The sequence below is a fragment of the Nocardia citri genome, assembly GCF_054065835.1.
This window is the reverse complement of the sequence record NZ_JBSUQM010000007.1, coordinates 1-57671: the sequence shown is the minus strand read 5'-3', so window position 1 is coordinate 57671 and position 57671 is coordinate 1. Positions and strand designations below refer to the sequence as shown.

Here is a 57671-nt window from a genome sequence, read left to right as displayed (position 1 = left end):
AAGAAGGTGTTCTATTCGCTGCGGCCGGCGATGGCATTGCGCTGGCTGCGTGAGCATCCCGACGCAGCGGTGGCACCGATGCATCTGCCGTCGCTGCTGGAGCAGTGCGAGTTGCCAGTCGAGCTGGTTTCGGCGATCGCCGAGCTGACCGAACTGAAGTCGCGCACCCGTGAAATGGGTAGTGGCACAGTGCCGGTTCCGATTACGGACTTCATCACTGCCGAATTCGACCGTGCGACAGACGCTTTCCCGAAGGCTCGGAATCGGGATTTGGGCAGAGCTCGCGACGTGACCGCCGACTTTTTCCGCAAGGAAGTCCTGGCCGCTGGAGATGGGCTATAGCGCGGCGATCAACTGGGCATCACACCTCGGCGACCGCGGCGGCATAGGCGCGCCAACCGGTCGGTGGCGGACGGGGCCTCCGGATGGGGACGCGGAATCCCGAGATGTGACTCGCGCAGTTCATCCATGAACCCGGCCCACAGTTGCGGCCCGCCCTCCTCGAGCAGTTCGGCGCGCACCCGGAGGCGTTTCGTCGTCGGGCGATGCCGGATCCCCCCATGAGCCTCATTGCGCCATGATCGGCCAGCTGGATTGCGGGCTCGGTGAGTCGGTATTCGGCCTCCTGACCGGGACGGGTGTCCTCGCGACTGAGTAGTCCGCCCGCGGCGAGGCGTTTGAGCCACTCTATGACGATCTCGGCGCCCTGCCCGGCTATGAGATCAGCTCGGTGATGCGCTCCCCCACGGTCACCTATGAAACCTTCACCAAGAGCGTCTGAATATCCCCGAAAAGATATCCCTTCGAAAAGACGAGAGGCCCGCACCCCTGCCGGGTGCGAGCCTCTTAAGTCACGCTTGAATCAGATAGCGCGGACGTCCTGGGCCTGCGGACCCTTCTGGCCCTGGCCGATCTCGAACTCCACGCGCTGGCCCTCTTCGAGGGACCGGAAACCCGAGCCGGAAACGGCCGAGTAATGCACGAAGACGTCAGGGCCGCCTCCGTCTTGAGCGATAAAGCCGAAGCCCTTCTCGCTGTTGAACCACTTCACACTGCCTTGAGCCATGTTCTTTACTTCTTACTTCCTGTTGGCGAGCCGGGCAGATCACTTTGATGAGCCCGATCTCGCGTTCAACAATGCCATCATCCGACGAATCAGGCTACATCCAGCAGTGGTAAATGTGAGCAAAACGACGTTGGCGCAGCACTGTGGCCCCGGACGCAACAGCGGGCTGCTAAGGTCTGGCTACCCTGATCAAAAGCTGTCGCAGCGGATGGATCGGCCGGTCAGCGCACACTTTCGGCTATCCGCGCGACGTGGCTGGAACCCCAGCAACCAAGATCACCGCAGCGGCCGGACCGAACCTAAGAATTCGTGAAGAAAATCCGTGACTTCGGACTCGGCGGCGCACTACGTGGTCGGTTTTCAGTTATGCGACCGTGACCAAGTGTCCTATGCGCAGGGGCCGTCCGCAAATTTCGTGAGCGATAGGACATTGCCGTCCGGCTCCGAGAACCAGCCGATCTTGTCGCCGCCGCGTGTGGTCCAGATGCCGTGGTCATCCTGACCCATGCCGACGTATCGGTGGAATTTCACGCCCGGCGCCGTCGATTCATCGATGGTGCCCGCGATATCGAGTACTACCCGGCTCAGGATCGTGAAAGGCTGCGGGACAAGTTCATTCACGCGAGTATGCGAATGGCGATGCCGTGGCCGCGCGCGACGCAGGCGCACGGCGTTACCTAGACGATCTCGAGATCGAGCGCATCGGCGCGGAACCGCCGCGATCGTTCCGGATCCCGCGATGGCGCGAAGGCGACGACCTCGGCATCGGCTGAGGCGGCCGCGCACGCAGGCTACTCGGCTGATTCGGCGCTGTTCAGATAACGCACCTGCGCCGCCTTTGCTTCGTCGTATGCCGCATGACCCGCCAGGTATTCCGGCACCCCGACCTCCCACCACGCGCCCGCATCGGTCCATACGGACGGCTGGGTGCGCACGACCACGACGGCAGGGCGGGACTCACTCAGAGCCGCGGTCCGAGCCCGCGCGTACGCGTCACGGAACTCGGTCAGATCGGCCGCGGTGAATACCGCGCAGCCCAATGATCTTGCGTGACTTGCGAAGTCGGCGCGCGGTGGTTGCGCATGGTTGGTGCGGCAGTCCGCGTAGAAGTTATTGAACGGGTCACCGCCCTGCCCCTCCTGGAGCCGGGCGATCACCGCGTAGCCGTCGTTATCGCAAACAACCGCGACGAAGCGGTGGCCCGCGAAGGCCGCGGAGAACAGTTCGGAATTGAGCATCAGATAGGAGCCGTCGCCGAGCATGGTGGTGACCAGACCGTGCACATGCGCCATGGCCGCACCCCAGGCGCCAGCGAGTTCATAACCCATGCAGGAGAATCCGTACTCGACGTCCATGGTCGGCACGGTGCCGGTGGCCCGCCAGCCGCCGATCAACTCGCCGGGCAGGCCGCCCGCGGCGGTCATGACATAGTCGTCCGGTGCGCTCGAGTCATTGACGACGCCGACGATTTGGGCGTAGCTCGGAATGCCCGGTGTCGGCGCACGCAGCTTGTCGATGTGGGCGTCCCAGGTGGTGCGAAGCCCTTCCGCGCGGCCGGACCACGCGGCATCGACCTGCCAATTCGTTAGGCGCGCAGCCAATTCCCGCACCGTCGCCTCGGCATCACCCACCACCGCGAGCGCGCCGTGCTTCACCGCGTCGAAACGGGCCGTATTGATGGTGATCAACCGGACGTCAGGCGCGAAGACGGTCCAGGACGCGGTGGTGAAGTCCTGCAGTCGGGTGCCGATGGCCAACAACAGATCCGCTTGTGCGGCAGCGGCATTGGCCGAGGCCGAGCCGGTAATGCCGAGCGGACCGGCATACAACGGGTGGTTGTGCGGCACGAGGGTGCGGCCAGCCGTCGTTTCGGTTATCGGAATGCCGTGCCGCTCCGCAAATTCGAGCACCAGCCGGCCCGCGCCCGAATAGCGCACACCGCCGCCGAGGACCAGCAGCGGACGCCGCGCCGATCGCAGTAGGTTCACCGCCTCCGCCAGAATCCGAGAGTCCGGGCGCGAACGCGTGATTCGATGCACTACCGGCGCGAACAGCGCCTCCGGAAAATCGTAGGTCTCGGCCTGCACGTCCTGCGGCAGCGCCAACGTCACCGGGCCCACATCGGCGGCATCGGTGAGGACGCGAGCCGCTTGGGGCAGGGTGGCGATGAGTTGCTCCGGTCGGGTGATGCGGTCGAAGTAGCGGCTCACCGCGCGGAACGCGTCGTTGACGGTAACGGTCGGGTCGCCGAAGTGTTCGACTTGTTGCAGTACCGGATCCGGTGCGCGGCTGGTGAAGGTGTCCCCCGGAAGCAGCAGCAGCGGAAGACGATTCGCATGGGCGACACCGGCGGCGGTCACCATATTCAGCGCGCCGGGACCGATCGAGGAGGTCGCGATTCCGACCTGACGACGGTGAGTCGCCTTGGCCAGGCCGATGGCCGCCAGTGCCATCCCCTGCTCGGTATGCCCACGCCAGACCGGGAGTTCATCGCGGCGCTCGGACAATGCGGTGCCGAGACCGAGCACATTGCCGTGCCCGAATATCGCGAAAGCGGCTGGGAACAAGGGGATTTCGCGACCGTCGAAGGTCTCCGAATGCTGGGCGACCAGCCAGCCGACGAGTGCTTGCGCGGTTGTCAGCTTCACGGCGTCACCAGGCGCTGCAATTCATGCTGCAAGGCGTCCAATTCCGCACCACCGATTTGCCTCGCGCCACCGGGGAATCGGTCGAGGCGGGCACGTCCGCACCCGGACCGGTACACGCGGCGGAGGCGGGTGGAGGCGGGCGGCCACGGCAGCACTCGGCGCGATCGCCGCCACCATCCCGTGCGTATTGCCAGCGACATCGTTGCCATCACTTCCCTCTAGATTCGGGCCCGAGAAGATCGGGCCGGGCCCAGCGCGGCACCTATGCCCGCAAGGTGGTTCAGACTGCGGGCGGCGTCGCGGCTCGGCAGTGCGGCCGAATCGTCGGGGTGCAATGCCGTGTCCTGTTCGATGACGTACCAGCCGCGGTAGCCGGCGGCGTGCACGCTGCGCACCAGGGCCTCGATGTCGATATCGCCGGCGCCGAGCGGGACATAGATTCCGCGGCGGACGGCGTCGCTGTATTCCATTGCGCCGCTGCGTACTCGGTCGGCGAGCGCACTGCGCACATCTTTGAGATGGATGTGTCCGATGCGATCCGGATAGCGCCGCGCCAGGCGCACCGGATCGGTGCCGCCGATCACCAGGTGGCCGGTATCCAGGCAAAGGTCGAGATCGGAATCGGCCAGGAACCTGTCGACTTCGGCTTCGCGCTCGACGTACGTGCCGACATGGGGATGCAGGGTGGTGCGCAGTCCGAATTCGGCGGCGACATCCCGGATGGCAGTGGCGGTTTCGACGAGGGTCCGCCATTGCTCGTCGGAAAGCGCTGGGCGGGTGTCGTATCCGTCGAGTCCGGTCGCGGCTGCGAGGACAATCACTTCGGCGCCCGTCGCGGCGAATAGCGCGGCATTCTCACGGGCTATCTCGATTGTCCGGTTCGGGTCTCGATGCAGTGGCAGGGCGAGGAAGCCACCGACCACGGTGACGTCGAAATCATCGAGCAGCGACCGCAATTCGGCTGGATCGCGCGGCAGATAGCCGGGCGGGCCCAGTTCCGTCGCGCAGATGCCGAGGGCAACCATCTCCGTGAGGACGGTCCGCGCGTCGAGTACGTGCCCCCAACCGGGGACTTCGCACACTCCCCAGGAGATCGGCGCGGCCGCGATGCGCAGCGGATCGCGAAGTTGGGTCATCCAGGCTCTCCGACCTTCGTTGTCTATCGACGATTTGCGCTATTGGAGCGCTCCAACTATGTAACGTAGGTCATAGCGTGTCAAGTACTACATCGACCGCTTCCTCATCGCTACTACCTGCGAAAACTGGAACTTCCAGCGGAAATGCCCGGCGCTCGAAATGGGAACAATGTCGGATTAGAGCGCTCTATTGATTGCCCGGCATCGAGCTTGTAACGTCCGACACTGCGGGAGCACGGTGGACGCGGAACGGAGGCGATATGGCGCGACCGACCATGGAGGACGTCGCCGCCCGCGCCGGGGTGTCCCGCGCACTGGTCTCGCTCGTCATGCGCAACTCCCCCAAGGTCAGCGAACATCGCCGCCGCGCGGTGCTCGCGGCCGCGAAAGATCTCGGCTATCAGCCGCACATCATGGCGCGGTCGCTGGCCAGCCGGACCTCCAACATCATCGGCATCACAGTCTCCGACCTGCGCAATGCGTTCTTCGCGGATGTGGTGGAAGGTATGGACGCGGCCGCGCAGGACGCGGGCCTGGAGTTGATCCTCAATACCGGGCGCCGCAGCGCCGCCCGTGAACGCAACGCCCTCGAAAGCTTGCTGTCCTTCCGCCCCGGCGGCATCATCCTGCTCTCACCCGTACTGCCGGCGGCGGCCATCCGCGACGCCGCCGAGAAGTGTCCGATCGTGCTCGTATCACGCACCTCGACCATTGCCGATGTCGATACCGTCAATGACGACGGCGAGATCGGCGCCGCACTCGCCGTGGATCATCTGGTCTGCCTCGGCCACCGCCGGATCGTGCATCTCGACGGCGGCGGGGCCTTCACCGCTGCGTCACGCCGTCGCGGTTACCGCACCGCGATGGCACGAAATGGGTTGGAGCCCATGATCATCGCCAGCGAGCACACCGACTCGGCGGGTATCGCCGCCATCCAGAAACTGCTGAACCTGTTTTCCCGCGACAACTTTCCGACCGCACTGGTGTGCGGCAACGACTTCAATGCCGTCGGCGCGATGTCGGCGCTGGAGCAGGCCGGACTTTCGGTGCCGCATCATGTTTCGGTCGTCGGCTACGACAACACATCGCTGGCCGCGCTGCGACATCTGTCTTTGACCACCATCGATCAACCGCGAATTCAGATGGGCCGGTTGGCAATCGAAGCACTCATCGAACGACTGCGCGACGGCCGCACCGAACCGGTACGGCGCCGTCTGGAACCCACCCTGGTGGTGCGCGCGACAACCGCGCCACCACGCAACTGAACCGCTATTTCACCAGAAGGAGCGCCGATGACAACTGCACTCACCGTGGGCCTTGCCGGCGTCGGCCGTATCGGCACCTCCCACGCCGAAACGCTGAAACACCTGCCCGGCGTCGACACCGTCATCGTCGCCGACGCCGACGCCGAACGCGCCAACGCCGCCGCCGCCAAACTAGGCGTCCAAGCCGTCCCCGACATCGACGCCCTCTTCGCCACCCCACTCGACGGCCTGATCATCGCCACGGCCACCGACTCCCACCCCGAACTGATCATCCGCGCCGTAGACGCAGGCATCCCCGTCTTCTGCGAAAAGCCGGTGGCCGCCGACATCCAAGGCACCCTCGACGTCATCACCCACCTCGAAAACTCCACCATCCCGGTCCAAATCGGCTTTCAACGCCGCTTCGACGCCGGCTACCGCGCGGCCCGAGCCGCCCTCGCCTCCGGTTCCCTCGGTTGGCTGCACACCGTGCGTGCGACCACGTTGGATCCATCACCCCCACCCGCCGAATACATCCCCCGCTCCGGAGGCATATTCCGCGACTGCGGAGTCCACGATTTCGACATAATCCGCTGGGTTACCGGGCGCGAGATAGTTGAGGTCTACGCTGCTGGCGCCAATCGAGGCGAGCAACTCTTCGCCGACGCTGGGGATGTAGACACCGCATCTGTGTTGTTACGGCTCGACGATGACACCCTCGCAACCGTCTCGCTCGGCCGCTACAACGGCGCAGGCTACGACGTCCGCCTGGAAATCCTCGGCTCCCTCGGGAATGCCATCGTCGGCCTCGACGACCGCGTCCCTTTGAGTTCCGTCGAACCCGACTACGTCCCTTCGGGTTTGCCCGCGTACCCCGGATTCATGGAACGCTTCCGTCGGGCGTACGCCGACGAACTCGCCGCGTTCTGCACGGTCGTATCCGGCGAACTCGCCAACCCCTGCACACCCGCGGACGCACTCGAAGCGTTCTATATCGCTGAGGCGTGCGAACTTTCGCGACACGAAAATCGGCCGGTTGCCGTGGCCGAAGTCCGCCGCTGACCGGCCCGCGCCGCAACCACCTGATTCGAATCCTCGTACACGATCTCCCCTGGCGCATCGGAATCCAACCGCACCCACCCCACGCCATGCGCGTCAAGGATCGCGAGATACCCCGTCCACCCGTCCGATCATCCCCACAGCTGCCGCCTTGAACCATGACGCCGCTCCTGGATACACCGCACGGCCGCAGGATCCACCTCACTCGGATCAACAAGATTGGCGTTGTACCAATCATTGTTGACCCGCCGAAACCGCTTCTGCTCTCCCGCCAACCCCCCGCCCGCGCCAATCCATTGACCAGCCCGAACACCCCCGGATACCGCCCATGCCGGTTCGCCTCCGCAGCTTCGAACCGCACAAACCGACGCCTGCTCACGAACCTGTTGTACCGCAAAAGATATCGGATTAGTCATAGAACACCAATAGTGATAGGCCAAGTAAGCCCTGGGTCCCCCCAGTGGGAGGTGCCAGTCGGGGGTGGCCAAGCTAACCACCCCCGATGCTCGTCTGGCTTACACGCTGCCGCCTATCGAGTCGCAGAGTTGGAACACCCTCCCGGGATCACGGTCGAGCGTGATGTCGTCGACGAAGATGATGCCACCGATACCCTCTTCCTCAAGCTCGACTTGGGCGAGCGCTTCGGCCAGACGTTCAGTCATGAAATTGCCTTCAGATGCCTCCAGGGCGTGGCGGACGATCACCACGTGGTCGCCAAGCCGCGGGTGCCGGAACCGGGCAGCGCCAGGGATGCTAGTTAGCACAGTGGCGCGGTAGCCATGCGCCCACGCCGCCAGCGCGGCGTGCAGTCGCTGTTCGTCCACAATGAGTTGACCTTTCTGGAGCACATGGAGCAGGTCGCGTGCCAGACGCCAGTCGAGGAGCGCGTGGTACGACATGTTCCCGTAGTCGCGCAGGCACTTGTAGCAGGATGCGGAGCACACAGTGGCGTGGTCGTCCTCCGCCAGGCGGCCGAGGTACCGCTCGACCGCTTCAATAAGGGTTGCCAGTACGTCGACACGACCGAGGTGCGTGGCGAAGCCCGCGCCATTCTCGAGCGTGTCGGCGATGAACGCGTACGGAGCGGGCTCGTTGTTGTCGGCCAGTCCCGCATAGATGCCTGCGACGAGTTCGAGGGGCTCGATGTCGAGCTCGGCCGCTGCGACCTTGCGCAACAGGAACGCGAAGGAGTACCAGGCGGCGCGCCGCCCGTCGGTCAGCTCAGTGACGCCATTGGGCTGAAGCCCTGCCCAGAAGTTTAACCGCAACCCCTGGCTTGGGAGCGTGCCAGTCTGCGGACCGACGAAGAGGAAGTCCGTGGGCTGCACGGCACCGAGCGCGACCTCTAACGGGTCTCCGACGACAACCGTCGGCGGGAGCAGCCCCTTCTCGACCGCCTCGACGGCGACGTAGCCGCCCCAGTCATGGCGGTTGGGCGCGGCGGCCTTGAAACGGAAGAGATTGCCTCCGTTGTCGTTTATCACGAACCGACGCCCCGGACCGCTGTAGGCGGACATAGAGGCCAGGCTCATCTGGTGGAGCTGCCCCAGGTCGGCGAGAGCGCGCGCAGCCATCGCACGCGGTGACCACGAGAAGTTCCCATCAAAGTCTCGCTGGCCAGCAGCACGGAAACCCAGGGGTTCGCGGAGCCGCATCCGGCCAAACCCGTCGGGGCCGTAGCCGCATTGCGGGCAGGTCGCGATGTCGCCGAGGTCCTCGTCGGATAGGAAGGAGCACGACCGGCAGAGGTAGATGGCTCGGTCGATGCCGAGGGCGTCCATCGACGGGTGCTGTGGGCGGCGGCCGATCGGTTCGAACGCAGCCACGCCCACAGCCGTGTGCACCTGCCCGTCGCGCACCACCTCGCCCATCGGGGCGAACTGACTGGCCGCCGTTGCAAGGTCTCGGTCGATGACGTCGGCAGGTGGCCAGGGGTACGACTGGAACGGACGCCTGAGATAGAGGTATCGAACGCTGGTGGGGAAGCCAAACATCGGCAGGACGCCGTGCTCCGCGAGCCGCTGGCTAAGTTCGCTGTGTCCCACTGCGCCGGGGCCGGCTGCACGGTTGATAAGGGCTGGGAATTCGGCGATGCAATCGTCCGCGAGCGCAGCTGCGTCTGCCGCCAGCGGCGTCCGGTTGGCAAGCGCGGCCGCCGTGCGTCGCATCAGGTCACGGTTGTTGCGCAGCCATTGCTCAAGGTGAGGTCGGGCGTCCGCCCAGTCCGCCACGAGGCCGAAGGCCCCATGGACGTTGACGGTCGGGGTGAACTCCCCGCCCGCGGCGATGGTCGCCTTCTCCACCTCGGGCATGGCCAGACGCAAGGCCTCGGAGCGGAGCGACCTACCGAAGATCTCGCGACGATCCACCGCGAGGTAGGGCTCCGGCGTCGGGTCATTCGTGATGCGGTCGGGCTGGTCGAAGTAGTACTCGTCGTGGCTCCGACCCCGGCAGACGGTGAGCGCGATGGCGACTGGATTGCCGCGACGCCCGGCTCGTCCGACACGTTGTTGATAGTTGAATCGCGTCGGCGGCATGTTGCCAAGCACGACCGCTGACAACGCGCCGATGTCGACACCAGCTTCCATCGTTGTCGTCACGCTCAGGAGGTCTATGCCGTCAGCCAACGGCACTTCGGTGTGCTGGCCCGTGCTGAGGAAGACGCCCTGGAAGCGAGCCTGACGCGCTTGCGCATCGATGCGGTCGGTCTGGCCGGTGAGCTCCTCGCAGTTGAAGCGAAACCGCCCGGCGTTCCGGACGGCCTTCCAGCCGTAGTAGTCGCTCTCGGGTTGGATGGGTACGCCGTCCGCCGACAGGTTGCGCCCGCAATGCGTGCAGTAGCCGCAGGCCCGGGACAGATGCAAACGGCCGCAGGTTCGGCATTCCCAGCCGATCCCGCCAGCGCGACGCAAGATGACGCGGTCCGGATCGATCAGGTAGTCCCGGACGGTGGTACCACAGCTAGCCAGGAAGATGCCGCGCAGCTCGGCCTCGCTCGGGCCGCCCTCGCGCTCGATGGCGCGCCAAAAGTTGCGCAGTTGGCGTGGCGGCTCGGGGCGGGGCGGCCGAAGCCCGTCGAATCGACGGAGGCCCGCCAGGACGCGCAGGCTGGCACGGGTGTAGGCCAGATCGGAAACGGGTGATATATCGATCGCGTCGCTGTCGTCGCCAAGGGCGAGCCAGCCGAGCCCGAGCGATTCGAAGTCGCGGCCGGCACCCGAGAAGAGGCCCTCAAGAACTTCCTCAAGGAGAGAGTGGTTGATGTCGGCCCGAAGCGCCTCCTGCTCCACCGACAGATTGGCGCGAGGTTCGGGCGGGGTGAGGTCCCAGTCATACAGGCTGGTCCACTTCCGTCCGTTAGAGGTGAACTCCAGACTGGCGTGTGGCCCGCCAGGGTTCAGCCCCATGCTGAGCAGGTGCGCGGCGATGGCTCCAGACGACGCAGCGATGCTGGGTCCTCTGTCCAATCGGGCGCTGAGAGCAGGCTCATCAGCAAGGCTAGTACCAGGGCGCTCATCCCATATGTCACGCAGCTGGCCGAACACAACGGCATCGCGCTTCTCAAGTCGACCCACCGCTGCCCAGGACTCGGCGGACCGTGCTCGGTCGACGAAGTGTGCCCGCGCAAGGTCCACGTCGGCCGAGGCGTCGCCTAGCGCTGCCGTCTGGCTGTGGAGCAGCAGACGCAGGAGGTCCTGGTAGTGGCGGAGGCCGAGGCCTGACGACAGCTTGGCGGCATCCTGACGGCTGTCGGTGAACAGGATGAGCTTGCGATCATCGGCCGCAAGGTTGGTGGCGAGCTCAGTCGTCAGGACCTGGTTGATCTTCTCGAAGCCGGTCCGCATGCCGCGGATCGGTGAGCGCTGGGTAAGCGGGTCAGTGTGGGGGAGCCGCTGCCCTCCCCTTCCATACTGGATCTCCCAATCGTCGCCGCACGAGGGGCACTGGGTCGGGAACGGGCTGATCGTCGCCGGATCGCGGTGCGTCCGCGCTTCAGGTGGCACGAAGGCGTGGAACGTCCAGCCGGTGTGGCCACCCTGGGTTCCCACGTTGCGGATGCCGCCCGTAGCCGGCGTCAGCTCGCTCCGCCGGAACTGATAGCGCACGCGGTTGTTGTCACGACTCCACTCGCTGTGGTCGAGCGCTTCGAGGCCCGTAGCCGGGTTCGGCCAGTACACAAGGTAGTTGTTCGCCGTGCGTTCCAACCGGACCTGATCCGGCAGCTTGGCGAGCTCGGGCACGTCGGCCAGGAGCAGCGTGTTAACCCGCCTCCAGTGTGCCTGTCCCTCGGGCGTGAAGCCGCCGAGGAGCACGTCCCCGCAGTTCTGGCAGTAGAGCAACTCCAAGACCCGGGCACCACAGCTGCAACGGGTAGTGGGCTCAGAATACAACCGACCGACGGGCCGTGGCTCCTCGTCCGTTGGCACCGCAGAGCAGTTGGGATCGCTGCACGCCCAGACCCCCGGCACGTTGCGGAAGAAGTAGTGAGCACGCACCTTAGGGTCGGTGTCTAGCGGGGCAGCGGCCAGCGCAGAGAGCGCTTTCGTGAGTGCGCTCTCGGCCTCGCCGGATGCCACGTCGGGGAAGACCCGCTCCGCAAGATCGCTCAGCGACCGCGCCACCGCCTTCTTGATACCGTCCTCGTCCTCATCGAGGAAGGCTCGGCGGAGCGTGTCCGTTAGACCCTCGTGTCGTGCGATGTCACCTGCCAAGTCACCCTCAGCACCGCGCAGGGCCGAGACATGCGCGGCAGTTCCCACCACCGCTGAGGTGGGCATCGCGAGGCTGCCTGGTACAAAATCAAAGCTGGAGGCATCGACCCCGAAGAACTCCTCGAGGTACTGCTGGTCACGTTCGGCATCGATCGAGGCTGAGGCCGCGAGGATTCGCAGTTGCTCTGGCCGTTCGGTCAATGCCAGCCGCTGCTTGAGATTCCGGAGCAGGTAGGCGACCTCGGTGCCAGCGGTCCCGCGGTACATGTGCAACTCGTCGACGACCAGGGTGAAGCGGTGATCAGGGCTGGCATCGAGCCAGGCCCGCGTCGAGGCGAAGAAGTGGCTGTCCCGGTCACGCAGCAGCATCACGTTGAGCATCGAGTAGTTGCTGACTAGGACGTCTGGTGGGGCGTCGGCCATGTCCCACCGCGAGCGCATCTCCGCACCGTCGAGCCGAGGCACGAAATAGCGGACGTCGTCATTACCGTTCTCGGCGGCTACCTGTGCGGCGCGTACGCCGCGCTGTTCGGACGCGATGAGTACGTCACGCAGGCGTTCCAATGCGGTCTCAGTCGTCCGATGGCCGGTGACGGGAGTCGCCCCGGTGTAGCGACCGAAGTAAAAGCGGTGTCCACGGCGGTGGGTGTCGAGCCAGGTGCGGGCGGCGTCGCTATCCAATGCTCGGCGCATTCGCATTAGCTGGTCGTCGACCAGGGCGTTCATCGGGTAGAGAATCAGGGCGCGCACTGCCTTAGGCCGACCAGTCTCGCCGTTGCGCTGCGAGGCGAAGTCCGAGCCAGAGGCGCGCCACCACGGATCGAACGGCGCCGGTCCCCCGCCCCAGGTAGCAGACTCTGCGAGGAGAGACCCCAGAACGGGGAGGAGGAACGACTCGGTCTTCCCTGACCCTGTACCAGCCGTGACGATCACATTCCGACCTGGCGTCTGGCCAGCGCTGAGAGCGTGCTCTTGGTGGATGTATAGCGAACGCCCAGGCGGGATCAGTCCGCAGCTGGCGAAGTCGGCGAGTTCAGGCGGCGCGCCAGCGGAGGCTGCAGACTCGGCGAGCGTCCGCCCCGTGTTGACGTACTCCGGCCGCAGTTCGATGAGCGGCAGGCGGAACGCGCCGTTGTCACGGTCGAAGAGCCCACGCCGCTCTCGTTGCAGCCGCTCGTCGGTCAGCCCGAACGGCGTGTCGTAGTATCGGAAGTACGCTTCCCGAAGCCGGTCGAAGGTGCCTACAACGTCAAGACCGCGGCGCACCTCGTCTTCGAGGGGAACCATCAATACCTCCGGCGTGTTCTCAAGTAAGAATGGACATCTCTTGGCGGATGGACTCTGCCACCAGCAGGGCAATGCCCTTGGGGACATTGCGGAAGATCGCAGTACGCGCGCGGTCGCTGAATTGCGTAGCCAGCCCGCTGCAAAGCACTAACGCGCGGGCTTGCAACGGCGGCAGCGGTGCGCTCCGATCGATGAACGCCGTGCCGATCTCTTCGCCGTCCGCCACGCGCTCCGGCCTCCAGCGGAAGACGTTGATGCCGCGGTCGGCGCGGTCGAGCAAAATGCCGGTGGCATGGTCTGTGTGGTACCAACTGCCGTTCGAGCGGTAGCGGTAGCTCGGCCGCCCATAGACCGACATCCGGCACAGTCCGTCACCGGTGGGCAAGCCAGAGTGGAACCTGACCTCGTCTCCGTGTGAGGTAAGATGCTCGACCGCTTCGCCTCGCACGGGAGGTGCGGCAGGCGGCCCATGAGCGATCTGACGAAGACCTATTGCAATGCTCCGAGCGGCGCATCCGACGTACTCGACATCCTCTTCCGCCAGCGATGCGCGCAGTTCCTCGACACTGTCCGACTGCACGAAGACCGATGACGGGACGGGCAAGGGTCCGTCATGATTGATCGCAGGGCGTTCGACATGTACGGCTGCAAGCTCTTCCAGCCGCTCGACGAGGCCGACCCGCCGACTTCCGGCGAGCACCGCTGTACCGCCTGTCGCGGGGAGCAGGGTCGCAACGGCGGGTGCGACCGCCCAGGTACCGCCCTGCCAGCAGATCTCGGCATGGCCGAGAGCGGACACGTCCCGCAGCCATCGTCCTGTCTCGTACGACTTCGGGCTTCGGTCGGCAGCTCGGGCCGCCCAGGCGATACGCTGGCGAAGATCACGGATATCGCCGGAGCCCACCTCGCTCATCCATGTCACCAACAGGTCAGCGTCCATTCGCACGCTCCCAGGCACTGACGTAGAGCGCCCACAGCCGATCGGTAGATCGCACCGAGACAACGGCTTCGCCCCAGACGCGACGGCCGTCGGCACCCAGAGGTTGAAAGGCTGGTTCAGCGGGCCGCAGGCGTGTCACCTGCCATCCGTTCGAACGCTTCTGCAGCAGCCACGCACCTCGGTCCCGGCGGACCTCGAAGTACATGAAGGGGACACCGGGGGCAAATTGGGCACGGCCGGTTCCTCAAGCGCGATCACCCGCCCGGCGCGATCAACCACCCAGTTCTCAACCCCACCACGCCTGACCAGCACGACCTCCGGTTCATCGGGTTCGGCTGTCCAGGCGCCGCAGACGGCACCCCGCTCGTCGGACAACACTAGGTCGCCGCCCCTCCAAGACAGCCTGCCGACCCCTGGGGGCTCGTAGATGTCTCCGGAACCCCGACGCACCACGAACGTGAGCGTCTCCCCGTCGGCGCCGATGGAGTGGTCGCCTTCCTCGTATGGGCCGAACCGACTGAACGGAATGGGGAACATGGACGCGCGAAAGACCTGGGTCCGGTCCTCGTCGAGCGCCACCTCGACGTCGCGCGGATCCGCACCGACGGGCAGCTCCAAGTCAGGCTCACCGCCCGCCAGGTATGTGTTCCGGCTCAGGTTGCGGTGGAGCGGCAGCCCGTTGATCAGGCGCGGGCGCGCGGTGGTGCCGAGGCGTATGTTGGCGGCGAGCGAGGCGGGCAGCAGCCGCATCGCCGACTCCAGCGCTTCACGATCCGAGAAGGTGACCCCATAGTAGATGGAGTAGCCGTCGAACATCTCGGAGGCGATCTGGTCGCTCATGCGCTTCCAGCCGGAGTCCGCTGCCACTTTCAAGGCGCGCTCGACCATCGGCCGGACGTCCCGCGCGGCGACGAAAACGTGTTCCTCGTACGCCTGGACCGCATCGACTGTCGTCCAGCCTCCGGCGTCTGCGTTATCCGCCATGACGAGGAAGCGCGACGGCTGGAACTCCGCCATACAGCGGCTGCCGCGCGCAGTCAGGCCGTGGGTCATCGTCTCCGGGGTTACGGCCGGCAGCCCCTCTGTTTCGAACATCGAGCTGTATGGATCGGGCGTGATGAGCACACTGAAGTCCGTACCACCGGTCGTACCGGTCAGGATGTCCCCCTGTGGGTGGGCCACAGCCGGGATCACCCACCAAGCACTGCCGCGGTCGAGGTCAAGGGCGAGACAGATTTCCAGCCGCCGAAGACCCTCGGTTGTTATGACCTTGCCGTCCCAGGCGACGGCGAGCTCGTGAATGAGCGGGCGCAGGTAGTCCAGGACATCGGGGTCGTCCAGTACCTCCATGAAGCGGTCGCTAAAGCTGTGCGAACGGTGGTGGGTCCATACCTTCAACAGGGCCAGCAGCGCCTCGGACGAGGGGACGCCGACTTGGGTCAGGTGCATGCGGTCAAAGAACCGCGTCAGCGCCGCCCGGTCGCTGTGCCTGACCAACGCCTGCGACAGCGGGTAGCCGATGCGGCTCCGCTCTGGGTTCTCTGGAATCGTCGAGGTCCCGAAGGCTCCTGCCTGCTCGCCAAGCCAGTGGTGGATCCGCTTCCACATTCTGGCCACGTCGGTGAAGGCGCTGCGTTCACGCAGGTACAGCCGGAGCGTCTCGACCTCTGCATCGGAACCGTCAGGCAGCAGCATCCGAGCCAGACGAATGTAGTAGTTGTGACGTGCGCCGGAGGCGTCGTTCCGCATCTCCGAGGCGGCGAGCACGCTGAGTGCCAGTACCGGTAGCGTCGGGGGCGGCTGGTCCTGCGGCCCCTGACGCCAGACTTCCTCGGCGCGTAGCACCTGGGAGAACATCGACACGCCGTGGTTGATGTTGACCAGGCACTTGACAGCACCGGCCAGCGCGCGCACCGGATCCTCGCTGGGATCTACCAGGCGCTGTAGATCGTCGAGGCCGACGAACATCACGATGGGCTGGCCTTCACGCCCCTCGAAGAACTCTCGGGCAAGCCGTTCCTGCCAGCGAAGATACTCGGGCGGCAGGCTCAGATCGGCGGCTCTTGGCATGCGCCTCACGGTAGTAGTGGTGGCCGACACCTTTCCGGCACTCACGGGAGGCTGCCCACGCTCCAGCGGATCCTCCCTTTTCTGAACTCATAATTCGTTGTACGCCGATTCGCCTCCGACGGTTCCCGCGAATCTCAATACGCATCAAGAACTGTCGACCCGCTGTCATAGACCCTTACAGATAGGCGGACTGGTCGCAACGCGACGGCGGGGCATGCAGGATCTGCGGTGTCGCCGGTGGCCAGGGATAGAGAGCCCGTGCAGCCAACGGGGTTACCAGTCCACCAATGACCTCGCCAAGTTCCGGTAGTCGAGCAGCCGTCCCTGCTTGGTTACCTCTTCCCACGCAGACTGCTGTTCCGAACTACCGTGTGCAGCAACGGCATCAGCCAACTCGTCGTAGGCGATGTGATAGGTCGCATCGACCTCACCTGTTCCACGTGCGATCGCGGCAAGCCGCGTAGGCAGTGGTTCGGCCGTCACCGTCACCAGGTGCGGCAAACGTCCGCGCCTGTGCCTGATCATGTTGCTGTTCTCGTGGCGAATGTTCTGAACTCGGTCGGAGCGAATCGTCCACTTACAGGCGATCGCAGCGTGTAGCCACGTGTGCCCTGTGGCAGTCGATGTTCCGCACAGCCCGACCAGCACATCAGGCTTGATCAGGTAGTCGGTTCCGAGCGTCACCCGGAGATTCGGATCTTGGGCTATCGCGGCGTCCACACCAGCCAGATGCTGGTATTGGGCATACCTGACGATGCTCTGCCCGCGGGCAAACTCCCACTCCCGGCGGGGATCCATTGCCGGCATTTGGGTGGCCAAGTTCGCAAGTACTTGTGCCTCGAGTAGCACGCCTGGGTTCGGAGGCGGCACAGCAGGTTCCGCTGCGGTTGAGTTCGGGTTCGGGTCACCGAGCCGCTCGAGAACATGCGCTGCCAGCCGCAAGCTCGTTGCGTTGTCGATGTCAGCAGAGTTGGGGACCCACTTCCAGCCGAGCTTATTCTTCTTGCTCGGCTTCCACCCCAACAGCTCGGTTCTGAACGGTGCTCCCACAACTGGCAATCTAACGCGTCGGAGCGTCTCTCGATCAACTTCCCATCGATCCCATATCATCGCTCACATGTTCGGATCCGCCCTTCAAGACGCTGGTTACTGCAGTCACAGCATTCTCCAGAGTCTCGTGCTCCCACAGGCGGACCACTCGCCAACCAGCCTCTTCCAGCGCAACGTCCGCAGCACGGTCGCGTTCGATGTTCCTACGAAGCTTTGGCGCCCAATACCATTCGTTGGTCGTCGGCTGGCGACCGTGCTGCGGACAGACGTGCCAGAAGCAGCCATCTACGAAGACCGCGACCTTACGAGCCGTGAAGACAATGTCGGGCCGGACCTTCATCGATCCGAGGTCGAGTTTGAGATCTTTCCGATACCGATACCCCAACCGATGCAGTGCGCTCCGCAGCGCAATCTCCGGTTTGGTGTCAGTGCGGCGATTGGCTCGCATATTCCGAGAACGCCCCTCGTTGATAGGGGCGGGATAGAGGCCCAGTTCATGGGCCCTCCTTCTCGCTTCTTCCGGTCGTCCCTTAGTCACATCTGTCCCGGTTCGAGGCAGGCGGGTGTCGTACGGAAAGATACTCCCGCACCCATCACTGCTCGACCTTGGCAACCGCATCGAAAGGCATCCGCGTGACCGACCTTGGCGCCTTAGAGAGTTACGCCGACAAACAGATCCTCGGGGGCGCGGTGATGATGGTGGACTGGAAGGCGTCCCTGCCGACTTGCGGCGACGGGGCGCGGCCATGACCCGCAGAGCGGCGTCCAAGCGCACCACCATAACGGCAGCGGAGCCCGAATTCACGTCGATCGAGATCTGCGCCGGCGCGGGCGGTCAAGCCGTCGGTCTGCATCAGGCAGGCTTTGGCCATTTGGCGCTGGTCGAGATCGACCAACATGCGGTCCAGACCCTCGAGCTAAACATCAACGACCACGAGTTGTGGGCATGGGAAAGGGAGCACTGCGACATCATTGAGGCCGATATAAAGGGATTTTATCCCTACGAGGCCCTGAAGAAGAGCCCCGACCTGCTAAAGCCGCGCAAGCTAGATCTCCTGGCTGGTGGTGTGCCGTGCCCGCCGTTCTCGCACGCAGGCAAGCAGTTGGGTAAGGACGACGACCGAGACCTTTTCCCCCGAATGTTGGAACTGGTCGGGATCCTTGAGCCGCGGGCAGTAATGATCGAAAACGTTCGCGGGATCAAGGATCCAAAATTTTCTGACTATCGCAAATGGATCAAAACGCAACTGGAAGACCTCGACTACGACGTCTGCAAGTGGGAAGTCTTAGAGGCCAGCAAGTTCGGAGTGCCGCAACTTCGACCCCGCGCCATCCTCGTCGCGTTTCGCAACGACGTCATTACAGACCTCAAGTACGAATGGCCCACAGCTACGCATGAGGAGCCGGTTAGCGTTCTAGAAAGCCTTGAACCGTCGATGCGTAAGCGGTTCGAACCCTACTTCAAGGGAGTTCACTCGGAGCGAGCCCGCGCAGCTTTCGAACAGTGGCGTAAGAAGGCGCACGATCGCGATGCCGAACTCAAAGGTAAGGGTGGAGGTATCGCGCCTACGCTCGTTGGCGGATCAAAGAAGCATGGCGGCGCAGATCTCGGACCCAGCCGAGCGAAAGCAGCGTGGAAGCAACTGGGAATCTCGGGCATGGGTGTTGCCAACGACATCGAAACCTGCGCAGAGAAGCAGACCGAAGATCGTGATCTTTTCGGCCCTGATGGGCCGATGCTCACCGTACGACAAGCCGCCATCATTCAGGGATTCCCGCTCGAATGGGATTTCTCCGGCGGGAAGACGGCACAGTACCGGCAGGTAGGCAATGCTTTCCCGCCACCAGTGGCCAAGGCGGTAGGTAAATCGATCATTGAGGTACTGAAGGCAGCGCAAGAGCGCGACCAGAAGAATTGACACACGTTATGCGATGACGGAGCCGACACTGCCAGTGCCTCCGGGTACTTCAGCACTATCTGACCCCGGGCCAAATCACCGACCGCCAAGCAATCCTGCCGATCAGCCGATCAAGTCAAATAATCTGATCAAGGCCCTGAATTGCGACACTACCTGACGATAGGCGCCTTGCCAGATCGCCAGTCATCAATCCTTTTGCGAATACTCGCAACCATTGGGAGCGTGTCGATTTCACCTGCATCGAACCAGGCCACTTCCGTCGATTCATCGGACACGCGGATAGTTCCGCTGAGTGGCCGCCCGAGGAGACATATCGAAAACTCTTGTCGCACTTCACCATTATCGTAGGCAAACACATGGCCGGGGTTCGTGTAGGTGCCGACGATCCCAATGATTTCGATATCTATGCCAGTTTCTTCCTTGGTCTCCCGGATACCGCACTCCGCGAGTGATTCGCCCAGTTCCATCTTTCCCCCCGGCAATGCCCACATTTCGTTGTCCACCCGACGCTGCAGCAGGATCTGACCGGTGTCGTTTACTACGACGACCGAAGCTGCAGGAACGAGGCTATTCGCTTCGGGCGCATTGGGATCGTTCTCGTAATCACGTCTTGCCATGTTCGATTGCCTCCCAAATATTGCGGCCTCGGGACCACAACTCTTCGACATGATCGGAGAATCGGTCGAACATGCCGTCGTCTTGCTCACGTCTGAGATGGAACATCGGCGAGTCATGTCCGACGCGTCTCGCGAGAATCGGTGTAACGATCATGTCGTGGTCGAACCGAAAGACCGACAGGCTGACATGCCCGTTCGTGAAACGGCCCTCGATGCTGTCCACTCCCCGCAGCTTGTGCAGTTCGCCGATAGTCACCGCAATACGCGTCGACAATGTCAGTGGGACATTCTCTTCGCGCTCGCGGGCTCGGGTTACGTCATCATTCGGGTCGCCGATCAGGAAGCGGATGCGGCATCCGTTCGAGGCTTTGCGGCGAAGGATATCGGCCAGATTGGCTTGTTCCAGCCACAAGAAGTAGTTGGTGTAGCCCCCAAACGTCAGCTCACGGCTGGCTTTGGTGATCAACGATCGCCACAGCGAGGCCGGCGCGGCGGATCGATAGGGAAAGACTTGAACGACTTCGCGATCCGGCCCGGTCTTCAGGGTCAGCCGCACAGCCGAAGGCCACAAGACTGCCTCCTCAGCTTCGAGTACTTCGCATACCACCCAACGGTGACGGGCGTGCGGTACGCGCGTGGGATTTGCCAACCACCGATTAACTGTTTTGGTGTCGACTTCACATCTTTCGGCAAGCTGTCGTTCGGTGATCTTGGCTCTCGCCATGGCCTGTCGCAAAGCATGATTCACGGTACGCCGACCTCCGCCCTCGGGACAGCAGGGACTTTATCGTGAAGCGTCCCAAACGTCCTCGAAACGCAGTAGGAACGCCCCTGCAACTGATCGACGCTGAAGTCGTGCCCGACAGTCGCGCCGACAGCAGTCCCCAGGCAGTGAGCCAAGGCCGTTGTCGACTGTCTTTGAACAACACGACAACAGGAACCACCAGGGGAGCCTCGATGAGTAGAGAACTGCCGCAACGTATTCGGGGTCGGTACCGCGTACCGTCGCGGGCTATCACTCCACCTCCAGTCGAATTCGTGTCGCGCGTTGCCGCCGCCGTTGCGCAGTGGGCGACCCCGCCAGCTCAGTGCCCAAGTACCGGCGGTTCCGGCACCGGACGCCGTGATCGTGGGGCGTAATCATGCAGAAAACCGCGTTGCGGACCACGCAAACCCGAGACGGAAACAAGGTAGCGGTGTGGCAGCTGATCGGGTGCAGCACCCGCATCCTGCGTGTGCAGCTGATTCCCGAATCGTTCATTGCACATCGCCTGCCGTCCAAGATGCCGCTCCCAGCGGCGCAACCAGGAACGATCATTTTCGACGGCCACCTCGATCTGGCCGATGCGCGGCAATTGCTTCCCAAGCACAGCGATCTGTGGGACGCCCTACAGCACGACTACTGGGCGGCATTGCTGAATCCCGGCGGTATCAACCGCAGAACGCCGGGAACGTAGGTCCGATGCCCGAGTTCCCGTGTCCTACGAACGCAATCGCGCCGTCAGTAAAGGCACTACTCGCCTTGTTCCATGAGGACACCTTCGAGAGGCTGCAACATGCCCCTTCGGACAGCCGCCCAGTGCTCCGTCGTGCGGACGGTTCGTGGTGTGAAGTCGGCGAGGATGGCTGGCCGATCTCCGGCAGCGACATGGACGAAGACAAATAATCGTGATCGTTCCCGTAGATGAACGCCAGCCCGCTCATAAGCTGCGCGCAACGCACGCACCAGGTGATTCTCTGACCCTGCGGCAGGCTAATGGCCGACAGCTTCGGTACGTCTCGGCGAGGCGCACGGCAGGCCTTCACGGTCAGCGGATCGGATGCCGACAAGAGGGCTCTGGCAATTTCGATCGACACCAAGACGATGGATTCGGACTAGTTGGCCGAGTCGTTGGTGGCGGTGCCGAAGATCATGACTGATCACAGGGGCTGTAGGCGGACTACGGCGGTGCCGCGGGATAGGGCGGTGCGGAGGGAGGGGAGGTTTACGGTGCCATCGGGGTTCAAGTGGATTTTGGCGAAGCGGCCGTGGGTTGGGTTTTGGGTGAGGATTTCGCGGTAGAGGGTGGCGGTTTGGGGTTCGTCGGTGATTACTTCGTGGGTGGCTTGGATATCTCTGCCGCGGAGGTGGATTCGGACGGGGACGCCTGGGATCAGGTTGTGGCGCCAGTTGGCGGCGGTGCCGATCAGGAGGTGGCCTTCGTGTTCGGCGTAGCCGACGGGGTTGGCGTATTCGCGGCCGGTTTTGCGGCCGGAGACGGTGATGATGAGGAGCTTTTTGCTGAGTACGGGGTGTAGTGGGGAGCGGAGGATGAAGCGGACGATGGCGTCACCGGTGCGTTGGATGCGGGATTGGGTGCTGGGGGTTTTGGTGCTAGTCATGAGGATGACTCCGCTGGTGGGATAATTACTGAGTAGATACTCAGAAAATACGCCCGGGCGGGGAATACCGCAAGGGTTGATCGGTGCGATGAGGAGGTCGCGGTGGCGAAAGCTGCGGATGGTGCACGGTCGACGCGCGGGCAGCGAGGGCGGCCATCGACCGGAGTGCGGGAGTCGGTTGTGGTTGCGGCGCAGGAGATTTTGGTGGAGGCGGGGGTGGCTCGGTTGTCCACGAAGGAGGTTGCCAAGCGGGCGGGGGTGGCCGAGTCGAGCATCTTCTATCACTTCGGGGATCGCATGGGGTTGTTGCAGGCGGTGATTCAGCGGCATTTGCGGCCGGTGAAGGATGTGCTCGGGGAGGTCGCGGAGCAGCAGGGGCTACGGGCGGGGCTGGTGGCGCTTCTCGAGGCATTGGAGGAGTTCTTTTGGGATGCCATTCCGGTGCTGGCCGCGGTGCAGTCGGATGTGGAGTTGCGCGCGAAGTTTGCGCAGCGCAGTCGGGAACTGGATATCGGGCCGCATCGTGCGGTCGACGCTGTCGTCACGCACTTGTCAATGCAGCACACCGACTCGGAGATTTCCGAAACGGTGGATCTGCGAGCCGCGGCATTGCTCCTGGTCGGCGCGGCGCACCAACGAGCGCTGCAGCGTCATTTGAGCCCACCCGACGTGGTCGCGGCGCTGCCCAGGACAGAATCCATTGTCGACACGGTTATGCCGATCCTCGGCTGACACCGACGCGCATGCGAGACGCGCCTGTCGCCATGGTCATCGCCGATGTGGCGTCAATGGACGTATCGGGCGGAGCGAGCGGAGACTTGTTGACGACTGCTTCGACGTTTGGTGTTGACGAGACTGATATCGCCGCCGTAATGGGCCAGCACGCGACGGTCCATGACCGCGCGCCAGATCGGCGGGATGATGGCCAACAGGATCATGGTTGCGTAGCCGGCAGGTAGTTGTGGCGCCTGATCAGAGCTGCGCAGGGTCTGGTAGCGGCGGCCCGGATTCGCGTGGTGGTCGCTGTGACGTTGTAGATGGAACAGGAATACGTTCGTGACCAGATGGTCACTATTCCAACTGTCACGCGGGGTGCAGCGCACGTAGTTGCCATTGCGTCCGCGCTGGCGGAGCAGTCCGTAATGCTCGACGTAGTTCACCGTCTCGAGCAGCCACGCGCCGATCAGCGCCTGCAGTGCCAGAAACGGGATCACCACCGGCCCGAAGACGAGGATGAACGTGCCGAACAGCGCGGCACTCATCGACCAGGCCTGCAGCAGATGATTGTCCGGGCTGAACCAGCGTTTTCCCTTACGGGATAGGCGTTCACGCTCCAAAACGAGGGCCGACCGGAAGCCGCCGAACATACTGCGGGGCAGGAACTCCCATAGGGATTCGCCGAATCGGGCACTGGCCGGATCTTCCGGCGTCGCGACGCGCACATGATGGCCACGGTTGTGCTCGACGAAGAAGTGCCCATATCCCGATTGCGCCAGTGCGATTTTCGCGAGCCAACGCTCGTGATGCTCGACTCGATGGCCGAGTTCGTGGGCGGCATTGATGCCGATGCCAGACGCGAACCCGAGCGTCACGGCCAAACCCAGCTTGTCGGATACGCTCAGTGCGGATCTCGACCAGAGATATCCCGCGATCAACAGGCCGATGAACTGTAGCGGCAGGAAAAGGTATGTGCACCAACGGTAGTAGCGATCGTTGGACAAGGCCTCGTAGTCCTCGTCGCGCGGATTGCTCCCGTCACTTCCTATCACACAGTCCAGCAGCGGGATCACCACGAGCACAATGATCGGACCGATCCACCAGAACATTTCCAGGCCCGTACGGGCCACCAGTTGCGAAGGCGATACCGCGCTGATCGGAGCGATCAACCCCAGTATCCACAGATACCGCTTGGGGTCGCGTCTTTCTGTACTCTTGAAGATCGACATAGCCTCAGACCTCCAGCAGAACAACGCCGACAGGGGGTGCGGCCGCTGAAATCCGTTGCGGCGAAACTGTCGCTTCAGAATAGCTGGGCCCGCGCCGACTGCCAGCAATCTGCCGAAATCAACCTTCTGACCTAACGAATTTCCGCAGCCGATGGGGGTACATCGTCCGCCACAGCCGGGAGATCGAACGCGGTACTCGAATCAGCGTGCCCGGCGGCACGTTTCGGCCTGGCATCGGTTTGCCGCCGGGCATTGCGCACCGAAAGTCACGGTGCTAAGGCAACGCCGCGCAATTGGATGGGGCGGGCATGCCCGCGAGCCGATCGGTCAACCACTGCTGCGATGCCACCAGTGACGGGAAGAAGGCAACCACGTGGGTGCCCACGAGTCCGGATGCGGGGGGAATTTCGGCGTTCGCTTCCAACTGAACCGGTACTCCGCCACCACACCAACTGGCAGCCACTTCGTGCACCGGCGCGAATGGCGCTCCCTGGTCGTTGATGGCCGAGGCGGCAAGTACCGGAACGGCCGGGGCGCGGGTACCGATACGCTGCTCGGCGAATGCCGACCGCAACGCCGGGGACCGATCGATGACGGCGGTGAGCGGTTCTCCGCTGGTGGTCCATTCGGACGTGTGCCCATGCTCCTGGGCAAGTCCTACCGGCACCGCGCATTTGCCAAGCGATTCCTGCAGAATCGCCTTGCCGAGGTCGTTGAGTTCGGCGTCGATTTCGGGACGAGTTTCCGGGTAGTCAGCGGCAATACCATTGAGTATCCAGGCGATTGCCGGTGCGAAATCGGCGCGGCCGTCGTTGAATCCGATGAAGTATTCATCGTCCACCACCGGCCCACCGACATAGGCGCCGCGTACATTCAGGTCGGGCGCGTAGCTCGATTGCAGTTCGGCCGCACCGGCAGAGGCCATACCGCCCTGCGAATACCCGTAGAGGATGACCGGCGAGCCGGGGTTGAGACCGGTGCCCGGCAACTGCAGGGCGGCGCGCGCGGAGTCCAACACCGCGTAGGCTTGCGCCTTCCGGTTGAGATAGTCGTGCACGTCGGGTGTGCCGAGGCCGTGATAGTCGGTCACCACGACCGCCACACCGCGGTTGAGCAGCGAACGAATTGCCACCAGGTCGTATTCGAAGATTATGTCCAACGGAGGCTGGAGCTGGACGATCTGCGACATCAGCTTCGAGGGCGCGCATTGATCGCCCTGCCCCTTGGTACCACCCGCGTACGCGATCAGCGGTCGCTCGCCCGGGCCGGTCCACGGGATGGTCGGCTGCAGATATGTGCCGACCACCGCCGTAGGCGCATCGTGGGTATCGCGGCTGACGTACATCATGCGGGTCGCCACCGCGGGCATCAATCCCGGCTGTCCGGGCGCCGACATAGCCATCTGTGCCGGTTCGGCACGAACGATGGTGCCCGGCCCGTCCGGTAGCGCCGGCGGCGGAAGGTAGAAATCACCGTCCTCCGCGACCGTTTGCTGCCCCGGCGGTTGCGTCGATGCGTGTGGTGGGTCGACCGCCCCGCCGCCCACCACTACGAGGGTTCCCGTCAAAGCTGCGGCCAATCCAATAATTCGGCTGCGCACGATTTCCAATCCTTCCTGCGATTTGGGTACCCATGCCATCTAGAATGGATAGAGAGGGTATCTCCGGAAGTATTGTTTTTCCGTGAATCCCGACGAAAAACGCCTATACGCGACGGCCTCGAACCCCGCCGACACCGAGGCCCATTTCGGCGTCGGTTCAAGACTTCCCGATTACCAGCGTCGATCGAGGCCGATATTTTTCGAGTATGCGGTCGCGGCAATTGCGCGGCCGGCCCAATCGACAGTGGCCCACCCCGACGAATCGGGATGGGCCACTGTAGCGTTCGCGGATATTACGCGGTTTCGGTGATCGGGCGGTCGACCCAGCTCATCAGGCCACGCAGCTTGGCGCCGGTAACCTCGATCGGGTGCTCGGCGTTGGCCTTGCGCAGCGCCTCGAGCTCCTTGTTGCCACCCTCGACATTCGCGACGAGGCGCTTGACGAAGCTGCCGTCCTGGATGTCGCGCAGGATTTCCTGCATGCGCTTCTTGGTGTCGGCGTCGACGACCCGCGGACCCGACAGGTAGCCACCGAACTCGGCGGTGTCGGAAACCGAGTAGTTCATGCGGGCGATGCCACCCTCGTACATCAGGTCGACGATGAGCTTGAGCTCGTGCAGCACCTCGAAGTAGGCCATCTCCGGCGCGTAGCCCGCCTCGACCATGACCTCGAAACCGATTTTGACCAGCTCTTCGGTACCACCGCAGAGCACGGCCTGCTCACCGAACAGGTCGGTCTCGGTCTCTTCCTTGAAGGTGGTCTTGATGACGCCGGCGCGGGTGCCGCCGATGCCCTTGGCGTAGGACAGCGCCAGTGCCTGGCCCTCACCCTTCGGGTCCTGCTCGATCGCGATCAGCGCCGGCACGCCCTTGCCGTCGACGAACTGGCGACGCACCAGGTGACCCGGCCCCTTCGGCGCGACCATGCCGATGGTCACATCGGCCGGAGGCTTGATCAAGCCGAAGTGGATGTTGAGACCGTGACCGAAGAACAGCGCGTCGCCATCCTTCAGGTTGGGCTCGATGTCGTTGGTGAAGATCGCCGCCTGAGCGGTGTCGGGGGCCAGCAGCATGATCACGTCGGCCCAGGCGGAAACCTCCGCCGGGGTGCCGACGGTCAGACCGGCCTCTTCGGCCTTCGGCCGCGACTTCGAACCCTCGGCGAGGCCGACGCGCACCTCGACGCCGGAGTCGCGCAGGCTCAGCGAGTGCGCGTGGCCCTGGCTGCCGTAGCCGATGACAGCGACCTTGCGGCCCTGGATGATCGACAGGTCGGCGTCGTCGTCGTAGAACATCTCGACTGCCATTGGTTCCTTCCCGGATCATCCCCGCCTGAGGCGGGGAGCACCCTGCTCACGCAGAGCTTGAGTTTGATTTATTCGGATCAATTCGGATCCCCCGCCTGCACGGGGAGCGCAGGACACCGACAGTCGATCGCAGCCAAGACTAGCTCGTCGCTGTAATCGACAGATCAGGCCCTAACGACCAGCCCGTTCGGGCTGGTCCAATGACACAGCGCCGCCATAGCGGCGAGCGTCAGCGAGCCGCTGTTATGGACTTCGGCCCACGGCCCACGGCAACTACGCCGGACTGCACGATCTCGCGGATGCCGTACGGCTCGAGCATCCGCAACAGCGCGTCGAGCTTGGACCGGGTTCCGGTCGCCTCGACGGTGAGCGCGTCCGGCGATACGTCGATCACCTTCGCACGGAAGAGCGTAACCGCCTCGATGACCTGAGTCCGCACGCTGGCGTCGGCACGCACCTTCACCAGGATCAGTTCGCGGGCGACCGAGGTGTCGGCGTCCTGCTCCACGATCTTGATGACATTGATCAGCTTGTTGAGCTGTTTGGTGACCTGCTCGAGCGGCAGGTCCTCGACGGTGACGACGATGGTCATGCGCGAGATCTCCGGGATCTCGGTGCCGCCGACCGCCAGCGACTCGATATTGAAGCCGCGGCGGGAGAACAGCGCCGCGACCCGTGCCAGCACGCCCGGCTTGTCCTCGACAAGCACGCTGAGGGTGTGCGTCGTACTCATGCGTCGGTCCCCTTGTTCTTCTCGTGCGACATCGCCTCATGGATAACGGCGGGCTCGGAAGCCTGCTCGTCCTCATCGAACAGCGGGCGGATGCCGCGCGCGGCCATGATCTCGTCGTTGCTCGTGCCCGCGGCGACCATCGGCCACACCTGGGCGTCCTTGCCGACGATGAAGTCGATCACCACGGGACGGTCGTTGATGGACTGTGCCTCGCGGATCGCGGCCTCCACGTCCTGCTCGCGCTCGACCCGGATGCCATGGCAGCCGAGGGCTTCGGCGAGTTTGACGAAATCGGGGATGCGCAGTGTGTGCGTGCCCAGATCGGTGTTCGAGTAGCGTTCCTCGTAGAACAGGGTCTGCCACTGACGGACCATGCCGAGGTTGCCGTTGTTGATCAACGCGACCTTGATCGGCACGCCCTCGACGGCACAGGTGGCCAACTCCTGGTTGGTCATCTGGAAGCAGCCGTCGCCGTCGACCGCCCACACCTCTTTGTCCGGCGCGCCCATCTTGGCGCCCATGGCGGCCGGAACGGCGTAGCCCATGGTGCCGAGACCACCGGAATTCAGCCAGGTGCGCGGCTTTTCGTACTTGATGAACTGGGCGGCCCACATCTGGTGCTGGCCGACGCCCGCACAGTAGATGGCATCTGGTCCGGCCAGGCGGCCCAGCGCCTCGATGACGAATTCCGGCGACAGCGAGCCGTCGCTAGGCGTCGTCCAGCCGAGCGGGTAGCTCTTGCGGATGCCGTCGAGATACTGCCACCAGTCGGTGAGATCCAGCTTCGGCGCGCCGGAGGGATCGGCCTTCAGCGTTTCGATGAGTTCGCCGATCACCTCACGGCAGTCACCGACGATCGGGACGTCCGCGTGCCGGTTCTTGCCGATCTCGGCCGGGTCGATATCGGCGTGGATCACCTTGGCGTCGGGCGCGAAGGAATCCAGCTGACCGGTGACCCGGTCGTCGAAACGCGCGCCGAGGGTGATCAGCAGATCGGACTTCTGCAGCGCCGCGACAGCGCCGACGGTGCCGTGCATACCGGGCATACCCATATTCAGCTGGTGGCTGTCCGGGAATGCACCGCGTGCCATCAGGGTGGTGACCACCGGGATGCCGGTCAGCTCGGCAAGTTCCAGTAGCCGCGGCGCGGCATCGGCCTTGATCACACCGCCGCCGACATAGAGCACCGGCTGCTTGGCCTCCAAGATCATTCGCGCGGCCTCGCGCACCTGCTTACCGTGCGGTTTGGTCACCGGACGGTAGCCGGGCAGCCGCATCTCCGGCGGCCAGTTGAAAGTGGTCTGCGCCTGCAGCACATCCTTCGGAATATCGACGAGCACCGCGCCTGGACGGCCGGACGAAGCCAGATAGAAGGCCTCCGCGATGATGCGCGGGATGTCGATGCCCTCGGTGATCAGGAAGTTGTGCTTGGTGACCGGCATGGTGATGCCGGAGATATCGGCTTCCTGGAAGGCGTCGGTGCCGATCAGTCCGCGCCCGACCTGGCCGGTGATCGCGACGATCGGGACCGAGTCCATCTGCGCGTCGGCGATCGGAGTGACCAGGTTGGTCGCACCGGGACCCGAGGTGGCCATACAGACGCCGACCTTGCCGGTGGCCTGGGCATAACCGGTGGCCGCGTGGCCCGCGCCCTGCTCATGCCGGACGAGGACGTGACGAACCTTGGTGGAATCGAAGAGCGGGTCGTAGACCGGGAGAATCGCGCCGCCGGGAATGCCGAATACCGTATCGACGCCGAGCTCCTCGAGGGAGCGGACGACGGACTGCGCGCCGGTGACCCGCTCGGGCGGGACCTGGCGGCGGTTCGCCGCGGTCGCCGGACCGCCAGTGGGCGCGGCCTGCTGATTCGCCGAAGGCGCCGACCTGCGGGCCGAGGGCCCGGGCCGTGCGGTTGGTGCACTCACCGTCTTCGTTCCTCACTGTTCGTTCTAGACCCCGGACAACTGTGCTTGCACGTGGTGCTTTGCGAAGCGGCCACATGCCAGGACTTTGTCCCGAACACAAAAAAGCCCCCGACAGCGCATGGCTGTTCGAGGGTGGCGCGTCGCAACGCGAGCTGACGTATTCGACTCAGGTAGTCAGGCTCAACGCTGGACGCGCCGACCGATTACGAGCAACTCGTTTCGATTCACGCGCATGACGGTATGTGCGCGCGAGTCGATCAGTCAAACAGGTCTCATTATGTGAGACCGAGCGGGTGCTCGAGTCCGTTCACCATGATGCGAGGATGGTGGTGTGTCATCACCGCATCAGTCCGTGCCACCGGCTAAATCGTCCCACACGCCTGCGGCGGGATCGGAGACGGGTAGTTCACCGGAACCGACCGAGCCGAAGCAGACGGTGCAGGTCATCCGCATCACGCAGATGGCCCACCTCGGTGTGGTCGTGCTGCTGCTCGGTGCCTTCATCGCCTTCGCCGGCTGGCCGATCGGGCTGTGGTGGCTACTGCTGCTCCCGGTCGTGGCAGCGGTGTGGATCGAGCGCACCCGCACCACGGTGTCCGAGGACGGACTGGACTTGCGCACGGTTTTCGGTTCGCGCCATCTCGACTGGGCACAGGTCGCCGGTGTCAGCATTCCCAAGCGCGGGTTCGTGCGCGCGCATCTCACCGACGACACCGAGGTGAAGCTGCCCGCGGTGAGCTACGACCGGTTGCGTGAGCTGATCCGCGCGTCGAACGGCCGGATTCCGGATCTGTTCGCAGCCGAGGCGGCGGCGCGGGAGGCCGAGACGAACAAGGCCGCGGCGTCTGGCGCCGACGCCCAAGCATCTGCCGTCGAGAGCGAGGCGGGCGACTCCGAGACCCACGCGCCGAACTCCGCGGCCAAGGCGCGCGAGTCCGAAACCGACGCCCCCAATTCCGGGGCTGAGGCGCCCGACGCCGATTCTTAGCGGTTCACCGGCGACGAGAATGGTGACCGCCGCCCGGTAGGCTCGCTGCCGGACGCACGATCTGGTGACCGCGTCGGACGGACAATCCTCGCCCGCACGCACCGGACCAGTGATACCCGACGGTGCCGGAACGACACAACCGATGACACCGTCCGCGCCGACGACCAACTGCGCGGCGACACATCCCGAACCACAGACCGATGGCGATCAGCACGTCGACCACCGCGAAAGACCCGCCCACGCGCGGGAGTAACGTGGGCGGTCGTTGATTTCGCTCGATGAGCGGACTCCGCGCAGTCGCACATCAGCCCCCGCGACCTCCTGAGGATCCACATGCCACCGCTTCGTTCACGCACAACCACCATCGGCCGCAATGCCGCGGGCGCGCGCGCGCTCTGGCGCGCCACCGGTATGACCGACACCGACTTCGGTAAGCCGATCGTGGCCATCGCGAACTCCTACACGCAGTTCGTACCCGGCCACGTGCATTTGAAGAATGTCGGCGAGATCGTCGCGGACGCGGTGCGCGCCGCAGGTGGCGTACCGCGCGAATTCCACACCATCGCCGTCGATGACGGCATCGCGATGGGCCACGGCGGCATGCTCTACTCGCTGCCCTCGCGCGAAATCATCGCCGATTCGGTCGAATACATGGTCAACGCGCACACCGCCGACGCACTGGTGTGCATCTCCAACTGCGACAAGATCACCCCCGGCATGCTCAATGCCGCCATGCGCCTGAACATTCCGGCCGTGTTCGTCTCCGGCGGGCCGATGGAGGCCGGTAAGGCCGTGGTCGTGGGCGGTGTCGCACAGGCGCCGACCGATCTGATCACCGCGATCGCGGCCAGCGCCAATATGAACGTCAGCGAGGACGGCCTGTCCGAGGTCGAGCGCAGCGCCTGTCCGACCTGCGGCTCCTGCTCGGGCATGTTCACCGCGAATTCGATGAACTGCCTCACCGAGGCACTCGGACTCGCCCTGCCCGGCAATGGATCCACGCTGGCCACCCATAACGCCCGCCGCGCGCTGTTCGAGAAGGCGGGCACGGTGATCGTCGACATCGCCAATCGCTGGTACCGCGAGGACGATGCCTCGGTACTGCCGCGGAATGTGGCCGATGCCAAGGCCTTCCGCAATGCGATGGCGCTGGACGTCGCGATGGGCGGTTCCACCAATACGGTGCTGCACACCCTGGCCGCCGCGCAGGAGGGTGAGATCGACTTCGATCTGCAGACCATCGAGGAGACCAGCCGTCGAGTGCCGACGCTGTCCAAGGTCTCGCCCAACTCCGACTACCACATGGAGGATGTGCACCGGGCCGGTGGCATTCCGGCCATCCTCGGCGAGTTGCGCCGGGCCGGACTGCTGGAAACCGATGTCACCACCGTGCACACCAAGAGCTTCGACGAATGGCTCGATACCTGGGATATCCGCTCCGGCAAGGCATCCGAGGAAGCGATCGAACTGTTCCACGCCGCACCGGGTGGGGTGCGCACCACCGAGCCGTTCTCCACCAGCAACCGGTGGTCGTCGCTGGATACCGATGCTGCGGGCGGCTGCATTCGCGATCTCGAGCACGCCTACACCAAGGAGGGCGGGCTGGTCGTGCTGCGTGGCAATATCGCGCCCGACGGTGCGGTGCTCAAGACCGCCGGTATCGACGAGGAACTGTTCACCTTCCAGGGTCCGGCCGTGGTCGTGGAATCCCAGGAAGAGGCCGTTTCGGCGATCCTCGGCAAGAAGATCGAGCCGGGCGATGTCATCGTGGTCCGCTACGAGGGTCCCGCGGGCGGGCCGGGTATGCAGGAAATGTTGCACCCCACCGCCTTCCTGAAGGGTGCGGGCCTCGGCAAGGAGTGCGCGCTGATCACCGACGGTCGCTTCTCCGGTGGTACTTCCGGTCTGTCGATCGGCCACATGTCGCCCGAGGCCGCCAGTGGCGGGGCCATCGGCCTGATCGAAAACGGCGACCAGATCCGCATCGACGTCACCACCCGCACCCTCGAGGTGCTCGTCGACGAGGCCGTACTGGCCGAGCGCCGCGCGAAAATGGAAGCGTCCGAACGGCCTTGGCAGCCGGTCGACCGCGTGCGTCCGGTGACCACCGCGCTGCGCGCCTATGCCGCCCTGGCGACCTCCGCCGACAAGGGCGCAGTCCGGCGCGTGCCGTAATACCCCGACACACTGGAACGGCGTCCCGCATCGATTGATGTGGGACGTCGTTCTTGGTTCAGCAACAGCCGATTTCGCGAGGACACGGGTAATTCACCGGGCACGCCCAGAACTCGACCAAGCACCTGCCGCGACCTGAACGCAGGTCTCACGACACCCGACTCGTATGGCCTGAATATTCGGGGAGGCGGATTAGCCGATGCCGGTCAGTGGGTTGCCGCCGTGCAGCCAGTACCAGGTGCCGATGGCGGCGGCTACGGCCAAGATGAGGACCATGAAGGAACCGTAGGCGGGGCGGGTGGCCCAGCCGCGGTTGCGGTCGAAGGACAGGCGGCCTGGGCCGGTCAGCAGCAGGACGACGGTGGTGCCCGCGAGAATGGACTCCAGTTCCACGCCGCTGGTCACCGAAGACTTGTATTGGAAGCCGGGAATCATGCCCTGCTTCCACAGCCACGCGTCGATGATCACCGCGAGCACCGCACCCGCGGCGAGCGGAGTGGCCAACCCGAGCACCAGCAGACCACCGCCACCGACCTCACCGGCGATGACCAGGATGGTCGAGAGGGTCGCGTGATCCCAGCCACCCGAGGCCATCATGTCGCGGGTGCCATCCAGCCCCGGTCCGTGGAACCAGCCGGTGAGCTTCTGCAGACCGTGGTAGATGAAGGTAGCGCCGACGACGAGGCGCAGCAAGAACAGTCCGAGATCGAGGGTGCCGCGGCGGTTGTCGCCATTGCGGCGGCGCAGAGGGCGGCTCGGCTCACCACCGGAGGGGTTCGGGACGGGCGGAATGCTGGCGTAGGAGTAAGAGTAGGACGCGGCTTCGTTCGCCCTGGTCTGCTCGCCGACCGAGGGGAGCTCCGGATCGAGGCCGAGTTCCTCCTCGGTGCGCGGCACATCCTTGACCGAATGGGGGCCGATCGGTGCGGTATCGGAAGTCAACCGGGGCAACACGCCGGTGGGTGAATCGTAGGGACTGGTCACGCCACGACCGGTGGACGACACCGTCGACTGCTCATCCGTTGGCGCTGCCGCGCCCGCGGTTTTGGGCGCGGACGTGTCTTTCGGCTCTTCGGTCACGGTCGATACCCTATGCGCCCGCGCGTCGGCGCGCGCGGTCTCGAGGCGACGGCGTGTCCGTATATCGACCCGGAGCAGCACATCGGTCGCGGTTTCCGTAACGTCTGAACCATGAGTTTGGTTGTCGCGGGGCGTATCGCCCTGAGCTTGGCGCTCGGCACCGTTCTGCTGGTCGGCTGCGCTCGGTTCGACGATTCCGCCTCCAGCCCGTTCACACCCGAACCGACCTTCAACCCTGCCGAACCGAAATCGCCGCAGCAGAACCCTTCGCAGCGTCCGCGACCGACCGGTCCATGCATCGATCCGGATCCGAATGTGATCACGACCTGCCTGGATTCCACCGCCGGCATCATCTCGCTCGGCGAGGACGCGCTGGTCGCCGAGCGGCGCACCGGACGCATCTACAAGACTGTCGCGGTGGATCCGAGCGATCCGCAGTCGCCGCCGATACTGGTGGGTCAGGTGGATGTGGACGGCTCCGGCGACGGCGGCATCTCCGATATCGCCCTATCGCCGAGCTACAGTGAGGACGGACTCATCTACGCCTATATCACCACCGGATCCGATAACCGGGTGGTGCGGATCGCGGAAAACGGCGCGCCGAAACCCATTCTGACCGGGATTCCGAAGGGGTCCGTCGGCAATCACGGTGCGCTGGAATTCATCTCGCCGACCGAGCTGCTGGTGTTGACCGGGGACGCGGGCAATCCCGGTTTGGCCAGTGCGCCGTCATCGCTGGCGGGCAAGGTGCTGCGGATCAATTCACCGGCGCCGGGAGCCAATGCGGAGGTCGTGGTTTCGGGCCTGGGCACGGCGGGCGATCTGTGCGACGACGGTAAGGACAGCGTCTGGATCACCGACCGCACCCCGACCGAGGATCGTCTGCAGCGTCTGGGTCGGGACGGGACCGTCACCACCGCGTGGACCTGGCCCGATCGCCCCGGCGTCGGCGGTTGTGCGGCGGGACCCGACGTGGTGGCGATCGCGATGTCCGGGGCGAAGGCGCTGGCAATCGCGACCCCGGATGCGAACACCCATGCGATCACCGCGGCGCCGACATTCACCGTGCAGGACAAGTACGGCAGGCTCGGCGGTGCGGCGGCCGGTGCGGACGGCACCATCTGGGCGACCACCGTCAACAATGACGATAATCATGGCCCCTTCGACGATCGGGTGATCAAGATCCCGCCACCATCAAAGGGCACCGGACCGGACTAGCGAACGCACTGGACCGGTCCCCGGGACCGGTCCAGTTTCGTTGGTGGCAGCCGAAACTCAGGCGCAGGCCGCGAGCACTAGCTCACGCACACGGGCCGCGTCGGCTTGGCCACGCGTCGCCTTCATGACGTCACCGACGATCTTGCCGGCGGCCTGGACCTTGCCCGAGCGAATCTTGTCGGCGATATCAGGATTGGCCGCCAATGCCTTCTGCACCTCCCCCTGCAGCGCGGTCTCATCGCTGACCATGCCGAGGCCCTTGGTCTCGACGATCTTCGCCGGATCGCCCGCACCCGCCAGCACGAAGTCGACGACCTGCTTGGCGACCTTGTTGTTCACCGTCTTCGACTCCACGAGCTTGATCACCTCCGCCACCTGCGTGGGCGTGATCGGCAGTTCCTCCAGGGAAACCTCACGCTCCTTGGCCTTCTCGGTGAGGTAGGCAACCCACCACGAGCGGGCCTCGTTGACTGGCGCACCCGCATCAACGGTCGCGATGATCAGATCCAGTGCACCGGCGTTCACCAGGTCGCGCATTACCTCGTCGGATAGGCCCCACTCGGACTGGATGCGCGCACGGCGCAGCCACGGGTATTCCGGAATCGTGCCGCGCAGCTGCTCCACCCAATCCTCGGCAGGCGCAACGGGTTCCAGGTCCGGCTCGGGGAAGTAGCGGTAATCCTCGGCGGTCTCCTTGCGGCGACCGGGCGAGGTGGTGCCGTCGCCCTCGTGGAAGTGCCTGGTCTCTTGCACGATCGAACCGCCGTCGGCAAGAATGGCGGCTTGGCGGCGCATTTCGAAGCGGACCGCGACCTCGACGCTCTTGAGCGAGTTGACGTTCTTGGTCTCGGTGCGGGTCCCGAATTCCGTTGCGCCGATGGGCATCAGCGAAACGTTGGCATCGCAGCGCAGCGAGCCCTGCTCCATTTTGACGTCGGAGACCTGCAGCGACTTCAGGACCTCGCGCAGCGCGGTCACGTAGGCGCGCGCCACCTCCGGCGCCCGCTCCCCGGCACCGGTGATCGGCTTGGTGACGATCTCGATGAGCGGCACGCCGGCCCGGTTGTAGTCCAGCAGCGAGTGGCTCGCGCCGTGGATGCGGCCGGTGGAGCCACCGATGTGGGTGGATTTGCCGGTGTCCTCTTCCATATGCGCGCGCTCGATCTCGACGCGGAAGGTGCTGCCATCGTCCAGCACCACGTCGAGGTGGCCGTTGGTGGCGATCGGCTCGTCGTACTGGCTGATCTGATAGTTCTTCGGCTGGTCCGGGTAGAAGTAGTTCTTGCGCGCGAACCGGCCCCACGGGGTGATCGCGCAATTCAGGGCCAGCCCGATCCGGATCGCCGACGCCACGGCCTGCTCGTTCACCACCGGAAGCGAGCCCGGCAGACCGAGGCACACCGGGCACACCTGGGTATTCGGCTCCGCGCCGAACTCGGTCGGGCATCCGCAGAACATCTTGGTGGCCGTGTTCAGCTCGACGTGAACCTCCATACCGAGCACCGGCTCGAACCGGTCGATGACATCGGCATAGTCCATCAAGTCGACGGTGGGTGCACTCATAACGCTCAGTCTATTGACCCGCCCGCCGCCCCCCGCCAAGTGGTCAGTCGCCGGCCTCGCGTCCACGTCGGGCCGTCGCACAACCAGTGCGCACCTCGCACGAGGTAGAGCTTGTGTGAGGTGCTCACCGGATCTGCGATGGCGGGGCTAGTGCGGTTGGGTGTGTTGGTTCAGCCAGGTAGTGGTGTAGGTGAGGACATCGGGGGCGATGGTGGTTTCGATGGTGTTGTATTCGCTGGGGAGGCCGGAGTCGGCGGGCTGCATGAGGTGGTTGAGGCCGGCGAAGACGTGGACGGTGGCATCCGGGTCGGCGGCCAGACGCTCGCGCATCGGTTGTTCGTTCTGGGTGGCCAGGACCTGCATATCCTTGGTGCCGAAAAAGGCGAGGACCGGGATACGCAGAACGGAGAGCGCGGGAGCCGGATCATAGGTGACAAGGGACGCCATGTAGATGGTGTTGTAGGCGTCGAGGGTTTCCACGGCGGCGCGCTGGTCCGGCGGAAGGGATTCGTTGTGGCGGTTGGCGAGATCCTTGGCCGCGGCCAGGTCACCTGAGCGGACCAGATTGGTCCAGTCGGTGACGTAGGCGACCTGATCATCGATTCGGGACCGTGGTGCGCCGGCCGCGCTGAGCAGTGCGCGGTTCTGTTCGATCAACACCTCCCAACCCGGTACCGAGGGACCGGCCATCAGGACCGCGAAGGCGACGCCGCTGCCGGGACGAGATGCCACCAGCGGTGCAAGGTAGCCGCCCTCGCTGTGGCCGAACAGTCCGACGCGGGCCGGGTCGATATCCGGGCGGGCACGGAGGAAACGCACGCCGGCCGCCGCGTCATCGGCGAGATCGTGGTAGGTGGCGTCGTCGAGTTTGCCGCTGGTGCCGCCGACGCCGCGGTCATCGGTGCGCAGTACGGCATAGCCCGCGCGGGTGAAGGTGTCGGCGAGCAACAGAAAAGGCTTGTGGCCCATGAGTTCTTCGTCGCGGTCCTGGGCGCCGCTGCCGGAGATCAGCAGAATTGCCGGGACGGGACCGTTGCCCTCGGGCCGGGTCAGTGTGCCCGCGATGGTGATATCACCGTCGCGGTAGGTGACGTCTTCGGAATGGTACGGGTACGGCGGTTTCGGCTCCTGCGGACGCGCGGGCGGCTCGATCTTGCCCGGCTCGAGCGTCAACGGCAGGCTCTTACCCGCTTGCCGGAACTCACCGATGATCCGATTGGCACCCTTATCGAATGTGCCTTCGAACACCGGATCGCCTGGAATATTCGGAATCGCGAATGCCACCCGATCCGGTTCGGCGGAAACATCTTTCAGCTGCGCACCGGTCACGCCCTGCAACGGAATATCGATGGTGGCGCTGCCGTTATCGGCGAAACTCACCCCCACCGCCAACGGCTCGCCCGGCACCTCGATAGACCCGTGCCAATCCCCGGTCACCGACGGGGTCCCGCCCCTATCCGATGACGAACACCCCGCCACCAACGCAACGATCAGAACCAGAACCGAGACGACCCATCGCCCAGTGCGCATGCCGCAACCCTACCCACCCGCACAGCCATACCGAACGAACTCGAACGCACACATCCGCGGGTGAATCGAGATCAGGTGGTACCGGTAGCGGCGGCTTCTCGGGCGGATGCCGCCATCGATTCCACCTGATCTCGATCGCTTCCGGCATACGCACCGGCGGGGCGAGGTTCAGGTCCCGCGGGCGTACCGAACTGCTGCGACGATCGCCTTCATGTCGAGTTCGAGGGTGGGGTCGTCTTCTTGTGTGTCTTGAAGCTCCAGCACCGCGTCCGACACACTGCCGCGGCGGGCGATGGCGAGGAGTTCACGCCGGACGTAGGCGCCGAGGGGAAGTTCGGCGGCACGGGCGCGTCGGCCCAACATGCCGAGGGCATCAGCGGGCAGATCGTAGACCTGGATGAGAGTTACGGCGTCGGAGTCGAATTGCGGGGTCAGATCGCGGCCCTGGGATTCCAGGAATTCCACGATCGTGTCCACGGAAGTTCGCAGGTTCGCCATTGCGATCAGTTCCCGACGGACCTGAGCTTCGATCGATATGCCCGCGACGCGAGCACGGCGGCGGAACACGGCAACAGCATCGGTGGGCAGGTCGGATACCTGGAGTTGGGCCACGACGACCAGAGTAGCTGTGCGACAAGGAATTCCGCAGGTCTCGATTGTGCAACGAACCGCCGGAATCAGCCGAAAAATGCCTCCGCTTCACGGTAACGCTCGGTCGGAACCCGTTTGAGCTGCTTGGTGGCCTCGGACAATGGAACCAAATCGATGGAAGTGCCGTGCAGCGCAACCATTTGGCCGAATTGTCCGGCGTGCACGGCTTCGGCGGCGTGCAGACCGAAGCGGGTGGCCAGCACCCGGTCGTACGGGGTCGGACTGCCGCCGCGCTGGACGTGCCCGAGCACCGTGGTGCGGACCTCTTTGCCGATGCGCCGCTCGATTTCGGTGCCGAGCTGTTGTGCGACACCGGTGAACCGTTCGTGCCCGAATTCGTCGATACCACCCTCGCGCAACGCGAATCCGGAATCGGGGGCCGGGTGCGCTCCTTCGGCGACCACGCAGATGAAGTGCTTGTCGCCGCGCTGGAAGCGACGCTTGATCATCGAGCACACCTCGTCCACATCGAAGGGCACCTCGGGCACCAGCGTGAGGTGCGCGCCCGCCGCCATGCCGGAGTTCACCGCGATCCAGCCCGCGTGGCGGCCCATCACCTCGACCAGCATGACGCGCTGATGCGATTCCGCGGTGGTGTGCAACCGGTCGATAGCCTCCGAGGCTATGGACAGCGCGGTGTCGTGGCCGAAAGTGACGTCGGTGCAGTCGATGTCGTTATCAATAGTCTTTGGGACCCCGACCACCGGGACGGCCTCGTCGGAGAGCCAACTCGCGGCGGTGAGCGTGCCTTCGCCGCCGATCGGAATCAGTGCCTCGATGCCATTGTCATCGAGGGTGCGCTTGATCTGGTCGAGTCCGGCACGGAGTTTGTCGGGATTGGTGCGAGCGGTGCCGAGTATCGTGCCACCCTTGGTGAGCAGGCGGTCGGTGCGATCGTCGTTCTGAATGGTGATCTTTCGGTCTTCGAGTAGTCCGCGCCAACCGTCCTGGAAGCCGATGATCGCGTCACCGTAGCGTCCGTTCGCGGTGCGAACGACGGCACGGATGACCGCGTTCAGTCCTGGACAGTCGCCACCTCCGGTCAAGACTCCGATGCGCATGGCGCATATCTTGCCCGGCTTCGTGCGATGACATGGCCGCACCCCTGTGAACACCGGGTAACGGCTATGACTCAATACACATAGACGATGGCGTTCTCTCCGCCGCTACATGTTGCGAATTGATCACCGGCCGTGCAATTCATCCTGTAGTCCCGATTGTTGATCGGACTGTGCGCCGTTACCGATCGATCCGTAATCGTGCTGTCACCGCCCTGGGCATAGGCCTTGCGCACCTCCTCGGCGAAAGCGCAACTGGTGACCGTGGTGCCGATCGCGGACGAGGTGAAGCGGCCGAGCGCCGGACGCACCTGAGCGCAGGGCTTCGCACCGGCGGGCAGGTGTGCGGGCCCGGTCGTGGTCGGTTGCCGCGAGTGGTCACCGAATCCGTTGCGCGCCTGCCAGCCGACAATGCCCCCGATCACCAAGACCACAAGCACCACACCGATCCAAACGATGCGCTTCGATCGACCCGCGGGCATGGGTGTCGGATCGGGTGGATACGGCGCGTCGGATTGCGGTGTAGGTATACCGACGGTCCTCGACAATGCCTCGGTGGCCGCGTCATGCAGTGGAATGTCGCGGCGCATCGGATCCGACGAGTGCCGAGGCACGAATGTCGGCTCCAGTCCGGTGCTCTGCTGTGGTCCGTTGGACTGTGGCCCGTGAGCCGATTGAGATCTGCTCGGCATGTGCGCTCCACCGGCTTGCTGGCCACTCGCCTGTGGCTGGTCGCCCACCCGCTGCTCTCCCCCAGCCCGCTGCGGACCACCCACCTGGTGTGGCCTGCTCGTCGATCGCGGCCCACTCACCGACCCCGGACCGCCCGCTCGCTGCGCACCACCCGGCGACTGCGCCGCACCTGCCGACCGCGGCCGACTCGCCGATTGCGGTCCACTCAGCGATCGCGCTCCACCCGTCGACCAGAAGCCACCCAGCGACTGCGATCCACCCTCCGGCTGCTGCCCGCCCATCTCGCGCGGATCACTTGCCGACTGCCGGTCGACCGTCTGTTCCGGGCCGTACGTCGGGAAGATGATGGTTGCCGGGGCGGGTTGGTGTTTCGAAATCTGGGCGGTCGGCAAGTCCGAGTTCGGGAGGGACGACGTGCCGGATACTGCGGCTCTGGCTGCTGCCGCGAATGCACCGGCCGTTGGGTAGCGATCGGCGGGCTCTTTGGCCATGCCGCGGGCGATGACCTCGTCCAATGCGCCGGGCAGTCCGGCTCGCTTGGTGGTCGGGCGCGGCGGAGGTGTCGAAAGATGGGCTCGGATGAGCGAACTCATGCCGTCGGCGGAGAAAGGTTGTGCGCCGGTGAGGCATTCGAACAGTACACAGGCCAGGGAGTAGACGTCGGCGGTGCCGCCGATCGGGGCGGTGTCGAATCGTTCGGGGGCGATATAACTGTAGGAGCCGATGGCTTGGCCGGTCGCGGTCACGCTGGGGTCACGCTCGGAACGGGCGATGCCGAAGTCGGCGAGGTATGCGAAATCCGAAGCAGTGACCAGGATATTGGCTGGTTTGACGTCACGATGCACCAAACCCTCGGCGTGCGCGGCATCGAGCGCGGCCGCGACCTGTTCGATAATGCCGACCGCACGGGTGGGACTCAGCGGCCCCTTCTCACGCAGCACCGAGCGCAGATCGCTGCCGCGCACCAGTCGCATATCGATGTAGAGCACACCGGCGATCTCGCCCCAGTCGTGAATCGGGATGACGTGCGGTTCGGCCAGCCGCGCGGCGACCCGGGATTCGTGTCGGAACCGCCGCTGGAACCGGGGATCGTCGGCCAGCGCCATGGGCAGCAATTTGACCGCGACCACCCGGTCCTTGACCGTGTCGTACGCCTCGTAGACCTCCCCCATCCCGCCACGGCCCAGCAGTGCGCGCAACTCGTAGGGGCCGAATCGCGTACCGGCCCGCGATTGCATCTCGTCCACCCCGTTACCTCCACCTCGCCGAACCACCCCACGGACGTGGTCCTGCGATCTCACCCGATAAGTCGGGATTCTCGGGTGCCACCGTTACCCGGTCAAGTGTGCGCGCCCACGGGCCGCCGCGCGAACCCGCGGGCGGACTCGACCGGGATCAGGAACAGCTGCCGCCGGAGAGTTCGTCCAGATGCTGGGAGATCACCGTGGTGAGTCGGCCCAGGATGCTCGTTCCGTCGGAGAGGGTGCCGGAATCGGGTTGGGTGGCAATAGCGACCGCGATCTGACCGCCGGGTCCCTGGATCAGACCGAATTGGCGGACCAGATAAGAGCCGGAGGTGTCGGGTCCCCAACCGCCCTTGAATTCCGCGCCCTCGAGTGCGCCGAGGCCCCAGCGCTGACTCGACGTGATCTGTGCCATCAGATCGATCACGTCGGAGCTCTGCGGTAGGCACGGCAGCCGGGAGGCGAACCGAACCTGTTCGGTGAGCGCCCAATCCGCTTGACCGAATGCGGAGGCATCGGAGCGCGTCTTGGTCGCGGGCACGGTGGTCTTGGCATCGCCGCCCTCGCGCAGCACGGCCTCGACCGCCTTGGCCGCCTCCTGGCCGGTGCCGAGCGACTGCCACAGGGTATCGGCCGCGGAATTATCGGATAGGGTGATCGCCGCCGTCGCCGCGTAGTTCGAGCTCGTCGAATTCTTGCGCTGTGTAGCGATGACCAGCGGTACCTTGATCGTCGACCAGGCGGGTCCGGTGGTCCAGTCACCGAAGGTCACCATCTTCTCGCCGCCGACCGGCATGATCGCCATGCCCAGCTTCCCGCGCACACTCAACTGCAGCTCCTGGAAGCCGGCGGCCAGCGTACCGGGCACTGTGATGGACACGTGCTGCTGGTCGGTGTGTGCGGCGGCCGCGGTCACACTCGGCTCGGCGGTGTATTTGTCGGCGTCCGTGCCGCATCCGGCCACCAGGAGGAGTCCGGCCAGCGCGGTACCGCCGACCGCATTGCGCAGGCGCCGGGATAGCTCAAAATACATACTTCGACACATTCTCGTTTCGAAATCTCCGGCATTTCGATGTCAACACGGCATTTCGACACCGTACTCGGCATCGACACCGACCGCCCATCGCGAACGCGCCGACACCGCCGAACCCCGAACAGCGACAACGGCTTACGGCGAGGTCAACGGGTATGTACACGGCAATGCGTCCGCTTTGCGCCACTGGCAGTCCATGACCGCCCGCTGCCATCCTCATCCGCGAGCTCCTCATGTTCATCGCCTCGCAACGTACTCGACAAATCCGACATAGCCCACTTTTCGTGGCGCCGGGGCACTGTGCGTCTTGAAGAGGTAGCGTGTCGCCCTGGCGTACAGACTCGAATGCGGCGCACGATAGGCCGATGGAGCTGACTTCGGTACCTATCGATAAGCCGGACGATCTCAACGTCATCATCGGACAGGCCCACTTCATCAAGACCGTCGAGGACCTGCACGAGGCACTGGTCGGGATCAGTCCGCATCTGCGTTTCGGATTGGCATTCTGCGAGGCATCCGGGCCGCGGCTGGTCCGCACCTCCGGCAATGACGATGACCTGACCGAACTCGCCACCAAGAACGCCGTCGCGGTCGGCGCCGGACATTCGTTCATCGTGTTCCTGCGCGAGGGCTACCCGGTGAATGTGCTCAATGCGGTGCGACAGGTCCCCGAGATCTGTGGAATCTTTTGCGCCACAGCCAATCAGGTCGAGTTATTGATTGCCGAGACCGAATTGGGCCGCGGAATTATCGGAGTTGTCGACGGCGGTGCGCCACTCGGTGTCGAAGGCCCTGACGACAAGGCAGCCCGCAAGCAACTACTGCGCCAGATCGGGTACAAGTTGTAGAGAATTCGCCATGCGGACGCATGCCAACGCCGTGCTACCTGTGCAAAATGGGAACTACCTCCAGAGCTCCCCGCGAGGAGCAGTATGCGGCGACAATGACCAGCTCAGGATGGGAGCATGATGAGCCAGCACGTCACCTACCGGAGAATCTATGAGGCGCCGATTCCATCGGAGGGCACCCGCGTGCTCGTCGATCGGGTCTGGCCGCGCGGTATCCGCAAGCAGGACGCACACCTGGACGAGTGGATCCGCGATATCGCACCGTCGACCGAACTACGCAAGTGGTACGGACATCAGCCCGAGCGCTTCCCCGAATTCCGGCGCCGATATCTGGCCGAATTGCGCGGCGATACCCGACACCGCGATGCCGCCGCGCACCTGCGCGAGATTGCCCGCGAACACCCGGTGACCTTGTTGACCGCCACCCGCGACATCGACCACAGCCAGGCCGCCGTCCTCGCGAACTGGATTGCGGCAGAATAGAATTCGCTGGACTGACGGAACCCGGACGGGTCGGCCCTAGCCCACGTTACGAGCGGTGCCGCGGTGCGCGGGCACGCTGGTGGGATCCTCCGGCCACGCATGCTTCGGATAGCGACCGCGCAGGTCGCTGCGTACCCGCGGCCAGCCGGTGCGCCAGAACGACGCCAGATCCGCGGTGATCGCGACGGGGCGTTGGGCAGGTGAGAGCAGGTGCAGCACGATCGGGACGCGCCCATCGGCCAGCGACGGCGTCTGGGTCCAACCGAAGACCTCCTGCACCTTGACCGCGAGCACCGGCGAGTCGGTCGAGTAATCGAGGCGGATGCGGCTGCCCGAGGGCACCGGAAGCCGCTCCGGTGCGAGTTCGTCCATGCGCGCGGCATCGGGCCACGGCAGCAGGCGACGCAATGCCTGTCCCGCGTCGATGCGTTCGAGATCGACGCGGCGGCGAGCCGTGGCGAGTTCGGGGCCGAGCCAGGTGTGGGCACCGGCAAGCAATGATTCGTCATCGACCAGCGGCCAGGGGGCGCCGAGTGTGCGGTGTAAGAAGTCGAGGCGCTGACGCAGGACGATGGCTTCGGAATCCCAGTGCAGCAGAACGAGTCCGGTCGAGTTCAGCCCGCGTTGCACTGCCGCGCGAAGCAATTCGCGATCGGGATCGCGAATCTGTCGCTCCGACAGCACGATCGCGCCCAGCCGTTCGACTCGCCGGGCAACCACATCACCGTCGACCCAATCCACCTCATCCGTGATCTCCAACAGATTCGATGCCGCACGGCGGGCGAGCTTTTCGTCCGCGACCGCGGCCGACCGAATCCGGCCCTCGGAACGCCCCGGATCGCGTGTCGCCACCGCGACCGCCAACCACTCCGCATCGCCCAGCCCGGAACCCGGCGGTAGGGTCACCGCGGTGCCACCGGCGAGCAGATAGCTCGTAGACCCAGGACTACGCCGCCGTGCCAGCCGCTCCGGATGTGCCAGTGCGACAACGTAAGCCGGATCGTCCTCACCGGCGGTCGCCTCGACCAACCGTGACAGCCGCTCGACCTCCCGTCGCCAGCGCGACGGCCGCTCTCGCCGCAAAACGCGCAGACCGGCCACCAGATCGACGCCGGGCACGAGGGTGTCATCGTCAAGGACCGCGACCACTTCCCCGGCCGCCCGGGTGCCGACCTCGGCGGCACCATCCAGCAGCGCTCGCGCCAATCGGGGATGTAGTCCGACTCGCGCCATATGTCGACCGCGTTCGGTCGCGGCCCCGGTTTCGGTCACGGCTCCCAACGCTTGCAGTACGTCCCGACCAGCCGCCAAGCCACCTTGCGGCGGTGCGTCCCACCATGCGAGGCCGTGGCCGTCGGGCGTGCCCCAGCACGCCAGCTCCAACGCCAGGCGCGTCAGATCCGCCGTGCGAATCTCCGGCTCCGGATAAGCGAGCAGCGTGCCGTTCTCGTACTCCGGCCAGCAGCGCCATACTTTCCCCGGAGCTTCGCGTCCGGCCCGCCCGGCGCGTTGCTCGGCGACGGCGGCCGAAACCCGAACTGTCGCAAGGCCGGATAGCCCACGTCCACGATCGATGCGCGGCACCCGAGCCAGCCCCGAATCCACCACGGCCCGCACCCCGGGCACCGTCAAACTGGATTCGGCCACCGCGGTGGACAACACGACGCGCCGTCGCGCGCCCGGGCGCAGCGCGATGTCCTGTCCGGCAGCGGAGAGCCTGCCGTGCAATGGAACGAGATCCACATCCGCATCGGCCAGCAGATCCGCGGTCTTGCGGATTTCGGCTGCTCCGGGCAGGAAAACGAGCACATCCCCGTCGGCTCCGGCCAACGCCGCCCGGGTGGCGCGGGCGACCTGCGCTTCGGCCCGTTCCCGCGGCAGCGGCGGAACATACGTCGTCGCCACCGGAAAGCGCCGCCCTCGAACCTCGATGACCGGCGCCGCCCGATCACCACCGAGGAGCACCGAAAGGCGTTCGGCCGCAACGGTTGCCGAGGTAGCGAGCACCCGCAGGTCAGGCCGCAATCCAGCCCGTGCGTCCAACAGCATTGCCAACAGCAGGTCCGCGTCGAGATGCCGCTCATGACATTCGTCGAGGACAACGAAATCCGCCCCCGCCAACTCGGGATCGCCCTGCAATCGCCTTACCAGCAAGCCGGAGGTGACCACCTCGATTCGGGTCCGGGCGCTGACGCGCCGATCCCCTCGGACCGAATACCCGACCGTCTCCCCCACCGACTCACCCAATAACGCGGCCATCCGACCCGCCGCCGCTCGCGCCGCCAACCGCCGAGGCTCGGCCACCACGACCCGCCCGACAGCCGCCAACGCCAACGGCACCAATGTCGTCTTCCCCGTTCCCGCAGGCGCGACCAACACGGCGGTGCCATGCTCGGTCAACGTCGCGACAATGCGATCGAGCGCGCCGCGCACCGGCAGCTCAGGAAGTTCAGGCAGTGTCATTGCCGACCAGTCTGCCGCCCCGCTGTCAGTGGCCTTACCTGGAGGTCGACCTCGGCATTCCCGAGGCCGAAGGCTCGACCTCCAGCACGCTCGCGACGCTCCCCGCACCGGCCCAACGCCGTCTTGTCGTCCGATTTCACCGAAATGTGTTGTGCTGCACCAATACCCACGCTGACAGACGATTCGCTACCATAGACATGTGCGGATCGGAGTAGGGCTCTCCACCGCGCCGCAAGCGTGGCAGGCGGGCACGGAAGCCGCAGCGCACGCCCGTGAGCAGATCGCGGGCGAGACGCTGTCGCTTGCTGTGCTGCTGGCATCACGAGCACATACCGACGATGCCGCGGCCGTACTCGCCGGAGTCCACCAGACGGTCCGAGTGCCCGCACTCATCGGATGTGTGGCGCAGGCGATCGTCGCGGGCCGCCGTGAGATCGAGGACGAGCCCGCTGTGGTGGTATGGCTGGCATCCGGATTGCCCGCCGCCGCCGAGACATTCCAGCTCGACTTCGTCCGTACAGCGACCGGCGGGCTACTCGCGGGCTACCGCTTCGACAAAGCGGCACGCGACTTCCATCTGCTGCTGCCGGACCCGTTCTCCTTCCCCGCCGATATCCTGCTCGAGCACCTGAATACCGATCTGCCCGGCATCACCGTGATGGGCGGGCTGGTGAGCGGCGCGCGGGGGCCGGGCGGCTGCCGACTGTTCCACGACCGCAATGTAGTGACCTCCGGCGCGGTCGGCGTGCGACTGCCCGGCCTGCACGGTGTCCCCATCGTGTCGCAGGGCTGCCGCCCCATCGGCTATCCATATATCATCACGGCCGCGCATGGCGCGGTGATCACCGAATTGGGCGGCCGACCGCCGATCGAGCGGTTGCGCGAGATCGTCGAGGTGCTGCCACCCGAACAGCAGAAACTAGTGACACACGGGCTGCAGATCGGAATCGTGGTCGACGAGCATCTGGCAGAGCCCGGCCAGGGCGATTTCCTGATTCGTGGCCTCCTCGGTGCCGACCCGTCGAGCGGTGCGATCGAGATCGGCGAGATCGTCGAGGTCGGCACGACCGTGCAGTTCCAGGTCCGCGACGCGATCGGGGCGGACGAAGATCTGCGCGCGGCCCTCGTCCAGGCTGGTTCGGACCTGCCGGGACGCCCGGCGGGTGCGCTGCTGTTCACCTGCAACGGACGGGGTCGGCGGATGTTCGGGGTCGCGGACCACGACGCCGCGACAATCGAGGACTTGCTCGACGGCATACCACTCGCGGGTATCTTCGCCGCGGGCGAGATCGGTCCTATCGCGGGCCGCAATGCGCTGCACGGATTCACGGCATCGATGGCGGTATTCGTCGAATGAGCGTCGACCTGCGGGTCTACGCCGAGCTGAACGATTTCCTACGGCCCGACCAGCGGTATGCGGTGCTGCGTCGACCGTTCCGTCCGCATCAGACCGTGAAAGATGTCATCGAGGCGGCGGGCATCCCGCACACCGAGGTCGACCTGGTCCTGGTCGACGGGCAACCGGTGGCCTTCGGTCACCGGCCACTCGACGGCGATCGGATCGCCGCCTATCCCGTATTCGAAACCCTGGACATCGGCCGAGTCACCCGAGTGCGCCCACACCCCTTGCGCGAGCCGCGCTTCGTCGCCGACGTGAATCTCGGCGGCCTGGCCAAGCTGATGCGGCTGATGGGTCTGGACGTGCGCTGCCGGTGGGACGCCGACGACGCGGCACTCGCCGAACTGTCGGCGGCCGAACACCGGATCCTGCTCACCCGCGACCGCGGACTGCTCAAGCGGCGCAACGTAACTCACGGTGTATACATCCGAACGGACCAACCGATCGATCAGATCGTCGAGCTGATCCGACGCCTCGATCTCGTCGAGCGCTTGGCGCCGTTCACCCGCTGCCTGCGCTGCGGTGGCGCCGTCGTCGCGGTCGCCAAAGCCGAGGTCGAAGCTCGACTACAACCGCTCACGCGCCGCCACTACGACATGTTTCGCCAGTGCCGTAACTGCGGGCGGATCTACTGGCAGGGCTCGCACCAGGTCCGACTCGACGCCACGGTCGCGGCGATACGCACCGAACTGAATCAATAGGTCCCAGGCGACTCATCGTGTACCGAGCTGATTCGGTACGAACGACCAATCGCCACCACCGGTGAGTTCGAGACGGGCGCTGTGGTGCTGGTCGACGGTTGAGCGGTGGGCGGTGCTGATCAGGATGAGGTCGGGGAGTTCGGTACGGATGAGGGTATAGAGGGCGAATTCCAGACCTTCATCGACGGCCGATGTGGCCTCGTCCAGGAATGCCGCCTCGGGACGGATCAGAATTATCCGAGCAAATGCCAATCGCTGCTGCTCGCCCGGCGACAGAATATTCGCCCAATCGGCCTGCTCATCCAATCTGGTTGCCAGATGACCGAGTTGCACCTTGGTGAGGGCCCCCCGCAACGCCCCATCGGAGGCGCTGTCCGGTGCCGCGGGATAGGTGACGGCCGCGCGCAAATCGCCCAGCGGCAGGTACGGCAGTTGCGATATGAACAGGGTGCCGCTGGCCTCGGGTCGACCGACCACACCACGGGTGTAGGGCCACATCTCGGCGATAGCGCGCAACAGCGTCGTCTTACCGCTCCCCGAAAGCCCTTTGATGACCACCGCATCGCCGCTGCGCAGCCGCAGATTCAACGCCTCGATCAGGACCACGCCGTCGGGCCTCGCCACGTCGACCGCGGTCAACTCCACCGAACCGTCCAACGCGCGCACGCCGATGGTGGGCAGTTCTCGCGATTGCGCGCTCGCCTCGACGAGCCCGTACAGGCGCATCAGGGTCGCCCGGAAGGCCGCGAAGAGGCTGTAACTGTTGCGGAAAAACGATAGCGACTCCTGGATCTGCCCGAATGCGGAGCCGGTTTGCGTGACATCGCCGAGGGTGAGCGTCCCGGCGAAGAAGTGCGGCGCCTGGATGAGCCAAGGGAAAACCCGGGCGGTCTCGGTCGCCGCCTGATTCCAGCCGATGAACCGGGTAGTGAACAGGACCAGGCGATAGTAGACGCGCAGCACTTCGGCGAATAGCGTACGCAGTCCCGCATTTTCCGTGCCCCCGCCACGGTAGAAGGCGATGCGCTCGGCATTCTCACGCAATCGGACCAGCGCATAGCGGAAGTCGGCCATCACCGCCTGATATCGGAAACCGATCCGGATCAGTGGACGGCCGAGCCGGAAAGCGATAGTGGTGGCCAACAGCACGTAAGCGAACACCAGGAACACCATTGCCCGTGGAATTTCGAAGCCGACCAGCGACAGCGGCTCCGAAAGGTCCCACAGGATCCTGGTGAAGGACACCACCGACACCACCGCGGTAACCGCCCCGAGCGACAGCGAACGCGCGTTCGTGATCATATCGCCGACATCCTGCTGGATGCGCTGATCCGGGTTGTCGATGGGTTCATCGATGAACCGGGCCCGATAGTAGGCCCGATCGCCGATCCATGTTCCGGTCAGATTGTCGGTAAGCCAACGACGCCAGCCGATTTCGAAGATCTGACCGAGATAGAAATCCAACTGGGTGCGCACCACTTCGACGGAGGCGAGTAAGGCGAAAATCGCCATCGAATGCCAGAACGCGCTCTGGGCGGTGCCGAGCCCGTTATCGTCACCGCTGCCGATCGCCGCGGCGGCACTCTGTAGTGCCGAGTACATGTCATTGCCCTGATAAGACAGCAGCACCTGCACACGGACCGATGCCACGGCACTCAATAACAGCACCCCGACCAACGAGATGGCTCGCAATGCCGTGCCGCCGGTGAAGAACCCGCCGGTGACTGTCCAGAAGCTCTGCCCCCATGTGGTGATCCGCAACAACAACAGCGCGACAACCAGAAAGGCAACGACGGTGATCGGGAAGGCCATGAGCAGCCACCGTGCCGACCCGGCCAGCTCGTCGCTCCAGTCTCGTGACGCAGGCACCGCAGCCTCCGATCGTTTCCGGGCAGCATCGAAACAGCAGTCGAGCATCCGCCCGGCACCGGGCGCGCGAGCCAACGCTACTTGCTACCCGCGCGAACTCGCTGGACTAGCCGAGCGGCACGGTCACGCCGGGGGTTGAGGGGGCGCTGTGCAGCACCAGCTGGCTCGGGACGTCGTACTTCCTGTCGTTCTTTTTGCCGTTCTTGCTGCCCGGTAGATCGAAGGCCAACCGGATCATGCTGGTACTGCCGGGAGCGATCTGTTCGACGCCGGTGCGGGACGGGTTGAGCGCGGCAGTTGCGGTCGCGTCGGGGACGAGGGTGCGCCCGGCTGCGGTGACCAGGCGCTGATCACCGATGCGGAAGACTTGCTCGCCACCAGAGACATCGGTGACCGTCAGCGTCACGATGGCGTAGGAGCCGCCCGCTGAACCGGTGGCACTCACGTTGGATGCCACGTCGGTCACGGCGAAGGCCAAGTTCCCGTCGCGCACCGCACCAGCTGGGACCAGGGATCGTCCACTGGTCGCGGGCGGCAGCGAATTGGCCGAGGCAACAGCGGAGGTCGTTGTGCGCGGAGCGGAGTCGGCGCCGAGGACGCCACTCAGCAGCCATAACGCCGCCGCCGCGACGAGCGCCAGCCCGGCGACAACCGGTATCCATCCGCGCACCAGAGGCTTTCGCCGAGACTCGGGATGCGCGACCGGGTGTGTCCGAGGCTCGGGCGGTCGTGGCTCCAGCCGGGTCTCGGCCAGGGTCGGTGCCGGGCCCACAGCGGTCATGACCCGGGTGAACGGGTGCGTGCCCGATATCGCAGGGTCCACGACCGGCGGGGTCGGATGCGCCGATGCGGGCCACGCCAAGGCCGCACGTGCCGCGGCGGCCAATTCACCCGCACTCGCGTAGCGTTCCCCCGGCGCCTTGGCCATACCGCGGGCGATGACAGCGTCCAGCGCTGGGGGTACACCCCACGCCGACCGCGAGGCACATGGGGGTTCGGACGTCAAATGCGCGTGCATCTGCTGTGCCGGGTCACCGTCACCGTATGGTGTACTCCCGGTGAGGGTTTCATACAGCACACAGGCCAGCGAATAGACATCCGAGCGAGCCTCGGCCGTGCCGGTGAATCGCTCCGGCGCCATATACCCCAACGTGCCAACCACCTGACCGGTGGCCGTGAGCGACGTGCCGTCGGCAGCACGGGCGATACCGAAGTCGATCAGATACACGAAACCGTTGGCGTCCTCGAGGATATTGCCCGGCTTCACATCTCGATGAACGAGCCCCGCCGCATGAGCGGCATCCAGCGCCTCGGCGGCCTGCGCGATGACCTCGACCGCCCGAGTCGGCACCAGCGCACCCGACCGGAGCCGCGTGGCCAGATCGATGCCCTCGATATAGGGCATCTCCAAAAACAGATGACCATCGACCTCACCGAAGGCGTGGATCGGCACGATATGCGGATTGCGCACATGGGTGCCCAGCCGGGCCTCCCGCTCGAAACGGCGCCGATAGCCAGAATCGGCGGAATACGCCGCGGACAACACCTTCAATGCGACGACGGTGCCAGCGTGGTCACGCGCCAACCACACCTCCCCCATACCGCCACGACCCACCAAACGATCGAGGTGGTAGTTCCCGAACGAGCCACGGGCGCTCAGCACCGACACCCTCTGACCGTATCGCCCGGGACCAACGCCACCACGACCGGGAGACCACCCGAGTATCAGGCGACGGTTACCACCCACCCGCGACGACCGGTCGATGACGCACACCACGGTGATCTACCCAGCCGTGTGAAGAAGATCTTGCTCAGCGAAGACACTTCTGCATCGGTGCCGCAACACCGCGCCGTAGCAAACCGCTTCGACAAGCTCGCCGTCCGTTACCGAGTAAATCTTTCCGCAGAACTTCTCGTCGGCGTCCGATGAGTTCTGCGCGTCCGGGAGGTCTACCCAGTCATGAGGAAACTGATCTACTCGTTCGGCGTGTCCCTGGACGGCTACGTCAACGACCGCGACGGCAGCATCGACTGGACGCCCCCGGACGAGGAGCTGCACCAGTTCCACAACGACAGGTACCGCGAGATCGAAGTCTCGCTGCACGGTCGTCGCCTGTACGAGTTGATGGCCGAGTACTGGCCGCACGTACCCGAGGACGCGCCGCGCATCGAGCGCGAGTTCGGCCGGCTCTGGACGGACAAGCCCAAGGTCGTCTTCTCCAGGACACTCACCGAGGTCCACTGGAACAGCACCCTGATCAGCGAGAACGCGGTCGAGGAGGTCCGCAGGCTCAAGGCCGGGGGCGACGGCGTGATGGAAGTCGGTGGCGCGAGCCTCGCGGCCTCGCTGATGCCGCACGGGCTCATCGACGAGTACTGGCTATTCCTCTATCCGGTGATCGTCGGCGGCGGCACGCCGCTGTTCCCGTTGCTGGACAAGCGAATCCAGCTCCGCCTGGCCCAGACGAAGCACTTCGACAAGGTGGTGCTGCTGCGTTACGTGGCCGGCCAGCGCGCGACTGCGGCGTGACCGTGAGTGGAGATTCCAGGCGCCGCCGAGTGCTCGACTGCGTTTTGAGCCTGTTGTCGGCAGACGGTCACTGCGCGGTCGAGCCGTCTGGTCACCGGCTCCGGCAAGCGGGGACGCCGATCCCGGCCGCAGGGGCGAGATCTAGCGCGATTGTCAGCAGGTGCCTGCGCGTACGGCGGTCGTGGCCAGAGTGGTGTAGTCCATCGTGAAGGATCCGCCCAGAGAGTCGATGGCGTTGCCGGTCGCGTCCAGTATCTCGGCCAACTGATCGGGACGGAGCCGGGTGAGGCCACCTGTGGTGGGGAGTAGTTCCAGCCATTGGTCGCGCGTATAGGACTGTTGCCAGTCGAATCGCCACCGTTCGGGATCTCCGAATTGTTCGGTCTCGCGGATCCGGTCGGCGAATTTCACGTATCCCGCTTCGTAGAGTTCCAGGGGACGTCGAGCTGGTTGGCCGCTGAGCGGGGAGTCCGGCGCCACCCGCCGGTAGGCGGTGGCGAACGGTTCTGCCACCTCGGCGGGTGGCTCGTACACGTGACCGAAGATCGCCAGTCGTCCCCCTGGACGCAGCACGCCGGCTGCCTTCGCGGCACCTGTAACAGGATCCACCCAATGCCACGACTGAGCGGCGATGACCGCATCGAACATCCGATCGCCCGGCTCCCACGCCTCGAAGGTTGCCACCTCGACCCGCAGGCCACGGGCTCGCGCGAAGTCGGCCATTCGCGCATCGGGTTCGACGCCGAGCACCGTGCACCCTGCGGCCTGGAACTGGCGGGCCGCGAGGCCGGTACCGCAGCCGACGTCGAGCACGTCCGACCCGGGGGTCCCGGCGAGGATCCGCGCCACCAATGCGTCGGGGTAGTCGGGTCTGGCCTGGTCATAGCGCTGTGCGTGCACGCCGAACGACGTGGCCATCCGCTGGGACTGCCCCGGATGCACTGTGGGCGGCTCCGGTTTCTCTCGCGGTAGAATGGGCATGCGACCACCTTAATGGGCGCTTGCCCACTGGGCAATGATTGCGGTGAATCGACGCACGAAAGGATCTTCGAGTGCCGACCGGGGTGCACCTTCACGACGCGCGGCAGCAATTGTTCGACGCTGCCGAACGCGTGCTGCTGCGCGACGGGCCGAACAGCCTGACCAGCCGAGCCGTCACCGACGAAGCGGGCTGCGCCAAAGGCGTTCTGCACCGGCACTTCACCGACTTCGACGCTTTCCTCACCGACCTCGTGCTCGACCGGGCCGCACAGCTCGAGGCACAGGCGAGTGTGTTGCGTGCCGCTGCCGGCACCGGCACGGTGGCCACCAATCTGACCAGCGCACTGGCCGTTCTGTTCGGACCGGTTCCGGTGGCGATCATCCCGCTCATCACCTTCCGTGACGAGTTGCGCGCTCGACTACGGCGAGCGCGCACCGGCGGCGGCATAGCGATCCTCGCCGAGGCGACGACCGCGATCTCGACTTATCTGACCGACGAGCGCGAACTGGGCCGCATCGCCCCCCACGCCGATATCGACTCGCTCACTCTCTCCCTCGTCGGCGGCGGGCATCTGTTGTTCACAGACCACGATTCCGGCCCGCCGAGCACCGCAGCGGTCAACAAATTCGTGACAGCGGTCACCTCCGTCGCCGTACAACGACCGCCGGCCTGAGCATCCGCCTGCGTTGACAACAGATACCCAACCAACGTGCCGACCACCAGCCCGCCGGCCAGACAAGGTGTACGAGGCAGGCAGAACACGGGAAGCCTTACTGCTCAGAACATCCGGGATGCCGAATGCAAGAAGCGCTGTGCGTCGGTGAATATGTTCGCAGCTTCAGATATTTCGGATGGTTGGGCGCGTAGGCTCGAACGCGGATCAATCAGATGAAGGGCGAAACCGTGGCCGGTCACGACATGTTCAGCGTCTACGGGCGAATGACCGCACTGCCCGGTCGGCGCGACGAGCTCATCGCCCTGCTCCGCGATGGATTCCGCGCTGGCGGCAATGACAGCGGCCTGCTCACCTACAGCATCAACACCGCCTTCGACGACCCGGACACCGTGTGGCTCACACAGCTATGGATCGATAAAGAAGCACACGACACGACCACCCGTTCCGAGCCCGTCACAGCGGTGACTCGCCAGGTTTCGCTACTCCTGACTGGGCAACCCGAAGGCTGCTACGGCCACGCCGTTCATGTTCACGACCACACCATCGGGTGACGACGCACAGGGCCACCTGGGGCATTGCACAAGCAGAGCCCGTTGTCGATGGTGCTTCGGCCTAAACGAACCTGCCCAGCCAACGTTCGGAAATGAGTGACCGGGATACGCAGTAGCCTGGTCGCCGCGAATCGCTCGATGGGTACCGCGACCGATATCGACGTCGCCTTCGCTGGTGACGATCTCGTGCATCGGCTGGCCTCGGCGGCCTACCTCGCCAGTCACACCGGGACTTCTCGCGTTCACTGCACCTCCGACCTGCGTCTATACTTTCGCCGGTGCGCCGCTGCTTCCCCATCCAAGGCACGATGGGGAAGCAGAGGATTCGTCTTGGTCCTCGTCGGAGATGAACATCCGCTCATGCCGCAAACGCACCGACCTGACCAGCCGGTGGGCACCGGAAGATTAACGGCCCGAAATCATCTCGGGCCGCGCGACTGCACGCTAATGCCGAGTTCGCCTTTTGCGGGACGGTCGGAGTGCGTTGACACGATCTCCGTCCGCGACGCGGATCAGTGGTGGATCACCTCATCGAGCCGCGGCAGGATGAGGCGTTTCCAACTCCGCTCCACGGCGTTGCGCACCATCTTCTGCCGACGATCTTCGATGTCGAAACCTGTCTGCGTCAGCAGAAGTCGTGTGCCACGTCCCTGCGGCTGCAGCGTCCAGTCGACAATCCATCGAGCGGGATACTCGGCCTGCGGATACATCCAGCTGTAGGTCAACTGCTCGCACGGCCGGGCTGCCAGCACCTCGCAGATGATCTCGTTGATCGATGAGTCCGGAATGGTGAATCGGAAGTGGGTTCCGACCGAAGCGGCGAACCCGGTCGGTCGAAGCAACCACCGCTGCAGCAGATCCGGCTCCGTCAACGCGCGCCATACAGCGTCTGGTGGCTGTCGGAAGAAGCTGCCGAGCTCAACTGCGGCGGGATTCAACTGCGGATCAGCAATCACCGCTCACCACCTCAACGAGGGGCAAACCTGCCCAGGGTTGCTCAATTCGCCTGGCCTTCCTTGTATTTCGCTTCCATCTCTGCGGCGAGCTGTGGCTTCTCGGCCTCCATCTTCTGGACGTATGCGACCGCGTCGCCGACGGTTCGCAGACTCGCAAGGTCCTCGTCGGGGACCTTCACGCTGTACTTGTCCTCGAGCTGCACAGCGATCTCGACCAGTGACAACGAGTCGATGTCCAGATCATCGACGAAGGACTTCTCGATCATCACCTCTGCGGCGTCGATACCCGTTACCTCCTCGACGATCTCCGCGATGCCGGCGACGATTTCTTCTTGCGTGGTAGCCACGAAACACCCTCCTCGGTGTGACGACATATACGTAGGTCTCCACCGCCCTCCGCGACCAGTTCGGTTTCCACACCGGTGGCGGACGGCAGTGCCAGTACGCTAAAAGCTCCAGTGGGGTGGAGGTGCAACAGATTGTGACGGACAACACACGATCCGATGTGCTGGTGAGCATCGGGGAGTTGGCGCGCAGGACCGGGCTCGCGGTGCGAACGATCCGGTTCTACTGCGACGAAGGCATTCTGGAATCCCAGCGCAGCGCAGGCGGGCATCGGATGTTCGACGCCGGTAGAGCCACCGAACGACTGCTATTGGTGCGGCGGTTGCGCGCTCTCGGTCTCGGCCTGGAATCGATCACCGACGTGCTGCAAGAAGAGCGGTCGATGACAGAGGCAATCGCTACCGAAAGTGCCCGGCTCGATATCGAATTCAGGTCACTGGCCTGGCGGCGGGCGTCATTGCGGGCTATCGAGACCGCTGCTCCGGCGCAGCGGGGCGAGCGACTCGCGTTGCTGGCTGCCGCGCAGGACAGTGGTGCGGTACATGATTGCCTCGTACGGTTCTGGCGGCACATTCTCGCACCGCTACCGCGGTGCGACAGCGATCCGTGGGTTTCCTGGAATGTCCCGGAGCCGCCTGCCGATCCGTCCGTCGACGAGGTTGTCGCGTATGCCGAATTGGCAGCTCTCGTGGCCGACCCAGAGGTGAACAATGCTATGCGGCAGCAATATTGGCGGAACGGGCCGGAGCTGATCCGCGACCCTCGAGCGCTGTACGACGACATGGGCGACGTGATGGCGGACGTTGTGCCACTCGTTGCGGAAGGCGTGCGACCGCACCCCGGAAGCGAACTCGATCGGTTCGTCAGCGCCCACGCTCACGCGCGCGGGAACCATGATTCCCCGCGCTTCCGCGAACAGTTGCTGATCGACGCCACCGATTCCGACCACCGGATTCATCGTTACTGGGCGCTGACAGAACGGTTCTTCGGCGCT

Annotated in this window: 48 protein-coding genes (1 of these 48 running past the window's edge); 18 read left to right on the top strand and 30 right to left on the bottom strand. The window is 64.9% G+C overall.

Annotated elements, in window-relative coordinates; translation table 11 throughout:
* Window positions 1-342, top strand: the end of a protein-coding gene (locus tag ACW2Q0_RS12925) for a nucleotidyltransferase domain-containing protein (RefSeq protein ID WP_457189622.1). It extends 477 nt beyond the left edge of the window; only the last 342 of its 819 coding nucleotides appear in the window; its start codon lies off the left edge, out of view; it ends in the stop codon at window positions 340-342.
* A gap of 520 nt (window positions 343-862) precedes the next feature.
* On the opposite strand, the gene ACW2Q0_RS12920 is transcribed toward ACW2Q0_RS12925, so the two are convergent.
* Window positions 863-1066, bottom strand: coding sequence for a cold-shock protein (locus tag ACW2Q0_RS12920; RefSeq protein WP_040693519.1), 204 nt, complete (start codon window positions 1064-1066; stop codon window positions 863-865).
* A 387-nt stretch (window positions 1067-1453) separates the two neighbouring features.
* On the bottom strand, window positions 1454-1687 hold the full coding sequence (locus ACW2Q0_RS12915) for a hypothetical protein (RefSeq protein ID WP_457189619.1): 234 nt from the start codon (window positions 1685-1687) through the stop codon (window positions 1454-1456).
* A gap of 23 nt (window positions 1688-1710) precedes the next feature.
* On the opposite strand from ACW2Q0_RS12915, the gene ACW2Q0_RS12910 reads away from it, so the two are divergent.
* On the top strand, window positions 1711-1839 hold the full coding sequence (locus ACW2Q0_RS12910; RefSeq protein ID WP_457189617.1) for a hypothetical protein: 129 nt from the start codon (window positions 1711-1713) through the stop codon (window positions 1837-1839).
* Window positions 1840-1857: 18 nt separating this feature from the next.
* On the opposite strand, the gene iolD is transcribed toward ACW2Q0_RS12910, so the two are convergent.
* Together iolD and ACW2Q0_RS12900 are read right to left on the bottom strand one after the other, a co-directional pair.
* On the bottom strand, window positions 1858-3714 hold the full coding sequence (gene iolD / locus ACW2Q0_RS12905) for a 3D-(3,5/4)-trihydroxycyclohexane-1,2-dione acylhydrolase (decyclizing) (protein ID WP_457189615.1): 1857 nt from the start codon (window positions 3712-3714) through the stop codon (window positions 1858-1860).
* 218 nt (window positions 3715-3932) lie between these two features.
* On the bottom strand, window positions 3933-4850 hold the full coding sequence (locus tag ACW2Q0_RS12900; protein ID WP_457189613.1) for a TIM barrel protein: 918 nt from the start codon (window positions 4848-4850) through the stop codon (window positions 3933-3935).
* A 260-nt stretch (window positions 4851-5110) separates the two neighbouring features.
* On the opposite strand from ACW2Q0_RS12900, the gene ACW2Q0_RS12895 reads away from it, so the two are divergent.
* Together ACW2Q0_RS12895 and ACW2Q0_RS12890 are read left to right on the top strand one after the other, a co-directional pair.
* Window positions 5111-6115 (top strand): LacI family DNA-binding transcriptional regulator, encoded by a 1005-nt coding sequence (locus ACW2Q0_RS12895; RefSeq protein ID WP_457189611.1) that lies wholly within the window; start codon window positions 5111-5113, stop codon window positions 6113-6115.
* A 27-nt stretch (window positions 6116-6142) separates the two neighbouring features.
* Window positions 6143-7156 (top strand): Gfo/Idh/MocA family protein, encoded by a 1014-nt coding sequence (locus ACW2Q0_RS12890; protein WP_457189609.1) that lies wholly within the window; start codon window positions 6143-6145, stop codon window positions 7154-7156.
* Window positions 7157-7668: 512 nt separating this feature from the next.
* Here the strand turns inward: ACW2Q0_RS12890 and ACW2Q0_RS12885 are convergent.
* From ACW2Q0_RS12885 to ACW2Q0_RS12865, 5 genes are all read right to left on the bottom strand, one after another.
* The gene (locus ACW2Q0_RS12885; protein ID WP_457189607.1) at window positions 7669-13152 is read right to left on the bottom strand and encodes a DEAD/DEAH box helicase; all 5484 of its coding nucleotides are present in this window, start codon (window positions 13150-13152) and stop codon (window positions 7669-7671) included.
* A gap of 19 nt (window positions 13153-13171) precedes the next feature.
* Window positions 13172-14092: a hypothetical protein gene (locus tag ACW2Q0_RS12880; RefSeq protein ID WP_457189605.1), complete on the bottom strand. Its 921-nt coding sequence runs from the start codon at window positions 14090-14092 to the stop codon at window positions 13172-13174.
* Window positions 14093-14227: 135 nt separating this feature from the next.
* Window positions 14228-16162 (bottom strand): hypothetical protein, encoded by a 1935-nt coding sequence (locus ACW2Q0_RS12875; RefSeq protein WP_457189603.1) that lies wholly within the window; start codon window positions 16160-16162, stop codon window positions 14228-14230.
* A gap of 273 nt (window positions 16163-16435) precedes the next feature.
* Window positions 16436-17272 (bottom strand): NgoMIV family type II restriction endonuclease, encoded by an 837-nt coding sequence (locus ACW2Q0_RS12870; protein ID WP_457189601.1) that lies wholly within the window; start codon window positions 17270-17272, stop codon window positions 16436-16438.
* Window positions 17247-17705: a very short patch repair endonuclease gene (locus ACW2Q0_RS12865; protein ID WP_457190051.1), complete on the bottom strand. Its 459-nt coding sequence runs from the start codon at window positions 17703-17705 to the stop codon at window positions 17247-17249. The genes ACW2Q0_RS12870 and ACW2Q0_RS12865 overlap by 26 nt, the downstream gene beginning before the upstream one ends.
* Before the next feature lie 253 nt (window positions 17706-17958).
* Here ACW2Q0_RS12865 and ACW2Q0_RS12860 point away from each other — a divergent pair, with 253 nt between their 5' ends.
* Window positions 17959-19131, top strand: coding sequence for a DNA cytosine methyltransferase (locus ACW2Q0_RS12860; RefSeq protein ID WP_457189599.1), 1173 nt, complete (start codon window positions 17959-17961; stop codon window positions 19129-19131).
* Between the two features lie 149 nt (window positions 19132-19280).
* On the opposite strand, the gene ACW2Q0_RS12855 is transcribed toward ACW2Q0_RS12860, so the two are convergent.
* Window positions 19281-19748: an NUDIX domain-containing protein gene (locus ACW2Q0_RS12855; RefSeq protein ID WP_457189597.1), complete on the bottom strand. Its 468-nt coding sequence runs from the start codon at window positions 19746-19748 to the stop codon at window positions 19281-19283.
* On the bottom strand, window positions 19735-20304 hold the full coding sequence (locus ACW2Q0_RS12850) for a DUF5919 domain-containing protein (protein ID WP_457189596.1): 570 nt from the start codon (window positions 20302-20304) through the stop codon (window positions 19735-19737). Before ACW2Q0_RS12850 ends, ACW2Q0_RS12855 begins: the two co-directional genes overlap by 14 nt.
* Before the next feature lie 586 nt (window positions 20305-20890).
* Here ACW2Q0_RS12850 and ACW2Q0_RS12845 point away from each other — a divergent pair.
* Window positions 20891-21205 (top strand): hypothetical protein, encoded by a 315-nt coding sequence (locus tag ACW2Q0_RS12845; RefSeq protein WP_457189594.1) that lies wholly within the window; start codon window positions 20891-20893, stop codon window positions 21203-21205.
* Between the two features lie 463 nt (window positions 21206-21668).
* Here ACW2Q0_RS12845 and ACW2Q0_RS12840 read toward each other — a convergent pair whose 3' ends face one another.
* Window positions 21669-22130 carry a nitroreductase/quinone reductase family protein gene (locus tag ACW2Q0_RS12840; RefSeq protein ID WP_457189592.1) on the bottom strand — a complete coding sequence of 154 codons (462 nt, stop codon included), beginning with the start codon at window positions 22128-22130 and terminating at the stop codon, window positions 21669-21671.
* 102 nt (window positions 22131-22232) lie between these two features.
* On the opposite strand from ACW2Q0_RS12840, the gene ACW2Q0_RS12835 reads away from it, so the two are divergent.
* Window positions 22233-22862, top strand: coding sequence for a TetR/AcrR family transcriptional regulator (locus tag ACW2Q0_RS12835; protein WP_457189590.1), 630 nt, complete (start codon window positions 22233-22235; stop codon window positions 22860-22862).
* Window positions 22863-22915: 53 nt separating this feature from the next.
* Here the strand turns inward: ACW2Q0_RS12835 and ACW2Q0_RS12830 are convergent, their stop codons facing one another.
* The 5 genes from ACW2Q0_RS12830 to ACW2Q0_RS12810 all read right to left on the bottom strand — a co-directional run bounded on the left by ACW2Q0_RS12830 (window position 22916) and on the right by ACW2Q0_RS12810 (window position 29641).
* Entirely contained in the window at window positions 22916-24076 is a 1161-nt protein-coding gene (locus tag ACW2Q0_RS12830) for an alkane 1-monooxygenase (RefSeq protein WP_457189588.1), read from the bottom strand.
* Window positions 24077-24350: 274 nt separating this feature from the next.
* A complete protein-coding gene (locus ACW2Q0_RS12825; RefSeq protein ID WP_457189586.1) occupies window positions 24351-25676 on the bottom strand; it encodes a lipase family protein in 1326 nt (441 codons plus the stop codon).
* A 293-nt stretch (window positions 25677-25969) separates the two neighbouring features.
* Entirely contained in the window at window positions 25970-26983 is a 1014-nt protein-coding gene (ilvC, locus tag ACW2Q0_RS12820; protein WP_457189584.1) for a ketol-acid reductoisomerase, read from the bottom strand.
* Between the two features lie 229 nt (window positions 26984-27212).
* On the bottom strand, window positions 27213-27716 hold the full coding sequence (gene ilvN, locus ACW2Q0_RS12815; protein ID WP_457189582.1) for an acetolactate synthase small subunit: 504 nt from the start codon (window positions 27714-27716) through the stop codon (window positions 27213-27215).
* Complete coding sequence (locus ACW2Q0_RS12810; RefSeq protein WP_457189580.1) at window positions 27713-29641, bottom strand: acetolactate synthase large subunit; 1929 nt, start codon at window positions 29639-29641, stop codon at window positions 27713-27715. Before ACW2Q0_RS12810 ends, ilvN begins: the two co-directional genes overlap by 4 nt.
* A 331-nt stretch (window positions 29642-29972) precedes the next feature.
* Between ACW2Q0_RS12810 and ACW2Q0_RS12805 the strand changes: the two genes are divergently transcribed.
* Together ACW2Q0_RS12805 and ilvD are read left to right on the top strand one after the other, a co-directional pair.
* Window positions 29973-30629, top strand: a complete 657-nt coding sequence (locus tag ACW2Q0_RS12805; RefSeq protein WP_457189578.1) for a PH domain-containing protein — start codon at window positions 29973-29975, stop codon at window positions 30627-30629.
* Between the two features lie 333 nt (window positions 30630-30962).
* The gene (gene ilvD, locus ACW2Q0_RS12800; protein ID WP_457189576.1) at window positions 30963-32804 is read left to right on the top strand and encodes a dihydroxy-acid dehydratase; all 1842 of its coding nucleotides are present in this window, start codon (window positions 30963-30965) and stop codon (window positions 32802-32804) included.
* Between the two features lie 192 nt (window positions 32805-32996).
* Here the strand turns inward: ilvD and ACW2Q0_RS12795 are convergent, their stop codons facing one another.
* A complete protein-coding gene (locus ACW2Q0_RS12795; protein ID WP_457189574.1) occupies window positions 32997-33884 on the bottom strand; it encodes a DoxX family protein in 888 nt (295 codons plus the stop codon).
* Window positions 33885-33995: 111 nt separating this feature from the next.
* Here ACW2Q0_RS12795 and ACW2Q0_RS12790 point away from each other — a divergent pair, with 111 nt between their 5' ends.
* Window positions 33996-35102: a PQQ-dependent sugar dehydrogenase gene (locus ACW2Q0_RS12790; protein ID WP_457189572.1), complete on the top strand. Its 1107-nt coding sequence runs from the start codon at window positions 33996-33998 to the stop codon at window positions 35100-35102.
* 57 nt (window positions 35103-35159) lie between these two features.
* Here the strand turns inward: ACW2Q0_RS12790 and gatB are convergent, their stop codons facing one another.
* From gatB to ACW2Q0_RS12760, 6 genes are all read right to left on the bottom strand, one after another.
* The gene (gene gatB / locus ACW2Q0_RS12785; RefSeq protein WP_457189570.1) at window positions 35160-36665 is read right to left on the bottom strand and encodes an Asp-tRNA(Asn)/Glu-tRNA(Gln) amidotransferase subunit GatB; all 1506 of its coding nucleotides are present in this window, start codon (window positions 36663-36665) and stop codon (window positions 35160-35162) included.
* Window positions 36666-36812: 147 nt separating this feature from the next.
* Window positions 36813-38195: an alpha/beta hydrolase family protein gene (locus ACW2Q0_RS12780; protein WP_457189568.1), complete on the bottom strand. Its 1383-nt coding sequence runs from the start codon at window positions 38193-38195 to the stop codon at window positions 36813-36815.
* Between the two features lie 168 nt (window positions 38196-38363).
* Window positions 38364-38807 carry a hypothetical protein gene (locus tag ACW2Q0_RS12775; RefSeq protein WP_457189566.1) on the bottom strand — a complete coding sequence of 148 codons (444 nt, stop codon included), beginning with the start codon at window positions 38805-38807 and terminating at the stop codon, window positions 38364-38366.
* A 65-nt stretch (window positions 38808-38872) separates the two neighbouring features.
* On the bottom strand, window positions 38873-39907 hold the full coding sequence (locus tag ACW2Q0_RS12770) for an ATP-dependent 6-phosphofructokinase (protein WP_457189564.1): 1035 nt from the start codon (window positions 39905-39907) through the stop codon (window positions 38873-38875).
* A gap of 71 nt (window positions 39908-39978) precedes the next feature.
* Window positions 39979-41835, bottom strand: a complete 1857-nt coding sequence (locus ACW2Q0_RS12765; protein WP_457190049.1) for a serine/threonine-protein kinase — start codon at window positions 41833-41835, stop codon at window positions 39979-39981.
* Between the two features lie 157 nt (window positions 41836-41992).
* Entirely contained in the window at window positions 41993-42874 is an 882-nt protein-coding gene (locus tag ACW2Q0_RS12760; protein WP_457189562.1) for a hypothetical protein, read from the bottom strand.
* A gap of 365 nt (window positions 42875-43239) precedes the next feature.
* Here ACW2Q0_RS12760 and ACW2Q0_RS12755 point away from each other — a divergent pair, with 365 nt between their 5' ends.
* Both ACW2Q0_RS12755 and ACW2Q0_RS12750 read left to right on the top strand, forming a co-directional pair.
* The gene (locus ACW2Q0_RS12755) at window positions 43240-43722 is read left to right on the top strand and encodes an adenosine-specific kinase (protein WP_457189560.1); all 483 of its coding nucleotides are present in this window, start codon (window positions 43240-43242) and stop codon (window positions 43720-43722) included.
* Between the two features lie 117 nt (window positions 43723-43839).
* The gene (locus ACW2Q0_RS12750) at window positions 43840-44205 is read left to right on the top strand and encodes a DUF488 domain-containing protein (protein WP_457189558.1); all 366 of its coding nucleotides are present in this window, start codon (window positions 43840-43842) and stop codon (window positions 44203-44205) included.
* Window positions 44206-44241: 36 nt separating this feature from the next.
* On the opposite strand, the gene hrpB is transcribed toward ACW2Q0_RS12750, so the two are convergent.
* On the bottom strand, window positions 44242-46668 hold the full coding sequence (hrpB, locus tag ACW2Q0_RS12745; protein ID WP_457189556.1) for an ATP-dependent helicase HrpB: 2427 nt from the start codon (window positions 46666-46668) through the stop codon (window positions 44242-44244).
* 199 nt (window positions 46669-46867) lie between these two features.
* Between hrpB and ACW2Q0_RS12740 the strand changes: the two genes are divergently transcribed.
* Both ACW2Q0_RS12740 and ACW2Q0_RS12735 read left to right on the top strand, forming a co-directional pair.
* Window positions 46868-48025 (top strand): FIST signal transduction protein, encoded by a 1158-nt coding sequence (locus tag ACW2Q0_RS12740; protein WP_457189554.1) that lies wholly within the window; start codon window positions 46868-46870, stop codon window positions 48023-48025.
* Window positions 48022-48768 (top strand): Mut7-C RNAse domain-containing protein, encoded by a 747-nt coding sequence (locus ACW2Q0_RS12735; RefSeq protein ID WP_457189552.1) that lies wholly within the window; start codon window positions 48022-48024, stop codon window positions 48766-48768. The genes ACW2Q0_RS12740 and ACW2Q0_RS12735 overlap by 4 nt, the downstream gene beginning before the upstream one ends.
* A gap of 12 nt (window positions 48769-48780) precedes the next feature.
* On the opposite strand, the gene ACW2Q0_RS12730 is transcribed toward ACW2Q0_RS12735, so the two are convergent.
* Window positions 48781-50637, bottom strand: a complete 1857-nt coding sequence (locus ACW2Q0_RS12730) for an ABC transporter ATP-binding protein/permease (protein ID WP_457189549.1) — start codon at window positions 50635-50637, stop codon at window positions 48781-48783.
* 106 nt (window positions 50638-50743) lie between these two features.
* The gene (locus tag ACW2Q0_RS12725) at window positions 50744-52306 is read right to left on the bottom strand and encodes a serine/threonine-protein kinase (protein WP_457189547.1); all 1563 of its coding nucleotides are present in this window, start codon (window positions 52304-52306) and stop codon (window positions 50744-50746) included.
* A gap of 291 nt (window positions 52307-52597) precedes the next feature.
* Between ACW2Q0_RS12725 and ACW2Q0_RS12720 the strand changes: the two genes are divergently transcribed.
* Entirely contained in the window at window positions 52598-53167 is a 570-nt protein-coding gene (locus ACW2Q0_RS12720) for a dihydrofolate reductase family protein (protein WP_457189545.1), read from the top strand.
* 153 nt (window positions 53168-53320) lie between these two features.
* On the opposite strand, the gene ACW2Q0_RS12715 is transcribed toward ACW2Q0_RS12720, so the two are convergent.
* On the bottom strand, window positions 53321-54148 hold the full coding sequence (locus ACW2Q0_RS12715) for a class I SAM-dependent methyltransferase (protein ID WP_457189543.1): 828 nt from the start codon (window positions 54146-54148) through the stop codon (window positions 53321-53323).
* A gap of 71 nt (window positions 54149-54219) precedes the next feature.
* Between ACW2Q0_RS12715 and ACW2Q0_RS12710 the strand changes: the two genes are divergently transcribed.
* Window positions 54220-54822, top strand: a complete 603-nt coding sequence (locus ACW2Q0_RS12710) for a TetR/AcrR family transcriptional regulator (RefSeq protein WP_457189541.1) — start codon at window positions 54220-54222, stop codon at window positions 54820-54822.
* Between the two features lie 215 nt (window positions 54823-55037).
* On the top strand, window positions 55038-55376 hold the full coding sequence (locus ACW2Q0_RS12705) for a putative quinol monooxygenase (RefSeq protein WP_457189539.1): 339 nt from the start codon (window positions 55038-55040) through the stop codon (window positions 55374-55376).
* A 512-nt stretch (window positions 55377-55888) separates the two neighbouring features.
* On the opposite strand, the gene ACW2Q0_RS12700 is transcribed toward ACW2Q0_RS12705, so the two are convergent.
* Both ACW2Q0_RS12700 and acpM read right to left on the bottom strand, forming a co-directional pair.
* Window positions 55889-56332, bottom strand: coding sequence for an SRPBCC family protein (locus ACW2Q0_RS12700; RefSeq protein WP_457189537.1), 444 nt, complete (start codon window positions 56330-56332; stop codon window positions 55889-55891).
* A 41-nt stretch (window positions 56333-56373) separates the two neighbouring features.
* Window positions 56374-56679, bottom strand: a complete 306-nt coding sequence (gene acpM / locus ACW2Q0_RS12695; protein WP_402765043.1) for a meromycolate extension acyl carrier protein AcpM — start codon at window positions 56677-56679, stop codon at window positions 56374-56376.
* Between the two features lie 134 nt (window positions 56680-56813).
* Between acpM and ACW2Q0_RS12690 the strand changes: the two genes are divergently transcribed.
* On the top strand, window positions 56814-57671 hold an 858-nt coding region (locus tag ACW2Q0_RS12690), incomplete at its 3' end, for a MerR family transcriptional regulator (RefSeq protein WP_457189535.1).

What these genes read in the sequence shown, in the direction of transcription:
- ACW2Q0_RS12920 (WP_040693519.1), bottom strand. Translation starts at nt 1,066, where the DNA reads ATGGCTCAAGGCAGTGTGAAGTGGTTCAACAGCGAGAAGGGCTTCGGC.
- ACW2Q0_RS12900 (WP_457189613.1), bottom strand. Translation starts at nt 4,850, where the DNA reads ATGACCCAACTTCGCGATCCGCTGCGCATCGCGGCCGCGCCGATCTCC.
- ACW2Q0_RS12895 (WP_457189611.1), top strand. Translation starts at nt 5,111, where the DNA reads ATGGCGCGACCGACCATGGAGGACGTCGCCGCCCGCGCCGGGGTGTCC.
- ACW2Q0_RS12890 (WP_457189609.1), top strand. Translation starts at nt 6,143, where the DNA reads ATGACAACTGCACTCACCGTGGGCCTTGCCGGCGTCGGCCGTATCGGC.
- ACW2Q0_RS12885 (WP_457189607.1), bottom strand. Translation starts at nt 13,152, where the DNA reads ATGGTTCCCCTCGAAGACGAGGTGCGCCGCGGTCTTGACGTTGTAGGC.
- ACW2Q0_RS12880 (WP_457189605.1), bottom strand. Translation starts at nt 14,092, where the DNA reads ATGGACGCTGACCTGTTGGTGACATGGATGAGCGAGGTGGGCTCCGGC.
- ACW2Q0_RS12875 (WP_457189603.1), bottom strand. Translation starts at nt 16,162, where the DNA reads ATGCCAAGAGCCGCCGATCTGAGCCTGCCGCCCGAGTATCTTCGCTGG.
- ACW2Q0_RS12870 (WP_457189601.1), bottom strand. Translation starts at nt 17,272, where the DNA reads ATGATATGGGATCGATGGGAAGTTGATCGAGAGACGCTCCGACGCGTT.
- ACW2Q0_RS12860 (WP_457189599.1), top strand. Translation starts at nt 17,959, where the DNA reads ATGACCCGCAGAGCGGCGTCCAAGCGCACCACCATAACGGCAGCGGAG.
- ACW2Q0_RS12855 (WP_457189597.1), bottom strand. Translation starts at nt 19,748, where the DNA reads ATGGCAAGACGTGATTACGAGAACGATCCCAATGCGCCCGAAGCGAAT.
- ACW2Q0_RS12845 (WP_457189594.1), top strand. Translation starts at nt 20,891, where the DNA reads ATGCAGAAAACCGCGTTGCGGACCACGCAAACCCGAGACGGAAACAAG.
- ACW2Q0_RS12840 (WP_457189592.1), bottom strand. Translation starts at nt 22,130, where the DNA reads ATGACTAGCACCAAAACCCCCAGCACCCAATCCCGCATCCAACGCACC.
- ACW2Q0_RS12830 (WP_457189588.1), bottom strand. Translation starts at nt 24,076, where the DNA reads ATGTCGATCTTCAAGAGTACAGAAAGACGCGACCCCAAGCGGTATCTG.
- ilvC (WP_457189584.1), bottom strand. Translation starts at nt 26,983, where the DNA reads ATGGCAGTCGAGATGTTCTACGACGACGACGCCGACCTGTCGATCATC.
- ilvN (WP_457189582.1), bottom strand. Translation starts at nt 27,716, where the DNA reads ATGAGTACGACGCACACCCTCAGCGTGCTTGTCGAGGACAAGCCGGGC.
- ilvD (WP_457189576.1), top strand. Translation starts at nt 30,963, where the DNA reads ATGCCACCGCTTCGTTCACGCACAACCACCATCGGCCGCAATGCCGCG.
- ACW2Q0_RS12790 (WP_457189572.1), top strand. Translation starts at nt 33,996, where the DNA reads ATGAGTTTGGTTGTCGCGGGGCGTATCGCCCTGAGCTTGGCGCTCGGC.
- gatB (WP_457189570.1), bottom strand. Translation starts at nt 36,665, where the DNA reads ATGAGTGCACCCACCGTCGACTTGATGGACTATGCCGATGTCATCGAC.
- ACW2Q0_RS12780 (WP_457189568.1), bottom strand. Translation starts at nt 38,195, where the DNA reads ATGCGCACTGGGCGATGGGTCGTCTCGGTTCTGGTTCTGATCGTTGCG.
- ACW2Q0_RS12770 (WP_457189564.1), bottom strand. Translation starts at nt 39,907, where the DNA reads ATGCGCATCGGAGTCTTGACCGGAGGTGGCGACTGTCCAGGACTGAAC.
- ACW2Q0_RS12765 (WP_457190049.1), bottom strand. Translation starts at nt 41,835, where the DNA reads ATGCAATCGCGGGCCGGTACGCGATTCGGCCCCTACGAGTTGCGCGCA.
- ACW2Q0_RS12760 (WP_457189562.1), bottom strand. Translation starts at nt 42,874, where the DNA reads ATGTATTTTGAGCTATCCCGGCGCCTGCGCAATGCGGTCGGCGGTACC.
- ACW2Q0_RS12755 (WP_457189560.1), top strand. Translation starts at nt 43,240, where the DNA reads ATGGAGCTGACTTCGGTACCTATCGATAAGCCGGACGATCTCAACGTC.
- ACW2Q0_RS12750 (WP_457189558.1), top strand. Translation starts at nt 43,840, where the DNA reads ATGATGAGCCAGCACGTCACCTACCGGAGAATCTATGAGGCGCCGATT.
- hrpB (WP_457189556.1), bottom strand. Translation starts at nt 46,668, where the DNA reads ATGACACTGCCTGAACTTCCTGAGCTGCCGGTGCGCGGCGCGCTCGAT.
- ACW2Q0_RS12735 (WP_457189552.1), top strand. Translation starts at nt 48,022, where the DNA reads ATGAGCGTCGACCTGCGGGTCTACGCCGAGCTGAACGATTTCCTACGG.
- ACW2Q0_RS12720 (WP_457189545.1), top strand. Translation starts at nt 52,598, where the DNA reads ATGAGGAAACTGATCTACTCGTTCGGCGTGTCCCTGGACGGCTACGTC.
- ACW2Q0_RS12715 (WP_457189543.1), bottom strand. Translation starts at nt 54,148, where the DNA reads ATGCCCATTCTACCGCGAGAGAAACCGGAGCCGCCCACAGTGCATCCG.
- ACW2Q0_RS12705 (WP_457189539.1), top strand. Translation starts at nt 55,038, where the DNA reads ATGAAGGGCGAAACCGTGGCCGGTCACGACATGTTCAGCGTCTACGGG.